The organism is Paenibacillus radicis (ex Xue et al. 2023), assembly GCF_024722015.1.
Lineage (GTDB): Bacteria > Bacillota > Bacilli > Paenibacillales > NBRC-103111 > Paenibacillus_S.
In genome coordinates this window covers 1-57671 of record NZ_JANQBD010000003.1, presented here as the reverse complement: position 1 = coordinate 57671, position 57671 = coordinate 1, and the positions used below count along the sequence as shown (strand labels likewise).

The window sequence follows — 57671 nt, the reverse complement described above, 5'->3', positions numbered from 1 at the left end:
CACCTTTTGCGCCTCGTCATAATCCCACTTTTGGTCAATCAGGCCGAGTACGCGGCCGGTTCCGACTTTAGATTTGTATTGATCATACTTTTGAATAAAGCTTTCCGGATCGAGCAGCCCGATCGCATTCATATGGTTCAACCAGCGATAATATTCCTTTTCTTCCGGACGAGTGTGGTGGTATGTAGCCTTGAAGGTTTTGGGATCCACATACCATTCGCCGTCATCCGGCCCGCCTGTAGCTGCCAGAGCCGGATTCGTCACCCCGATTTGCAGACGCCAATCATCCGCAATTAAAGATAATCCTATCGTAGGCTTGCCGTCTATGGTCGGGTATTTATCCTTATACGCCTTGATGGCGTTTTCAAAATCATAAACTGTCTTGATTTTCGGATATCCGAGCTCTTTCAGCACTGCATATTGAAGATGAAAGGTACCGCTAACGTCCAACTGTCTGTCGTCAACCGCGCTGGATCCAAGAAAATAAATGGATTTGTCACTGCTGCTCCAGCGCATCCGTTTCATATTGCTCTCTCCGTACAATTTCTTCAAATTAGGGGCGTACTTGTCAATCAGCGGCGTCAGATCAAGCATGGCTCCCGCATCGACAAGCATTGAGCCATCGGCTTTGGGATAGATAAGATCTGGATATTCGTTGCTCGCTACTATGAGTGATATCTTTTGTCTCGGGTCGCCGACGGGACTTTCCGGCTTCAAGGTGACGCCTGTTTTTTGTTGAATCATTTTACCGATAGGACTCTCCATGTTATCCCAAATAGCGGCATTGCCATCCTCGTTAAAAAACGAAACTGCAATGGGAGCTGTATCGCTTTGGGACTCTTTATCAGACGTTGCCAAACCCTTGTTATCACAAGCTGACAGTATGACCATGGTTAAAGCAAGTATTGGGATGATTGTATTTACAGCCTTCGTTTTCATAGTTACTTTGAGCGCCTCCCTTTGCAAAATACTAATTTAATCCTACATCAAGCCTTCACGGCTCCAAGCGTCATTCCCTTAACAAAATATTTTTGCAAAAACGGATACACAACCAGGATTGGAAAAGTGACCACCATCGTGATTGCCATTTTCATTGATTCAGGTGAGACTGCATTAAACCTCGCCATATCCTGTCCACGGTATGCATTATCATTGCCTGAGCCCGACGAGGTGCTTTGCAATATTTTTTGAAGCTCAAACTGCAGAGTCGTCAATTGGGGTTTGGAGCTGTTGAACAAATAATTGTCAAACCACGCATTCCACTGCCCCACCGCAATGAACAAGGAAATCGTAGCAATTACAGGAAGACAAAGCGGAAGTATGATTCGGATAAATATTGTAAAATCATTAGCCCCGTCAATCTTGGCTGATTCCTGCAGCGAGTAAGGAAGGCCATCGATATAAGATCGAATGACAAACACGTTCCAGACGCTTAGCAAACCAGGGATAATGTATACCCAGAAGGTATTAAGCAAATGCAGTTCACGAATGAGCATATAGCCTGGAATTAATCCGCCTTGCACGTACATCGTCAGAGCAAACATCGTTGTAAACAGCTTGCGCGCTCTAAAATGTCTTTGAGTCAGCACAAAAGCAACCATGGATGCGCTGAGCACTCCTACCAACGTGCCAATGACCGTTCGAAGCACCGAATTTTGAAAGGCGGTCAGCAGATTATCAAACCGAAACAGCGCCATGTAGTTATCCAGTGTAAACTGGCGGGGCCAAATGTAAATGCCGCCTCGTACCGTGTCTGTTGAGTCGTTGAACGAAATAGCCAATACATTCAAAAACGGATATAATGTTACAACGGCGACCACAATCATGAGCAACATGTTGCTTATGTCAAAAATAATATCACTACTGCTGCGTCTGACTCCTGCGACTGTTTTATCCATAACTCTTCACTCCTTACAAGATGCTCTCTTTGGTGAATTTCTTGTAGATCCCGTTGGCGGTCACCACCAGAATTACGCTCACCACGGAATTAAACATACCGACCGCCGTACCAAAGGAGTAGCGATTCATGCCTATTCCATAGTTCAGGGCGTAAAGATCCAGCACTTGGGAGTACTCCGCAACAATTGGATTTCCGAGCAAAAACTGCTTTTCGAATCCGATGCTGATAAGCGATCCGATCGATAAAATGAGCAACACCATAAAGGTTGAGCGGATGCCAGGCAACGTAATATTCCACATGCGCTGCAATCTCCCCGCACCGTCAACGGTCGCCGCTTCGTACAGCTCGGGATCAATGCCCGCAATGGCGGCTAAAAAAATAATCGTATGCCAGCCGGTTTCCTTCCAAGCATCGGACGCGGTAACAATGGTCCAAAACAAATTTCCTTTTGCCATAAACTGAATGGGTTGATCCACTAAATTCATACCCAGCAGCAATTGATTAACAATACCGCCGTCAGTAGAAAGCATTTTTGTTGCAATACCAGCAACGACTACCCAGGAGACAAAATGCGGTAAGTAGGAAATGGTCTGAATGGAGCGCTTGAACAGCTGGTTTTTCAGCTCATTCAGCAGTAGGGCAAACACGATAGGCAAAGTAAAGCCTACGACCAGCCCCATCACACTCATAACCAGTGTGTTGCGTAAAACGAGATAAAACTGATCATCTGTAAACAACTGTACGAAGTTGCTTAATCCTACCCACTCTTGGTCCAAAATAAAACGTCCCGGCTTATAATTCTGAAATGCCATCAGCCATCCCCAAATTGGAATATAGCTGAAAATAATAACCCATAAGACAAATGGCACCGACATGTAGTACAAAAAACGCTGCTGCCAGAGATCGCTCCAAAAGCGGCTTCTCACCGTTTGGGCCGACCGTTGGCGAATGCTCGTTTCTGTCGGGATTGTATTCATATTCTCCCTCCTCTTCTGTTCTAATACCATGATACAAAAGAGAAAGGAACGTAAAAACCCTATAAATTTATAAAGAATTCATGTCAAAATAAGCGCTTTCAGTTCATTCCTCCAGCATCGTCCGGAGATGGCTTCGTTGTCTTCACTTTATAATAGGAGGGCGATACGCCGGAATACCTTTTAAACTTCGTATGAAAATAATCGACATTGGCATACCCTATCCGTTCGGCGACCTGATGGACCTTCAAGCCTTGCCCCAGCAATTCGGTAGCCTTTTCAATTCGGATCTTGTCTAAATACGTATGAAAAGGTTCTCCTGTATATTTACGAAACATTTTGCCCAGATAGCCGCTGTTGTAGTTGAACATTTCAGCAAGTGTCTCCAGCTTTAGATTGTCGCTGTAATGATTTTGGACAAAATCGAGTATTTGCTTCAGCACGGGCTCATTGCTGGCGCTGCACATACTTTCTGTCACTTGAAGCAGGCGCGATCTAACCTCACGTAGCAGGCCAGCATAGTTGGCTTGCTTATATAAATCGGCTGTCAAGGACATGCAGCTCTGAACGGCAAGGTAGGCTTCGTTGTTGCGCATGGACAGCTTGTTGAGCACAAGGGAAATAAGCTGCGCCCAATTTGTTTTCATAGTAAGCTCAGTTGTATCGTTTGATAGGAACGCTTTGGATGCCTGCTCTAATACAAGCTCCACTCCGCTTATTTTGCCGATATCCATTGCATAATACAGCTTATCCGCCAGCTGTTTGAGATCCGTTGCCACTTGGTTCTCTTCATTCTCAGCCAGTATGGCAGGCAAATCATGCATAGTAAATACTTGTTCCCCGTCGCACAGAAACTTATGCTTCATTACTTCCCTCGCTTGGCTTAAGGAGTCGGCCAACTGCTCGACTCGCTTCACCACTTGCCCTGCGACAGCAAAGCAGCTAAGCTGCAGGCTGTTCATCTGCTCTTTGATTTGCCGATAGAGCTCGCTTGAAGCTTGGCGGTTAGTAACCGTTTGCTTTATAATGACTCCGATCCAAGGCTCTGCTGCAAACACATATCCCTGTTTATCGCTCTCAAATAACTCCACCAGCTTGCCCCTTGCTTCCGCAAACCTCCAAGCGTCATCTTTGTATGAAGCGGTCACATCGACCAATATCACCTGATAGGACTTCCAAGAAAGCAGGCCTGCAGCTAATGAGCGGCTCTGCCCTCCCTCGACTGCCGGCTTGCGGCTTTGCAGCAGGGACTGAATATACTCCTCTCGCTGTTTCAAGGTATTGCTACCCAACGCGGATTGCTTATGAAGAAGGGCATGAATGCGCTGCAGATGCTCGGCAAATTCCCTCTCGTCCACCGGCTTTAAAATATATCCGTCCACTCCCTGTGTCAGTGCCTGTTGAGCATATGTGAAGTCGGCATAACCGCTTAAAATAAGAAAATGACAGTGGTCATCCGTTTTTCGTATTTCCTCAATGAGCTCCAGCCCATCCATGCCGGGCATTCGTATATCAACGACAAGCAGATCCGGAGCCAGCTCCTGATGGCGTTGCAGTGCCTCACGGGCATTCTTGGCATCCGCAATTATGGTAAACCCGCACTCTTCCCAAGGAATAATAGTTTTTAACCCGTTGCGAATCATCGATTCGTCATCAACAATTATGGCTTTATACATGCAAGCTTCCCCCTATCGGTATACTGAAAAAAATACGGGTGCCGCTGCCTGGCTCACTGTAAATGTGCAGGCCATAATTTTCCCCGTAAGTAAGAATGAGCCGTTGATGAACGTTTCGTAAACCGATGCGGTGCTCCTTCCGTTCCTCCGTGTCCTGTAAAGATTCTATTATCTGCTGCATTTTTTTGTGGCTTATGCCAATACCGTTATCTGTTACTTCTATATGTAGATGTTCCTCCACGAGCATTGCCTTCACGCAAACGATCCCTCCCTCTTCCATGCCCTCCAGACCATGAATGACCGCATTTTCCACCAGAGGCTGCACGATTAACGGCGGGATGAGTATTTGCCTGCAGGCCGGGTCTATCGCAAGGTCATAAGCTAATCGATCCTCAAACCTAAAGGTTTGAATATCTAAGTAGTATTGGGAAATTTCAATTTCATCCTTCAGCAAGATGTCGTTTCCATTTATACCTAAATTTTTACGAAGAAGCATACCCAAGGACTTAACCGTCACAGCAATCTCCTGCTCACCGTGCATATGTGCTTTCATTCGAACCGATTCCAGTGCATTAAACAGGAAATGAGGGTTAATTTGACTGGCCAGCATCTTGAGCTTAATTTCCTTCTGGCGAAGCTGGAGCTCGCTTTTTTGCCGGTTTGATTCATTGACTTCCTCCATCAGCTGCCTGATGCTGGACACCATATTGTTAAACTGCTTGGCAAGTAAACCAATTTCGTCATTTCCACCGATTGAAGTGGTTACGTGCAAGTTCCCCAGAGTAACCTTGTTCAAATCCTTGTTCAACCGCAGCAAACGATCAACCAAAAATCGCGAGGAAGCATAAATAAGCACTAAAGCAATAACAAGACTGATGGAAATAATGAGAAACCCTAGTATACTGATCTGATTGGCACTTCTAACAATACTCTCTACAGAAAAAACAGACACGATGTTCAGCTTAGTGATGCTTCCTTCCGGGACCAGCTCCTCGATCATAACTTTGGATGGCTTCCCATCTACCTTATCGTCATAAATCCCCTTTTTACGATCTAGAATTGCTTGGCCATAATCTATATCCCGCAAATTTTTGCCGACCCTCTCTGTATTTTTCGCTGCAATAATATAACCATTGGTATCATAAATCATGGTGTCAAACAGCTCTTGACTTACGATATCATTTAGTGCCTGCGGATTAACGTCCACCACCAGCACACCGCTTGTCTGGTATTCCAAGAAATCAGCCCTTCGTATAAGACTCAAATAAGATTGATTAGATTTGGTTTCATCTTCGATATAATACCAACTGGCCGTGGTCTGCTTCTTGCTCATAGCTTCTTTGTACCAAAAGGAACTAATGATATTCAAGTTAGGCTGCAGAAAATACCAATTATCCAGGATGGTCGGATTCCGTGTATAAAATCGGATATTATAAACTTCCTTGTACAACCGTGTGTAATCCAAAAAATCGTTATAGTCCCGATAAGCCATCATCAAATCATATGTATTTTCATACTGCGTGTTTACTAGCTTTTTCAGCCGGGGATCAATTAGCAGCTTATTGGATATATCCATGGGCATCCGCAATGTATCGGAAAGTCTCTTTTTTATGATATTGACACTGTTTACCGTTTGCTGGATGGCCTCCTTAATCATGGTCTGCCGAAATGAGACCGTCAAAAATACCCCCACCAGAATGACAGGGATAAAGACAACAAAAATGAAGGAGATAATCATCTTTCTCTGAATACGAGTATCATTTATGCGCTGCTGAGCTTGATCCAGCCACCTTAACCATTTCATAGATGTGCCTCCAGATGTTCAACATTTGTCCCCGCTTCGACATGCTTCGACGGTAAATGTAACCCTATTATAGTCGAGTTAATCAAAAAGCAACACCGTTATTTAAGTAAAATAGGCTGATTAGCCACTCTTTGGAGCCACCTTTTGCAAGTTAACAGGAGCCATCCCCCAAGCGACTAAGCGGCTCAAGGAATGGCTCTTCTGCAAACTGCTTATTCAGGTTTTAGTTGCCTAAACGGTAGATGTTATACATCAACACGGCTGCCTGCGCGCGGTTGGTCGTGTTTTGTGGATAAATGGATTGATTATAGCCTTGCACAAGTCCCATCTCCACTAAAATATTGACACTATTTGCAGCATAAGCCGATATATCAGCTGCATCCTGGAATGGAGCAGCTTGAGCGGCCGCGACTTGCGAGGAACTTTTCTTCGCGGCCTTCAATGCCCGCTCCGTCAAGACCATCATGTCTTCTCTTGTAATCGGGTCCTGCGGCCTAAAGAGATTGCCGTCACCTCCCTGAGTAATGCCGAGCCCTCTAGCTACCTGCAGCGCTTCAGCATAATAAGCTTTAGATTGCACGTCCGCAAACGTGCTGCCTAACGTTCCCTTCAGCTCCAAGGTTCTCACAAGCAGCAGAAGAAAGTCTGCTCGGCTTACTTGTTCCTCCGGAGCGAACAAGTGGTCCGATGTACCTTGCACAATCCCTTTTGAAGCAAGCACCTCAATCTGTTTTTTCGCCCAATCCAGGGCAGCAACATCCTCGAAGGTTTTCTTAACAAATCCTACAGCATACGTGCTAAAATGGGTAACCGAAAAGGTAACCATACCTGTTAGACTGTCATATTTGCCGTTGGAAACCGTAGTAGGCATTCCTTGCCCATCTACATACCAAATGACAATATGTTCGGAATCGGTTAATTCGGAGGCACTTGGCGAATAGGGAATGCTAACCGTTATCGGAGCGTTCGGATTCGACCAAGGAATGATGCTGCCTCCTGAATGAATGCTCAAATCAATGACAGGACGGCTGCCGATTTGGTTTTTCAGGCCTTCATCCCATTTGCTAGTATCTACCTTGCCTACATGAAGCTCCACCTCATCTACGGATAGCTCCGACTCCTTGAACAGATTGCCGGGAGTCGTAATCGTAGCGAGAGGCGTTGCCAGCTTCAGCTGAACATTTGACGAGCTGCCATTGACAGCTGCTGCTGGCAGCTGCGTCACATAAGAGCGGGCGCCTTGTGTTTCCTGGATGCTGACAACAACCGTTTTCTTCGCACTAGTGTCCGCTTTGGCCTCTGACAGCGCCCTATCCCAGGTGCTTGCATCAATTTTTGCTTGAGCCGCACCGGTTGCCTGATCCAGCTTTACTTGTGGCGAGATGCTTCCTGCTGACGTCTCTTTGCTCTCGGCCGCAGTTGCAGCCGGAGCGAGTCCACCCCCGCCTGCTCCACCTCCACCGCCGCTAGGCGGTGAGCTGCTATTGCCTGAACTCACTCTTTTTACTATTTGAGCTTCGAATATTGCCACCGCCGCATCCAATTTCGCTTTAGCTGCATCCACTTCCGATTGGAATACCGCCGCATTGTTAGCGGTGAGGCCAGCCTGATCTACTGCCGTTTGAAGCACCGCTTTCGAGCCGGCAGGGTATTGCCCGACAATCTCGCCTTCCACAGCCAAAGCAAGCTTATTCTGAGCATTGGCGATGGCTGTTAGTAGAGAAGTTTTGTCAAGAGCCTGATTCTGAATTGTAATCTCATACTGCATCCCGCTTAATGTGAAGCTACCGCCTGTGCTGCTTAACAACACATTGCTAAGGGAGACTTGGGCGTTCGTTTCCTGTGGGACCGCTTTTGTGCTGAATGTGAACTTTAGCAGCTCTCCATTTGCACTGACCGAGCTTCCAGCTCCCGTTGTCGCAGTCGTGATTTGAACCTTGCCTGGCGACAGCTCTCTTTTGTCTGCAACGGTCAGCTTGCTGTCCAACGGGCTGGCTGAAACCAAATTCAGCTTGGTCGAGTCGAACTGTACGACCATACTATGGCTGTATACTTGCTGGTAAACGCTTTGCGTAACGCCATTGACAGCCCAAGTGAGATCAAACGACTGTCCTGCCGCAACCTTGGCAGGTCCGTACAGCATGGCAGCGGCAGGTGCAGCATCGGATGGGACCGATTCTCCAGCTTCATTGACTGCAACTACCTTATACAAATACTTTTTACCGTTCAATCCAGTATCACTGAAGGTAGTCGACGTTACCGGTGCTGTATTCACTTGCACGAATTTGTCCCTCGCAGAGGTCGAACGAAATACGTTATAGCTCGTAGCAGAGCTAACACTGCTCCAATTTAATACGATGGAGTCATCACTTTTTGTAACTACGTTCAGCCCAGTTGGCTGCGCTGGTATAAACAGCTTGGGACCTATTACCCTGAATTCATAAATACTTGCAAACTTAGTCGAGGCTGCGGGACTAATTCCTGTAAAGGTCAGCTTGACGAATCTGGCCTTCACAGGAATGGCTAAATCATCAACGAACGTAACGCTCCCCGTTGTATTTGTTGTTCGATTGACGATCGTAGTGTAGTTGTCCTCCTCCTTCTGCTTTGCTTCTATTTTATATTGATAAGCCCGGCTGCCCTGAGGGACAACCTCTAACCGTTTAATCGTGTTGATCGTCTGCAGATCAAGCTCGATCCACTGCGGGAAATCAGTTGTAGCTCCAGCCGAGGCCCATTTGGTTATTGCATCCCCGTCTACTGCTAATGCAGCGGCTGAACCGCTCGCGTTTTCCTGAGTCGAGTAGTCTTTCAACTTATTTAACGCCAGATTGACGTCCCCTGCTGGTTCAGATGCAACACCGCTGGTATCAAATTTGAAGCTGATTGTTCTTGTATAATCGCCTGCCGCTTTATTCTTTTCACCCTCCGGACCGGCACCTGCAGGTGTGTCGAATTTATTCCCCATTCCCGATATTCCGTCAAGAAATGAAATATCCCCGATTGGCATTAAAGCTACTGCTCCACCAGCATCAGCGTTATCGTAGCTGAAAACAGGATTGAACAAGCGCAGAAATAAATGCTCGTCCTTGCTAGCCATCGTAATATTGCCCTGATTCGTTTTCAATACAGCCATATAAGTATCGCTGTAATAACCATTGAATTCCGGAAACTGCCAACGTTTGGTTGAGTCGCTGTAAAGCTTGTTCCATACACCGAAGCTCGGGCCCCTCATTCTGTTTTTATAAACATGAAACGGCCCTTTACCCAACCAGCTGATGCCGTTGACGTTGGTCTCCGGATAGCTGAAGCTGACGCCTATATTATCGTAATCGCCGTTCAGATTGTATTTATACTCCAGATCGACCCAGCCCGATGGGTGAATCGTCCATTTGGCGTATTTCATATTCCCTGTATAATTAACCTGCACAACTTGATCGTTTCCACTGGAGGAAACCGCTATATCTTTAAAGGCTTGCGTACCAGCAGCAAGAACTGGCCCGTTATTGAAAGATACTGATTTGCCGTCCTGACGGACATCAGCCAATTTACCAGTTGCTTTATCAAACTTCAGGACGGTAGCTCCGGCAGCAACTACGATCTGCGAGCTGCCTTCAAGAGCCGTTGCGGTTCCCGAGCCTTTGCTTGCGTCAACAAGCCGGCTTCTGAAATCGAATGCTTTTTTGATCATCCATGTCCAGGACGTAATGGTAATCCCGGTTTCATCCTGAACCGTTACAGTTAGCGCATCGTTGTTCTTCCACGTACCCGGTAAGCTCAGTTGCATAAGCCCCTTGGCTCCCGGTGCTACATTAGGACCGGCCGCCTCTCCGCTTTCCCCCACAGTGTATCCTAATTCAGAGTTGGACGGATTATTAAAATTCAGCAGTTTCCACGTAAATTTCAGCTGATTTAAATTTTTGAACTGGTAGCTGTTAGCAAGGCTGATAGCCCCCGTAAACCCTGCAGGGAAGCTTTTCTCCAGATTATCCGAGTCCGTCAGCTGTACCGGCGAGAAAATATCTTTAATAGTAAAGTAGCTGCCTTCCTTCTCGCGATATGGGCCTACGATACCATCGGGTGCAGCGTTGCCGGCTGTATCAATTGTACCATCCGCCTTCTTGACCCCTTCGTCCAACAGCGCCCAAATAAATCCGCCGGCGGCCTTTGGCTTGCTAGCATCACCCATCAGCTTCCAGTAATCATTCAGCCCTGCACCTCCTCCACCATCATACATCGCATGCAAATATTCGGTTGGCATAAATATATTAGGCTTTACTTCAATCTTCTCTTTGGTGCTTTGATAATTTTCATAGTGATCCGTATCGATATTATCATTCAAAGTCCAAGGATGCAAAACGGGTCTTTGCTGCGGGTCAAGAGATTTAAACATTGGGTCCAGATCTGTGTTCCAGCCCCCTTCGTTGCCGTTAGCCCAGAAAATAATGCTCGGATGGTTTACATCGCGCGGAATCATTTCGTTCACCAGCTTCGTGCCGACAGTCGTATCATAGGACTTTTGCCATCCGGTCAACTCGTCAATCACATACATTCCAAGCTCATCACACAGTTCCAAAAAGCTTTTATCGGGCGGATAATGAGAGGATCTAACTGCATTCATGTTCATTTCCTTCATCAGCATAATATCCCCACGATCAATTTCGGGAGTTAGCGTTCTTCCGGAATCCGGCCAGAAGGCAGCTCTATTCGCCCCTTTAAAAATCACCTTAACTCCATTGACGTAAATGCCATCGCCTTGCTTGACTTCAACGGTTCTGAAGCCGAAGCGTTCGGTGGTTTTATGAATATCCACACCTTGTTTTTGTAAAGATACAACCACCTTGTACAGATTAGGTGTTTCAGCAGACCACAGCTTCGGATTCGCTACTGTTGTCTTAAGTCTTCTTGAGGTAATCCCCGGGCCTACTGATGCTGTGAACGGTGCCCCGACATTTTGCCCGTCCAGCGTTTGAATCTGGGCTACCACTTTGTCGGCATCCGTAATGTTATCTACATAGACATCGACGGCGAAGCTGCCATCCGCCTTGGCGTTAATGGCTGTTCTCCCGATAGCTTGGACAGGAGTCACCTCCAGGTATACAGGACGGTAAATACCTCCGAATATCCAGAAGTCCGACTGCCTCTCCGCCCGATTGACCGAGCCGTTTGCAGACGTTTTACTAACCGTTGCCTCAAGCAAATTGGATTGACCGTAAACCAGCTTGTCTGTCACGTCATATTTAAATCTGTAAAAAGCGCCCTGATGGACTGCCCCCGTAGATTGACCATTAATTTTAACGTCGGTGTCGGTCATTGAGCCTTCGAACACCAGATTCACCCGCTGCCCCTGCCAGCTTGCCGGGACGTTAAAATTACGCTTGTAGAGCCCTTGCTCGCTGCTTGTAGAGAATCCGTAGCCTAAATTTCCGAAGCCCTGCATCTCCCACATGGAAGGTACAGGAATCGTGGTCCAGCTACCGCTTTTACTTCCGTTCGTTACGAAAAAATCCCAATTTACCGTGTGGTCCTTGTCCGTACCGGATAAATATTGAACCTGAGTTTCCACAGGTGCAGGTTCAATCGCAGCCTGGGCCTTCTCAGGTGCAATAGCAGGAAACACAGAAAACACTAGCGCACAACATATTAGACATAACAGTAATGATTTAGGCGGTCTTGCTTTCATGGATAAATCCCCTTTCAACAGTCAAGAATGTAAGCGCTCTATATACCTTTTATTATAGTGCTCCCTAAATAACAACTTCACCAGTAAAACTAGACATCTTTTCATGTTAAAATGCTTGATTCCAAGAAATAGCCTCCCGTTTTTGGTTCTCTTTAGTCTATAATAATCTGGCAAATACAATCCTCCCAAATAGTCAACAATGGCCAGCTCATTGTAAGCGTTTTATATATCTTATATTATAAAATATCTGGTGAACTAACTTTACCTACAAAATTAGACATCTTTTCATATAATAACAGGAACACATTTATTAAAGTAGCAAATGAAGGTACTACTAATGAAAGAGTCAATGTTGCAATTAATAGGTGCTTAGTAAACTTTCTCAATAATTTCATCTCCTCAATAATATAATTATCGTATTATGGTATTTTTTAGACAACTATTAAATAATGCTATAAATATATTAAATGAAACTATGTAATTTTATAATGTGCATTCCGTTTTAATAGGATACAAGATAAAGTGATGAAACATAGTTCAACAAACTGCAATAGACAAGAACGGCCATCGAATAGGTTTAACGTTTTGATGACGTACGCAAAGCAACGCTCTATAACGATCCTGAGATACGTGTACGGTTATTCAGGGGTTCTTAAACTTCATGAATTGACTGAATTTGTTCAGTGTAATTAAACAAAAGAAAATTGATTGGAGTTTTTTTTGTTTGTTAAAAAGGAGGAGTCTGGTTTGGAGAGAAACTGAATTGCTTTGCAAGAAATGTGACCATCACGCAAGGCGTTTGAAACAGTTGTCAAACAAGGCGTATTTAGCTTTGATATGTCTTACCAGTGGTACCAGTTTAACTGCCGCGGCAGGACTGCTCCTTGTTTTGTTCGACTATCATTTCCCGGTAGTTAAACGCCGTTGTGTGCCACTTATCGCTTCCCATAATTCAATCAACAATATGTTCATCTCTCCATACAGCTGCAACCTCAAGCCCCTCACAGTTTGTTTTGTCTGAAGGCACAATTTTGCCTTTGTGGTAGATTTTAAAACTGCCAATCTGCTTATCAATGGGTGGCCAAGATGCCTCTTCATTTTCGAATGGACGATTAGTTATAAGAGGCCAATCATCGGGTTTAAGTATATAATCGTATATCCCTACAGTAAATTGATATTCTTCGTTTTGTGGTAAGTCTTCAAGTTCACTCATTCATTCAAGAACATATGCTCCATATTATAAATATTTACATTTTATTAGATTGCCATTACAGTCTATTAGTTGAGTAAAGGCAGCCGATCCATTTAGACGGCTGCCTTCTCCTGTGCTTATTCGTCTAACTTATTGTAGACGATCCAATATCGACTCCCGTGAGTAGGAATACTGGTTTCAAAAACTGATGAAATAAGTTCTTGTATTTTATTAGATGTATACAAAGCCCCGACAGGTGCAACTCGCATAGCAGCTCCGCAACCTTCGCCTTCAAACGTTATTCTGGAAGGATCAGCACACTGCTGAAACTTTCCAAGAGCTAACGTAAACTCGGTTTGATCTTTTACACTCCATTAGCTTTCTTCCTACAAACTTATGACTAATTGGGAGACCTTCTACAATTACTCTAGAAATTTGTTCAGTATCATCCGTTGTTTCAGCAAATTTATATTCGTAGTGTTTACCTTCATCTTTGAAACTACCTACTCGTCATCGTTAGGACTCTGTCATCTCTACTACCAAAAATTGTGAAAAATATGCAAATCACCATAGTACTAATGCATTTCCCCGAACATCCTAATTTGCATATTATAACTATATAAAAACAGATCTGTTGATTAAACAAATTATGTAATTTGAAAAACCAAAGATGATTTTGTGTCCGAACCATAAACTGAATTTTCTCAATCCATTCAATGGAAGTTGGTATATATAAATGCTGCATAATACAGCGTAAGAAAACCTTAATCTACCAACGAGCTTTGTACATTTGTGAAAGGTTGTGGTTACTGTGTCTCAGAGAATATATGTAAGTGACTCCCATTTTTCTTGTTGCCACGTATGTAGAGGCATGACAGTAAGCATGTTAAGCTTTGCAGATTTTTATGCGTTGATGCCTTCTGATAACGCAGCAACAGTTGCCCCCGGTACAGACGTAAGTTTCCCACAAAATGGACCTACTAGTGGAACTGTTATTACCCGTACTGGAACCAGTACTTTTAACTTGTCCGCAATTGGCACTTATCAGGTCTTGTTTCAGGTGAGTGTGACCGAAGCAGGTCAACTGATTTTAACTCTCAATGGTACTGACCTAGTAAATACTGTGGTAGGACGAGCAACAGGTACTTCTCAGATAATAGGAATGGCTCTTGTGCAAACAACAGTCATCAATTCAGTACTCACTGTACGAAATCCTGCTGGCAATTCCACGGCACTTACCATCACTCCTCTCGCTGGAGGAACAAGGCCTGTTTCAGCACACCTTGTTATTACGCAAATCGCATAGAGGCGAAATAGAATGCATACTCATGTCCCGTTTCCCATCAGCCCACCATACCGCAGACTCTACTGAAATAGCTGTGCATTTCGCAATTGGCACATAGACTAGCTGATAAAATGGACTGCAGCAGGCAATGCGCGTATGTCTAAGAAAAAGAAAATTTTCTTCCCAGACATATGAACAATCATTATGCAATTCTGGAGCGAATCATCAATTCGAATTTACCTTTGCAGATTTTATCCTCTTCGCTTGTTCTGGTACACATTATTTTTAAGTTTTTAATAGAGCCTACAACAAAAACAGTTTCCTGATATTCATCTATTGTCTGCTCAATTATTTTTTTTTTTGAGCTCATATTTATGATAGCTTTCATTTGGCAGTCCGAGTCGTTTTCAATTTTTAAGACACTTGTAGATGGGCGGTGAATACCTACGGTCCGAAAATAAACACGGGTTTCTCCATCGCATTTTTGAAATATACGACCGCATATTTTTATTTTTTCACATACATCAAATCTCGGTTTCTTTTTGCATTTCCTCTTTTTCCCCTTTTCCCCTTTTTTCCTCTTTGATGAGCAGCAGCCTGTTGTAACGTTTACAACGGTCTTTTGCCTTGTCGTTTGAGTAACTGCTTTCAAATCCCCCAACCTCCCCATCAAAAATAAAACCATCCTTTGGAATTTAGTTTATTTATGCTATGGGTAAACCGTACTAAGACAGATAACCATTTATCGAATATACGTTGCGAATGGGCAAGTTATCAGAGGTACTAGCGGATACAGGCTATATTGTAGTTACGTAGTTATATATTAAATACTGATTTATTAGAGGAGGATACCTAATCGATGAGTGGGTGTAACAGTATGATAGGCAATCATGAGTGTTGTAGTCAAACCTCATTTGTGCAGGATAAATTGTGTGCTACTTATACTTTGACAACCGCTACACCACAGGTCATCTATGCGCTAAATACAAATCCAACTAAAACGTTTGTATCCGGCACCATATCATTAGACAGTGGACCGACTGGTGGTACAGTAACAGTTGAATTTCTGCTTGGTGCTACTGTAGTGGAAACGGAAACTCTAACTGTAGGTGCTACTCTTGCATTTACCAAAAGTGGCTTTACTTCAATAACATTAACAGGAGTTGCTCCATTTACACCTCCATACCAAGGAGAGTTCTGTTTAACTCCACGGTATCCCTTAGGCTAATAGCATGGATCTGTAATTGGGAGAAGATAATCCAATATTTTATGAAATTGTCTACGCCTTTATTGGTTACCTTCGGGCAAAACAGCAAGTAATCCTAGGAATTAACCATTTATCGAATATGCGTTGCGAATGGGCAAGTTATCACGGGTTCAAGCGAATACAGGCTGTACCCTAGTTACGTAGTTATATAGTCAATACTGATTTATTAGAGGAGGAAGTCTAATTCATGAGTGGATGTAGCTGTAATAACCAAGCCTTAGCGGTAGGTAATCATGAGTGTTGTAGTCAAACCTCATTTGTGCAGGATAAATTGTGTGCTACTTATACTTTGACAACCGCTACACCACAGGTCATCTATGCGCTAAATACAAATCCAACTAAAACGTTTGTATCCGGAACCATATCATTAGACAGTGGACCGACTGGGGGTACCGTAGCAGTTACATTTCTGCTTGGTGCTACTATAGTGGAAACGGATACTCTAACTGTAGGTGCTAGTCTTGCATTTACCAAGAGTGGCTTTACTTCAATAACATTAACAGGAACAGGAGCTGCTCCATTTACACCCCCATATCAAGGAGAGTTCTGTTTAACTCCACGGTATCCCTTAGGCTAATAGCATAGATCTGTAATTGGGAAAAGACACTCCGATATTTTATGGAAATGTCTACACCTTTATTGGTTACCTTGGGGCAAAATAGCAAGTAAGCCTTGAAATTAACCATTTATCGAATCTGGCGTTGCATCTCGGCGTGATATCACAGGTACAAGCCGAATACAGGCTGTACCGTAGTTATGTATTTATATATTCAATACTGATTTATTAGAGGAGGAAGCCTAATTCATGAGTGGATGTAGCTGTAATAACCAAACCTTAGCGGTAGGTAATCATGAGTGTTGTAGTCAAACCTCATTTGTGCAGGATAAATTATGTGCTCCTTATACTGTGACAGCCGCTACACCTACGATCACCATCTATGCGCTAAATACAAATCCAGCTAAAACGTTTGTATCCGGAACCATATCATTAGATAGTGGACCGACTGGTGGTACAGTAACAGTTGAATTTCTGCTTGGTGCTACTTTAGTAGAAACTGAAATTTTATCTGTGGGTGCTAGTCTTGCATTTACCAAAAATGGCTTTACTTCAATAACATTAACAGGAACAGGAGCTGCTCCATTTACACCTCCATACCAAGGAGAGTTTTGTTTAACTCCAAGGTATCCCTTAGGCTAAAGGCATGGGATCTGTAATTTGGAAAAGACGATTCGGTATTTTGTGAAAATGTCTACACCTTTATTGGTTACCTTGGGTGTAATATAAAGAACTTCGATGTAAATCAAAGAACGGCCCTATCGCAGATGATGCGAAGAAAGCCGTTCTTTTGTCATTATTCGATTTCTTTACTTATCTTTATAAGAGCGGTAGAAGTCTCTATAGGCATATCTTGTAATTTGGCGATGTTGGTCAATACATTCTCTTTTTCTAATAATAAATAAAACATCGCCCCCCTGGCGATGTAAGCCAATTCGCTAAGTTCCACCAATAATGTCCTGTAGGCTCCAGGCCCCAAAATGACGCTGTCCAAACGATGCTTTTGCTGAAGTCCTTCGACCCATCGTTGCAGTTTTTTTAAACCCTTCTACGGTGTTACTATACGAGAGATGACGATTTGAGAGCACGATCCCGCAATAATTAGTAGCTTGTGCCACATGAGTCTCTCAGCCATGTCGATAACAAGATGAGATGTGCTAATTCGTTCAATTCGTTGATTTTGTACTTCTGATTGTTTAAACTTCATAATAAGAGCGCCTCCTTGATGGTGTTGGGTTGTAAGCCCGGGACAAACCCATCATACCGAGGCGCTCCTTTTTTGACAAAGGCTATTTCTTAGCCCTAACAGGAATGTTTAGTTGAGAAAAACCGGCTGCCGTCTCCTAATGTTTATTGAGCTCTCGTTCTTCGATAGCGATAATCGTATCTTGTATTAGGGTGACAACATATAGTGTCCTATTGTCTTATCAAACCTGTTATATTCCATATATCTTCTTTTTATTAAAGTTGTAACGAACCCTAGACAAAAAATGCTGACCCGGCAAAGGCTCAGCATTATTACTCCTTATTCAAACTTATAATTATAGAAACGACATAACTTCGCTTTGGCTTTCACGATTTCCGCACATTGGGGACATTCTTTCGAATCGTCTGACGTTGTAGCAGCAGTATGCTGAATTATCAAAACTTCTTGCTCAATCAATTCTTGCTGGTTCAACATGTGTTGTTGGAAGATATCCTTCTGCTCATTCATTTCGGACTGATACTTTGCATCCATGTTCTGCCCAGAGTCAAAATTCGACCCTTGAGCAGCCCATGTTATCGTTTGTTAATTTACATTAATATAAACATATGCATCATTAGCATACGATGTCGAAGTAACGCTGATATTGATACCAGTAACCGATGGATTATTGTACCAATATAGATTCTCAGTCGAGATATGAGCATTACCAGATGTATGCACGCTGTAACCATCATACCAAAGATATGCGCCAGGCATTACATATCCATAAGCAAGTTCATTCCCATTTTGATCTGTAATCGTAAAATCTAATTCTGAATCGTAACTGTTAAAGTTTCTCAATGCAAGATCTGAAATACGATTCCCACTCAATACGCCGGTATTATAAGTTTCAGGATTCCCAGACAACTCGTAGTAAGCATCATCAGCATATGCAGGCAAAGCAACAGTAAGTAAACACATTACGACCAATAGAAGTGCAAATAAACGTTTTTTCATGAATTCTTCATTCCCTTCGATTTGTTTGTTGCTTGAGGCCAAACCAGTTCAATACGTTAAAAGCTACAGGTTTCACCTCACTTTTCACGGGTTTTGTAATCGATTTCATGTCAATCCAAATGACCAAATCTACGATGAGGGTGACTTTGCTGTATTAGTTCTATTTTACAAATAGAAAAATTAGTTAATATAGGTCGATAACACCATAAATGGTTGCTTAAACCACCTAAGACCTGTGGTTCACCGGTGTAGTGGAACGGATTGTTCATGGCTTCTACTTTGGCACTCGGATTGTCACAAATATCATAATAACTGTTGATGTTATTGCCTGCTGCATCCTTGATAGCTACAACAGTGAACCTCTCAGCGCATTAGACAAAAGAAAACCACAACACGAGGGTTAGTCGCATTGTGGCAAGAAAAATAGAATCGTATTCAAATACTCTAAATAACCAGTTGCAGATTGATTTATCTCCTAATAAATCTCTTCTTGCCAAATCAATTTGCTTTCCAGTATTTTCATTTTAGCATAATTCTCATTGAGCATAACTGCCCGTTAACATAACGCGGCTGCCGAATTGTGCTGGCAGCCGCGTCTTAGTTGGTAATTTCACTAACGTACTCCGATAGCTCAATGGCCAATAAAACCTCTTTATAAGTGCTTGTAATGATATAGGACGTCAGGCAAAGCTTCCCACCCATTCTTTTTCCAATACTGAATTGCAGTTGTATTCTCAAGGTATGCGAACAACATAGCGTGACCAAAACCCTCTTGTTTGAGTAAAGAAAGACTTTGCTGTACCATTTCGTTTGCTATTCCTTTATGTCGATACTCTTCCGAAACAGCAACATGATATAGAGAGCCGCTTCGTCCATCATGACCACATAATACCGTTCCTATAATATCATTACCCTTCTTAGCGACAGTGCTGAACTCTGGATTGCGTTTTAAATATGCGCTAATCCTCTCTCTACTATCGAACTCCAAAGAAATAGTATTACCAAAGATTTTTGACCAAAAATGAGCTATCTTATCATAATCCTCAATCCTCATTGGAAATATCTGAACTTCACTCATAACACACCTCCTCTTACGGCTTACACAACAATAATATTTTACCATTTATTGGAATTATAGGCTATGTTATTCTGCCCTTTACTTAAACGAGACTGCCGATTCATGTCGGCAGCCTCGTCCTGGTTTCTTAATGAACAAACCTTATCCGTTAGCTTAATGATTTATTGTTTAGAATACGCAAGGTTTCAATGGCTTTAATAACAACCTTTGTCTTTTCCTCTATTGAATTTTTATTGACTTCTAACATGTCTAAAATATCCTTGCTTTTCCTAATTAACAACACATCAGAGTACATATCGATGCTTTTCTCTTCAATAGTGCTAAGTGCTCTGACGGATTGATAACCGTTTAAGACTGCTTTATATACGTTATTATCAAAACAAAGCCTAATTACCGCTAAATCATGTATCCTCCATCCAAATGCGCAATGATCGAAATCGAAAATCTTAAATCCATGTACTGGACTATAGTGAACGTTAGACGGATTTAGGTCTCCGTGAATTAAGCCAAATGCCTCATTAGTTGAAGGAAGTTGATTAAATTGTTCATACATGAGGTTCGCACGAGTTTTAAAAAAGGTTATATCGGATAAATTTAGGGTTCCGATATACTTTTCCAAAGTTTCTAATGGCTCCTTTATCAAATATCCTTGATCAATTTTAATTCGAGAATGTTCGCTTTTAAACCCATCGGCCTTCTTATGAAGAGAAGCGACTAATTTCCCGAAGAACATTGCATCGCTAAGATTAATATTTCCTATATGACTCCCTTCAGCATGATCAAATAAGACTATATATCGAAGCTCATTTTTAAAAAGTACAGTGTTTAGGGTTTCATTTTTAATACTTCGAATTGGAAAAGCTACAGATACCCCATTACTGTGAAGATACTCCAGGAAATCCAGTTCAAATCGAATATCTGTAATATTTCTAATGTAGCTTTTTTTATTTTTATAAATCCTTAAAATAGATTTACTTCCATTCGCATCAATGGAGTAATGATCATTAAAACTTCCTCTTAGGAATTTACACTTTATTGGCCTTGAAAGATTGTATATCTCCTCTAAGGCATCAAGTAGTTGATCTTCTTCAATCATCTCACCGCTAATGATCATATCACTCCTATTTTCTTTTTTGCTCAATTTTAACACAATATGGAATTAAACTCTTCTCCTTTAGTTCAACGAAAAAGCAGCCGATCATTCTGGCCGGCTGCCGCTGAGTTCGTATTGAACTAACGTTCTGCGTAATGTCTGCTAGAGATGGAGTCTCATTACGGGGAGCTTCATATCAGGTCTAACGATTATTAGGTCAACCAGAAAATCTGGTTGGCCTTTTTTTAGGTTCGGTATAAGATGGCGGTAGCCGGGAGAACGAGCTCCTCTTAGAGGGAAAACCCTGGAACAAAAACTGTTCTCCCACTGCCACCCAATAACCATGTTTGAGCTGGTAGAGACCCAGATCTCGTATCACAAGCGAAGCTATGGCGTTGGAACTATCGTGGGAATGCCGGCGAAAATTCGTAAAGGAATGGTGAAATGGAACAAGTAGTAGGATTGGATGTATCGAAAGGAACTAGTGTGGCTCAAGCATTCACTTCGCGAAATGAAGTGGTTTGGAGGGTTATATAGTAATTAGTATAGCACCATCTTCCCCATATTCTATTGAAAAATCTTGACAAGTTTTTAGCAGGTTTAGCTTAATATTTTGTGTGCTTTTTGGTTCTCGGGATTGTATAGAAGTTCTTGTCTTGAGCTCACGACAAGAACTTCTATACAAAAAATAAAAAAGCCGCAGTTTATGCGACTTTCGTTGTATATGTTCTTGTCGTCCGACAGTATTGTAGGAAATCGGCCTTTTTATATATATTAATTACATCACCAATACAGTTTGCTTCAACTTTTGACTCAATGGGAAGATGAAGCAATTACTCAATTAGGTGATTAATCATGCTTAGTTACATACTTGAGTCATAAACCATCATCGTCCAGTTTTTCTATATCCTTTAAATAGAAATCTACAGGTTGTCTTTTATTTAGATGAGAACTCGTTTCAAATAGTGACACAGAGTTAGATGCAGCATCTGCGATTGGAACTAAAACGAGGCTTAATTCATCAATTAACCCTTCATCTAAAAAGGAGCCGTTTAAATAACCTCCACCTTCTAACATTAACTTATCGATGTTAAATAACTTTTTTAGTTTTTCAACTACTAGACGAAAGTTTAATTGTTCTTGTCCAGCGAAAATGTAAGAAATACCCATCATATTAAGATGAGCTAGGTAGGCGTCAGATACTTGTTCTGTAAGGACTTCTACTATATGATCCTCCGTCCTATCCTCATTCCATGGTGCTATTGAATTTTCTTCCCATCCTAATTTCCCAGAGGGGTCCACTGCTATAGCATTTGTCTCAGCATCTTTATTTGCTACGTAATCAATTTTGGGAATCATCTCAATGTTTTCATGTGCTAAATCTAATTTATGACCGAAAGTAAAGTGTTCCTCCATAGTAACCCTGCCACACATCCAGGCTTTACTTCCGTACCACCCATGAATTTTTTCGTATTCGTCTGTAAAATATGTGCTCGTTCCGCTCTCAAATAATCTCCAATGATTTTCCCATCCAATGAAGTTACCATGTGGCAAATAATATATGGCCTGTCCAATGTCATTTCCCCTTCTTCAGCAGACTAATATTCTAGGGGCTTCTTGATTAAATGTCATGCCTCATTTCTAATTAAGGCAGTATTTTACGACTACTTTCATTATTCTGTTGGTTTTAGTGATCCGTAAAAATATGAAGCTGTTGCTCCACCGTCAATTAGGAAGTCAGACCCGGTAATGAAAGCGCCATGTGGCATCATCAGCAACTCAGCCACATTTGCAACCTCATCTGCTGTTCCTGGGCGTCCAGCAGGGCACTTGGCAAACATATTCTTATAGAACTCTCCTCTTGGACCATTGAACTCGTCTATAGCCAATGGTGTTACGATAATTCCTGGAGAAATGGAGTTGATACGAGCCTCTTTTTCACCCCAACGTATAGATTCAAACATTACACGCTTCACATTGCATCGTTTCGCCATTTGATATGCGTGCAACGAATCCTTGATATTTTCAGGTCGAAGGACTTCCAAATTAAGGAGCTCTTCAGTTGGTGTCGTAGCCAGCTGCTCATCAATTTCAGTTCCCAATTGAGGCATTCTATGTCCAGACTGACTGGAAATTGTAACACCAACTCCTCCAGGAGCTATGACCTTACCTACTTCCTCCAACAATACTGCAGTTCCGTACAAATCCACCTTCAAAATCACTTCAATAGGTGCCTGACTAGGTGACACGCCGGCTGCATTGATAAGAGCAGTGATTTCACCATATTTCTGACCTTCTGCAATCAAGTTTAAAATAGATTCTCTGGAGGAAATGTCTGTTTCGACAGGCATCGCATCAAATCCGGCTTCTTTCATAATTTTTGTAGTAGCCTTGGCATTATCTAGGTTCTTATCACCAATAATAAGTTTCTTACCAAAACCGATTCTTCTAGCTATCGCCATGCCAATCTGTCCAGCACCAGTCCAAAGTACAACCTCTTTCATTGTATGTCCTCCTTATTTATATTCTAGGATCAATTCTCTTTTTACTTTGCTAAATCCAAATAAAATCTCCCGATCGCAATACCAAACTACTCCTTTCTTCTCGAATTGTTCCTGTTCTTTCAGAAATGTTGGAGGGTTAAATACCGTGACTTCTTCAGCAACATTATCAGTAGCGATAAATTCAGTGATGAGCGTATCAACGCCGGTTTCTTGTTTACCTTAAGTCTTTCTTTTTAAATCTAAGCTAACAGTTGATATTATTCATTAAGGTCGAATTAATACTTTGAGTGCTTCACGGTTGTCCATAGCTTGATAACCCCCTGGAACACCATCCAAATCAACCGTTACATCAAAGACACGACCCGGCTCAATTTTACCGTCCAAGATGTCGGGCAACAATTCTTCCATGTAAGCACGCGTTGGCGCTGGTCCCCCCGTAAGCGTAATATTACGCCCGAAAAGACTTGTAAAGCCGACGGGAGCTTCATCATACTGCGGAACACCAACGCGGCTGATAACTCCACCGGCCCGAACGGCACCAAGACTCATCTCGTAAGCAGGCATCAGCCCGACACATTCAAGAACAACATGTGTTCCTTCACCATTTGTCAGCGCTCGAACTTTCGCGATACCTTCTTCTCCGCGCTCATTAATAACGTCTGTTGCACCGAATTCAATACCAAGATCAGTCCGCTTCTTATGACGGCCCATAAGGATAATTTTCTTGGCACCAAGCTTTTTCGCTGACAGAACGGCAAGAAGACCAACAGCACCATCACCAATAACCGTTACCGTCGTGTTCTCATTAACGCCTCCCATCACCGCTGCATGATAACCAGTGCCGTATACGTCAGACAATGTCAAGAGGGACGGCAATAAAGGAGAGTTTTCGTCAATTTCATCAGGCAGTTTAAACATACTTCCCTGTGCTTGAGGTACTCTAACAAATTCCGCTTGGCAGCCGGTCATAAAGCCCCCATGCACACAAGAAGTCATCAATCCTTCTTGGCAAAACGGACAGGTGTTGTCACCATAAGCAAAAGGAACGACAACCAAATCGCCTTTCTGGAATCCAGAAACCTCCGAACCCATTTCTTCAATTTTTCCAATTACTTCATGCCCCATTGCTTCGCCCTCTCCATGCTCATGGGCATGCATGTTGTGATAAGGATGCAGGTCACTTCCGCAAATGCAGGCAGCAACGACTTTCAAAATCACATCCGATGGTTCTTGCAATTTCGGAACAGGGATTTCTTCTACGCGAACATCACCAGCAGCGTACATCATATTTGCTTTCATATCAATTCTCCGCCTTTTCTTAAAATTCAAATTACTGAGCTCCAACAACGGGATGTGGGACATACAGTTCTTCCAGGAATGAGACCTCTTCCGGGGTTAATTTCACCGATAGAGTACCTACAGAATCTTCAAGTTGAGCGATTTTAGTTGCTCCAACAATAGGAGCAGTCTGTAACAGCCATGCAAGCGCAACATGACTGCGGGGTACTGCGCGCTTCTCGGCAATGGACGCTACTCGCTCAATGATCAATCGATCTGCATCAGCAGTCGAATCGTACTTTGATTTTTGAATTTGATCCGTTTCTGATCTATGGGTAGTTTCAGACCAATCACGAATTAACCGTCCCGATGCAAGTGGACTATAAGGTGTCAACGCAATTTTTTGATCATTACAAAGCGGAATCATCTCTCTTTCCTCTTCGCGGTATATGAGGTTAAGGTGATTTTGCATGGAAACAAACCGAGTCCAGCCATTTTTCTCCGCCACATGTAATGCTTTTTGAAATTGCCATGCATACATTGCAGAAGCACCGATATATCTGGCTTTTCCAGACTTCACTACATCATGCATAGCTTCCATAGTTTCTTCAATAGGTGTGTCATAATCCCAGCGGTGGATGATGTAGAGATCTACATAATCAGTCCCTAGTCTTTTCAAACTTTTATCGATTTCACTCATAATTGCCTTTCGAGAAAGCCCTGCACCATTGGGGCCTTGATGCATACGTCCCCAGACTTTTGTAGCCAGAACAATTTCATCCCGGTTCGTATAATCTTTTAGAGCTTTCCCAATAATCTCTTCACTGGTTCCGCCTGCATAAATGTTCGCTGTATCAAAAAAGTTGATACCCAGTTCTAGCGCTCTTTTGAAGAGTGGGCGACTGCGCTCCTCATCGAGTACCCATTGATGTCCTCCTGGGAGCACATCTCCAAAGCTCATGCAACCCAGACAAATCCGAGAGACGTCCATTCCCGTATTTCCGAATTTTATATATTCCATCCAGAAAACCTCCTATAGTTTATCAAACCATTCATCATCGACGGCTTCAAACCATTCTGTTTCTCCTGGAGTCATAGCCAGATGTACAAACCAACTGTCTTTTGTCGCTCCATGCCAATGTTTTACGTTAGGTGGAATATTAACCACGTCACCTGTTTGGAGCAATCGTGCAGGTTTTTCTTCTTCTTGATACCACCCTTTGCCGCCGGTGACTAACAGAACCTGTCCAACCCGATGAGAGTGCCAGTTATTCCGTGCCTCTGGAGCAAAGGTAACATTTCCGATCGCGGTGTTCAGAGGTGTCGGATCTGTGAACACCATTTGTAGGTAGGCGTCCCCTATAAAGTTTGCTTTAACCTTTTCTCCTAATGGAAAAATAGTACTGTTGCGAAGTTGTTCATTATTCATCATTGATTCCTACTTTCAAAAGTTATTTAATAAGGGGCTAAGGGGCTTATTCCGATTTCGCCGCGGCTTCATTCACACACCGGAGAGCATTTAGACTGCGCGGATAGCCGATGAAAGGCAGGCATTGAGAAATAACTTTGATAAGGAAACTCTTATCATTTCCAAGCCTTATATTAGCGGCAGCATGGCTGGTCAACTGAGGTTCGCATCCACCCTGAGCCAAAAGAAAGCAGAATGTAATCATCTCTCTTTGTTTGTAGTCAAGCCCTTTTCGCGTATAGTAATCCCCAAAGCAGTTAGATGCGAGCCAGTAATTGATGTGCTTGCTCTCTTCCGGTCCCGACTGCCAGAAATCCCGCATATGTTCTCCGAAGATATCTACCTGTGCCGCAATCCCTGCTTCTAAACGAGTTTCTATAGTTGTGGTTGATTGCCCTGACAAAGGCAGTTCAACCCCTCGTGAAGTTAAAATCTCATTCACAGCATACAGAAAAGGCAAGACTCTTCCTATGCCCATATAAGGTACGGACTGATAAACAATCTCTTTTGTTTCCACTGGAGTAACACCAAAGTTTAGTGCTGCTGGATGCATAGCTCTAAACTCATCTATACCCTGACAACCGATTAAAACGGACAAAATGGCCATCATACGAGTTCTGTCATTTAAGTCGTCCTGATTCACGACTTCATCAAACGCGAAATTATCAAAGCGCTCAATAAACTCGGGATCTGTTTCCAAAAACCTAGATACGTAACGTGGAAACATTTTTTCATGATACATTTGAGCTGCATCCGTGATATTCATCGATTATTCTCCTTTTTTATCAGGGTTACAAAGTAGACATATCGATAACAAATCGATATCGTACATCACTGCTTACGACACGTTTGTATGCTTCGTCAACCTGATCGGCACGAATGACTTCAATCATAGGAGCAATCCCGTGTTCTGCTGAAAAGTCGAGCATCTCTTGTGTTTCTTTAATTCCCCCAACGTTCGATGCCGTAATACTCCGACGTCCGGCAAATAAGGAAAAGACATTATAAAGATCGGGCTTGTTGGGCAAACCAAGATTAACTAGTGCCCCATCCACATTAAGAATGGACAGCAAAGCATCAACATCAATATTTGCAGATACGGTGTTTAGAATCAGATCAAATTGACCAGCCAGCTCAGTAAACGTTGCAGGATCAGTGGTTACATAGTAGTGACTTGCGCCAAAACCAAAAGCTTCATCTTTTTTGTTACTACTATGACTAAGAACAGTCACTTCTGCCCCCATCGTATGGGCAAACTGAACAGCCAAATGGCCAAGTCCTCCCATTTCCAGAACAGCAACCTTCTTCCCTGGTCCCGAGTTCCAGTGTTTCAGAGGAGAGTACCGTTGTAATACCTGCACATAACAGCGGGCTGGCAACGTCCAGTTCTAAGCCGTCTGGAATACGAACAACAAACTTGTCTTTAACAACGATCTTTTCACTGTATCCACCATTTGTTAATTCTCCGTCGTGGCCAATGGAGTTAAATACAACAACGACTCCTTTCCTGCAAAATTGAGGGACTTCCCCATAAAATCCCATGGAGCTAATAAAAATTAGACGTCTTAAGCCCGTTGCGAACATGGCTGCCACGATGGTTTCAGCCATTTTTATTAATTGGCCAGCCAAATTGGCATACACGACATCCTGCCCAGCCATCGCATCTTTTAATTGATCCAGATTTAAAACATCACCTTCAATGACCCTAACATGATTAGATTCCAAATGCTTTAACCTTCCAGCATTACGCAGGTAGAGTGTTAATTGTGTATCTGTTTCCCTTAGGAATAACTCAATGACTACGCGAGCAATTCCTCCGTTTGCTTCAAGGATCAAAGCCTTACTCATCATCATCGCTCCTCTATTTGCAAATAAGTTTATATTCTGGAGTTAACTCCAAGTCAAGCATTCCAAACTAAACCTTGATTAATTAATGAACTCATGTCTAGAATTATAAACGATGACAATAAACCTTCAATGGTTAGATCTGTTCCATTTGTTAATTACTGAACAAAGGATGCTAAATTGTCTACTATTTCACATAATCGAGGTGTTCCATGTGGTGAAGGCCGATCGAAGAATAAAGAAAACCCAAGATGCTTTAAAAAATGCAGTTTTAGAACTTATGGAAGAATAGAGCTTTGACAATATTACGATCCAAGACCTTTCTGATCGTGCCAACGTGAGTAGGGGAACGATTTATCTTCATTACATGGATAAGTATGACTTGCTGGACAAGCTTATCGAAACGCATATTAAGGAACTCGGAGATCGATGCAAGGCAGCAGCAGATTTGGACTTCACAAGCGGTTCCCTTATTTGGACAGAGTATTTCGAAGAAAACTATCGTTTTTTTTCGATGATGTTAGCGAGTAAAGGAGCTCCTTTTTTTCGTAACCGATTCCTCGAGTTCCTGCTTGATGAGTTTAAAGATGAGGTCGATATATCCCAGGGAAAAAATAAGGATCTAAATGAGAATATGGTTATCAGATTTATAGCTTCTGCTTATGTGGGGGTCGTGGAATGGTGGTTCATGAATGAACGACCAATTACCTATCAAGCTTTAGCGGAACAATTAGGTACGTTGTTGGAGAGGAATTGCAACTAGCTCTATCTTTAAAAACAGCAGCCGATTATGATCGGCTGCTGTCGTGTTGCTTGGAACTATCGTTCTTTCGTTAGTGGAACACCTTGTACGGCACGGCTATTTCTCCAACTCATACCGGGCCGCGATAATGCCCGACTTGAGCGTTCGGCTAGACAGCAGCTTGAGCCTGATTTTCTCACCGTCTCCGTGGAATACCGATTTTCCGCCGCCCAAGATGACCGGACAAATCGTCAGCAGGAATTCGTCGATCAGGCCGAGCTCAAGCAAAGTCTTCGCCGCCCCCGGACTGCCGAAGATAACGAGATCTTTGCCAGGCTCCTCCTTGAGTGCCTTGATTTCCTCTGTGATATTGTCCTTGATCAGCATCGTATTGTTCCATTCCACAATGTCCATCGAGCCGGAAATGACGATCTTCTTAACATCCTGCAGCCATTTGGCATGCTCCATACCGTGCCTCGATGCATTCGGATTGTCCATCACCGTGGGCCAGTAGCTCTCCATCATCCGATACGTCGTGCGTCCGTATACGGGAGAGCCGACTTCGGCTACGACCTCCTCGGCGTATTTCTCTAATTCCTCATTGTATGGAATCCAATCTAGTCCTCCGTTCGAATCCGACGCATACCCGTCCAGCGACACATGCATAAACAGCACGAGTTTTCTCATGTTTGCTTCTCCTCCGATTTCGAATTTAGTTGTTCAATTTTTTGGCAGTAGGCCCGTGTTTCGTCCTGCTCTTACGTTCACTATAATTCATTACGTTACGTAAGGGTCAAGTGGAAATCTGAATTTTTCGAAGAGAACAATGTTGCGTAAATCTGCCCGTCCCTCAGTTTTAAGGGTTTATCTCACGTATACTCACTCATTCGCAGGATTTCATCACCCGGAAGATAACGATTGCTTGGAAAACAAACTCATTTGGTTAAGTGGCCTTTATTTTGAGCATGCGGAAATAGAGGAACCTTAAAAGTCATTTCCTAAATTTTACTCTAATGCACGCTTATTCCACAAATACCTTGGAAGCTTACCATCCCATGGCTCTACGGGTCTAGGCCCTTACATTCCATCGTCATACCTGTCCAAGGCGTGGAGACCGATTGCGTTTAGCGGACGGGTCTAAGTCCTTTCGGGCAGGAACTCGGTTCTCCGTGCTTTCTTTGTAAAATCCTGCGAATGAGTCAACCTACGTGGTATTCAAACGTTTTATGCGGCTTGAATAAGGATGTGACTTGCCTTCTCGGGCGAAAATGTTTCTCCTCTTTGGACGATACTAATCAGGATTCGAGCTACTTTTCCTAGAAGTTTAACTACGGACCTCTGCTTCTTCATATGCTTAACTTTAATGTTATACTCATGTAACTCTTGAAAAACGGGATTGATACCTATGAGCTGTAGGGTAGCGAGAAACAGATATTTACGTAAGGTGGAAACTCCACGTTTCGATATGACAATCTGCCCTTTCCGTTTTCCTGACATACTTTCAGCTAGATTGAGACCGGCTTTTCTCAATAACTGACGTTGTGCCTGGGTTTATTTTGATTTCTTCAGAATGCAGTAATTTTAGAATGTCCGTGGGCGTATATGCCAGAAAGATAGGATTTATAGGCTCAAGCCGTTCGATTTTTCCATCTCCCCAGAGTGCTGCAATACCATTCATTCCTGCAGCAGAAGCTGCTCGCAAGTCAGAGGGCTGGTCTCCAATGTAAATGCAACTCTCTGGTGGTGGAGAATCAGCGGTTCGGGATGAGGTTTATGTATTTGAGTATCTTCTTGAGCTATGACCACATCAAACAAGTTGTCTAGATTCTTTAACTTCAGCTCATTTTTAACATGGAGTCGTCGTTTAGAAGATACGACTCCCATACGATATCCTCTTCGTATTAATTCGCACAATAAGTCTGTAACACCTGCATAACAAGGGATTTGTTCAGCACGTTCATGGTAAAAACAAGTCCCCGAGTCAAGAATCTTTCTTGCCAAATCAATATCAAACCATTCTTGGTAAACTATTGGAACAGGACGACCTAGAAGTTGAGCAAATTCCTCTTCCGTAGGCTCCCTACCGAGCATTTGCATAAATCCATAACGTGTACCTTCTTTTGCCAATGATTCGCTATCTTGAATAGTTCCATCCAAGTCCCAGAGGATAACAGAGATCAAAGAATCGCCACCTTTTTCCATAACGATGTAATTTATTTCTAGATCGTTACTTCATTCTCCTGCCCAATTGTTGAGCTGATCTGCTCGTTAGCCATTCATGCAGCGCAAGATCAACGCTGCACCACTGAGGATGAAAATAGCTATGGTGCCATAGAGCCCAACCGTTAGTCTGACTCCGACCACCACGGTGCATCATAGAATATCGCACCCGATATGGGTAGCACTTATGGGAGATTAATCCTTTTTTGGTTGTTGCACCAGTCTTGCCTTTACTTGTTGTCAGTAATCGTTTTGCTCCAACTTATATCATTACTCACGTGGCTCAGCCTTTTTTTAAAAGTGTAATGCTGGGTCTGTTTTCCTATGCTCTTTTACTGGTTTTGAGCCAATTTAATATTCATGGGAGCTTAATGAGTGCAAACAAACTGATCTTTTTAACATGATCAACATACCTTAGTTTCATTTGAATCTTGAATTTGTTATGAGTGGATTTCTATGTCGAAAAACGGACAATGTTTGTGTCGCCGTCTCGCGACAAGAACATTGTCCCATTATTAAAAAAGCCGCAATATAAGCGACCATGAAAAGGATAATGTTTGTGTCGTCCGACAATCTCATTCCGGACGATGTAATTCTTTTCTATATGCCTGTTCTGTCATAGTCCCTCTAAGTTTCATGACTCGCCACCATTTCTTTCTCAACCTCGTATTTCTTCATAAATAGGAGTGCTGCCCGTTACTTTAACGAATCCAGGGAGGAACTGCCTTGTGGCGAGTTGCTCTCTGGTTATTGCGCTAACGTTTTTTGTTACCTCAATTAAAACGCTGTTCAATGTGTAATGTGACTACGTCGGGAATGTTACAAAGTTCTAGTCACCCATCGAATGTTATCAAGTTCTTGTCAATTCGTTTTGACAAGAACTTGATAACATAAAACAAAAAAACCGCAATTTATGCGGCATTTAATGTTACTATGTTCTTGTCACCCGGCAGTTGACAAGAACTTGATGTCATAAATGATAAGAACTTTATCCCATTACCTAATGGCTGAATACACGTCACCGCTGGCAGACGGCACGCCCAGCGACCGTCGCTCGGCATCCAGGCCCGTCAGGATCTGTCTTCAACACAATTCTAAACTATCTCAACTACCCTTACATAACGGCTGCTAAGTTACAACAACCTCCTGTTTTGCGTTAAACTGCCCGTTACTTCCCGCGGTATTAATGGATTTTCTCACGTTTACTCGCTCATTCGCAGGATTATACCTCTTGGTAAAAAGGGTACAACGGTATAGAAGTGTTGGTGGCAACACCCAACGGCCATGAAGAAATACTGAAATAGAGGATAAGACTTAACTTCCTCATTATTCCATTTACTGCACGCATTTTCCACAAAGCCCTCGGAGGTTCACCCTCCCAAATCTCAACTGTTCGCGATAATATAATATTAGACTGGGATCCCTTAACTATCAAGGAATCCCGGTCATTATAATTGCCAAAATATCAATAATAAGTTTTAGACTCAATATCAGATTGAGGTGTTGCTTAAGTTAAATCCGAATAATAAAGTTTTCTACGCCGGGGAAGATGCCCGGCGTCTTTCTTTTTTGAACCCTAGTACGAGCGTGCTCTCCGTTAGCCTTAACCTTGTGCCGCATCCATGTTCATGTAGTTAATGGCCCACAGATGGCCGTCCAAGTCCACGAAGCCCCAATGATACATGAACCCATGATCTTCAGGTTCAGCGTGCAATTTCCCGCCCAAGGAGACCGCGGTATTCACGATTTCATCGACCTTTTCCCGGCTCTCGAAGGCCAATGCGATCGTCATCTGCGCATACTTGCTCGTATCGACGGATTCCTTCTCCGTGAGCGTATTAAAGAATGCTTGATTGATCAGCATGACCTGCAGGTTGTCGCCGATCACGATGGCTACCGAATTCTCGTTCTCGGGGAATTGCGGGTTGAGCTCGAATCCGAGTCCGGTGAAGAACGCTTTCGATTGTTCTACGTTTTTTACAGGCAGGTTGAAGCTCGTGAATGCGGACGTTAATGCCATTTTCAAAACACCTCTTCGTCAAATTAGTTTGTGTTCATTTATGCCTTCGTTTATATAGACGACAGCCGATCCGGGAATTCATCGGTCTCATGGATTCGGAAGCCCGTTAATTTTGAAAAAAAACTTGGTATTGAGTTCGGATACCCGCCATTCCCGTAAGGTTGCTTATTCTTATTGTGCAGGGATAAAGATTGAACCTCTCTAAAAAGGAATTCGTTTGAATATATGACAATTAAAGGTTGGGTATCGAGTGACGGAATGAGGGAACGGTATGGAAATTAAAGATAAAACCGAAGTACGAAAAAAAAAGTTCGAAACCGTCGCCATTTCAGTATTAGGTTAAATGTCTTTTTCATGCTTACATTTCTCCTGTTCTCTTCACTAATCGTACGTTTTGCTTATCTACAGTTCGTCGAGGGTCCGAGTCTCTAGGAACGCCAGACAAGCATGATCACGAAGGGCGTATCCATCCCGCCCATCCGCGGCAATATTTAAGATTCGGCGGGACAGCAGATCGCATATTCGATCTCAACTCAGTCCCTATACTTTACTTTCAAAACAGGCTTTAAGCAAGAAGCCGCGGAGGCGCTGGCTGCAAAACTCGTGCAGCTGTTTAACGAAAAAGGCGATGCGAATTCCAAGCCGTTGACGACTCAGGAAGTTATCGAGGCTATGGACATCAAAGGCAGAACGCATCTGCCATTCCAACAACGACGGATCAAATCGGGACTGTCGCCAGGACCGCCAACTTCAATATATTCTTCATCGCCAATTACAATCGGATCGAATGGACCAAAGTTACATGATTCGATTATGCATTCACGATTTAATGACCATTCTCTTCTTAAGTGAGAGTTATGTTCATTCACTTCTAATATGCATTGAACAATCTTAGGAAACCTAACTCCTTTAATGAGTTCCTCTTTAAACTGCTGTATAGATTGATTTATAATCAAAAGAATGTTGAAACGCTGCAGAGAAATTTACCCCCAAAGATCGCACTTCCCAACCAATAATCAAGTTAAATTAAGTATATCATTATGAAACAGCATTGGAAGTATCCTGCCAGTTAGCTTAATACTCTGTCGAATTGATTGATTGCAGTGATTTGGCTAGTATATAACCACGTTATGTAACCATTGTCGGGAATGAGATAATGTTCTTGTCAATTTCGGGAATGGGATAAAGTTCTTGTCATTGAAATTTGACAAGAACTTTATCCCATAACACAAAAAAGCCGCGATTCACGCGGCAGTTAATGAGATAATGTTCTTGTCACCTTCCTAGTAATACATTTTGCATTGGTTATCTCCATTACTTGTTTTGGTTCGCTCTTTATAATTACTTCAACTACTTGTTTTTTTCCAATATCTTCTTGATGCCTAAAAAATATTTTTGGCAAGCTCTTTTCTAGCATTTTGTTAACTTGAACCCAGTCAGGGACTCTTTCTCCTTCTGAATTTGCTTGTGCAATATCTTTCCATTGGTATAAATAGTTTAAACAGATCTCAGTTGTTACTCGATTCATGATCCAGTGAAACATACTCGTTTACTAGAACGTAGGTTATTTGGGATGCGATTAGAAGGTGCATTATAATTAGCCAAGAGCGCTGCAATTACACCGGCAGTAAATCAAACATCTTTAAAAAGCGAAAAATCAACTAATGGAGCATTAAGCCTTTTTTGTCTTCTTACAAAAAAGATAATAGCTAGAGCACCAATCACGCGCTTCTTCATCCAGATTTCGCAAGCGGAGCTGCAATTCGCCTTGAACGAAGCGGCAACTTCCTACGATTTGCTGCTTGATCCGCAAGGCGAGAATAGAGCGGGGCGCATCGATTGAAGCGTAACTGAGCTTGAATTTGAGCGATAAGAGGGACAGAAGCAGCTCACGGTCAAGTTCAAGCAATAGAGTGACAACGACGATTCAAGCCCCGGCGACAATTATTGTGAAAAGCACCGCCCCATTTTCTAACATTCAGAAACTGGGGCGGTGCTTTATTTTATCACTGTAAACGCAACGCGGGTTCCTTCATTCGACGAGCTTGCAATTTGCAACCCTTGGCCGAACAATTGTTTCAGCCTTCGGTCGGTATTGAGCAGCCCGATACCGCGTTTCCAATCGGAACGACTGTTATCCAGCAAGCTGTGCAGCTTGTCCTCATCGATGCCCGGTCCGTCATCGGCAACAGCAATGCGAACGCTGCCTGCCTCCTCGGCAATCGAGATCCTCACGGTTCCGCCGCGAATACGACGGCATACGCCGTGGCGGACGGCATTTTCGACTAAGGGCTGGATCGACAGCGGTGGAACTTGACATTGCAGGTTCGAGTCGATTTCCCACACGATGTTCAGCCGGTCTTCGAATCGTTCCTTTTCGATAAACAAATAGGAACGAACGAGATCCAATTCATGCTGAATCGGCACCAGCTTCTCCGTGTTTGCGAAGTGAAAGCTTGTTTTCAAATAGTTTCCGAACGCATCCAGCAAGCTTCGCATTCTCAATGTATCAATTTCACTTAGCGCAGCGATCGAATTTAACGTATTGAACAAAAAATGCGGCTGAATTTGCGCTTGCAGCCAAGCGGCTTCCAATCTCAGCCTCTCCCTCACCGACGCTTTCAAATCGGTCAACGCCCTCACGCGAGATTTTAACTCCGTCGCTTCGACCGGCTTCATCACATAGTCGTTCGCACCGGATTGAAACCCGGCTTTAATGTCTTCCGTTCGGCTGCGCGCGGTTAGAAGCAATATTGGAAGCTCCGAAATGGTGAATCGGTCCCGGATCGTTCGGGCGAGCTCATACCCGGACATCTGTGGCATCATGACATCGGAAATAACGAGGTCCCACTGCTTCAACTCAAGCAGTGTCAGCGCCTCCTGGCCGCTGGATGCCGTAACTACCTCATAACCGTCCGCGGAGAGCATATTGACAAGAATGCTCAGATTCAGAGGATCGTCATCTACCGCCAACAGGTTTGGACGATCCGCTGCTCTGTCCACCGGCGCATTTGCCGCAATCGAATCCGCTTCCACGGTATATTCCGTCGTCGTTGTGAGCAGCGGCAATACGAACATCCCTCCCGCCTCATGGTCCTGCTTCCGCTCCCTCGTTTCGGGAGCTTCTTCAACAAGCGGCAGCGTGAACGTAAATACCGATCCTTGGCCCGGAGCGGCATGAGCCTCGATCGTTCCTCCATGAAGCTCTACCAATTGCCGCACGATGCTCAGACCTAGCCCGAGCCCTCCTACTGCACCAGCACCGAAATTACCTTGCTCGTACGGCTGAAATATACGCTGGATCGTCTCGTCATTCATTCCGATGCCCGTATCCTCGATGGAAATATGGGCCTTTCCTTCCCGGATGACAGCCTCGACCTTTACGGTTCCTTCATTCGTGAATTTCACCGCGTTATGAAGCAGATTAAACAAAATCTGGATCAATCGGTTCTCATCGGCAGTCACTTGAGGAAACGTGCTCGAAATATGACTGACGAACCCCACCCGTTTGCCGTCTGTCATAAACCGAAGCATATCGATGACTCCCGCAACAAGAGATTGAATAGTTACATTCGTCTTATGCAGAACGATTCCCCGTTCGTGCAGCCGTGTTAAATCGAGCAGGTCTCCGAGCATGAAAGACATTCTACGGCCCACCGTAACGAGTAATTCCAGATCACGCCGGTTTTTGCCATCCATCGCTTTCTCCCCGCTATCTAAAACCGATTGAGCGATGTTGAGCATGCTGTGCAGCGGATTGCGCAATTCATGCGACGTATTGGCAAGAAAATCATCCTTCTGCTTGTCAGCGAGCTGCAGCTTAAGAGCCAGCTTCTTCGTTTGTTCCGCCGTCCGGAAATAACGTTTGAACCAGTATGCTACGAAAGCGAGGAAGGTTACGATGTAATCAATCGGGTAAAAATACAGCTCCATCAGATTAGCGGTCTTCACAAAGCTCCATATGACATTAATTACAATCGCCGTTGACCCTATCAAAAAATAAATCGAGTCGTGTTCTCCACGGGCTACAGCGCGAAAAAAATGCCACGCGAGCACAAACGGGGCGAATACCCCGACAGGAATATATAGATACCAATATAGCTGCGTGTATTCATACGAAACAGCGACAATCAACAGTATTAATACAATACAAAGTGCCGTATACAAGTGAATAACCCTCCGCGAACGCGGATGAGGTACTAGACCCGTGGCTAGCTGGACCATAAACGCATTAAGGGCAAGCAGCGATATAAGAATCAGCTTCACATGCCACTCGTACGTGATCGTCACCCACGTCAGCAGCATTTTGTCGTCGGACAGGAGCGCCAGCATCATCGTACAAAAGTTCATCATGAAAAAATGAAGCAGCGCGGGCTCGCGGGTTCCAATAACGAAAATGATAAAGGTGTAAATCATATGAATGGCTAGAAAGGTACAAAGCAGCAGTTGCATACCGACCGAAAAAAAAGCATGCCCAGTCACCGCATCCAACCTGCCAAATAATAGCGACTGCACTATCCCGCCCATACCCTTATTATGAAAATTCGCCACATGGATGACCACATCGATTTCACTTTTGTCCGTATTGAAAAAGGCCGTATACAATACCGCATCCGGCCTATATTCCCTCGAATCCGCTCCCGGTTGCCCTGCATGTCCCTTGGAACGTCCGTCAATAAATATTTCGGATGAACTAGCGATATCCTGGGCCCGGATACCGAACGATTGATCCTGCTCAGGGTCTACCAAAATGCGCAATCTATAAGACCCGTAGCCGAATGTTGAGCCTGACGATTGGGATGATATCCAGTTCTGAGGTACCTGAATATATTGACTTCCCGCTTCTTGCGGGCTGGTGTCTTGCGAATTAACCATGATTAGCTGTTCCGGGTAAAATGCCCACTGCCCATCCAGCTTTAAAGGACCTGTCTGCTTGAAATTCCATCCCCGCAAATCCAGCACACCATTAATGGCTTTCGGTTGGTTGGCCGGAGTCGCTTGGAGGGTAATCCATACGAGCCGGATAGCGGTAAGCAACAGGATCAACGTTGCGATAATGATAATAATTTTACGTTTCGTCATCATAGTGGAGATATTCGTCAAAAAGTGCGTATTTCCTCTATTTCTCCACATTAAGCTGCTCATGCCTTACGGCTGGAGTAGCTTAAAACCGCCCTTTGCTTAAGAAGTCTTTATCGAAAGTTATCTCACTTATCCTCAGAATCGTTCTGCAAATACAACTGTAAAGTTTCCCTGGCGACATCCAGACTGCGCCTGATATGAGCACGCATCGCCTTCCCCACTGCAATAACGTTTAAGTTATTCAACGGTTTCGTATTACCTCTTATGTCGGGAATGAGTCAGGTTCTTGTCAATTTCGGGAATGGGATCAAGTTCTTGTCATTAGATTTTGACATGAACTTGATCCCATAAAACACAAATGCCGCGATTTACGCGGCTATTAATGAGATAATGTTCTTGTCACCCGACAGTTTGTGTTAAGCTACCCGTTCAATGGCCATGTGAGTGAATAATTCATTAAAAATCCAAGCTTTAATATCACCACGATTATGCGCATATGTTTGTGTCGTGAACTCGCGTCACAAACATAGGTGCTTTGAAATAAAAAATCCCCGATTGACGGGGATCTAAAAGCACTCATATTTGTGTCCCGGACATTAATCCCATCCCCAGAGACTTACAAGCTGTCGGGAGACAAGAACATTATCCCATTACCTCCTCATAGCCCAATAACCATGGGTTGGTCATGTTATTCAGTAAGGCTTAGAATCAGCCTGGATTACATGGTGCTTACTATGTAATACAATATAGGAGCTACTAGCAACAAAAGCGCAGTGTTAAAAAGCCAACTGGAATTGGCCAAATCGCCGTCCAATTTATATAGCTGAGGTGGAATTAAGGAAGTAAACGCAGGCGGCATCGCGGTTAGAATCAATATCACTTTAAGCACCATATAATCTTCCAACTGGCCTATACCGAGAAAATACGCTAACGAAGTAACCGCCAATGGCACCATTAGAAATTTCACCACAGAAATGGAGCAGCATTCCTTCAAATACCCGCGGATCGCTTTCACCTTCATGTTGAAACCAATCGAGATCACCAATAGCAAGCTCGACAAAGGAACCGCATACGCAATAAAATCTCCGTACACTGCCGGTCTTTCCCACGAAGAGATACTCAATAAACAGCCGACTACTATCGATAACAGAGAGAACAGGACATACGGATCGACCAATAGGTTAAGTAGCCCTCTTGTTCTTTGTCCCTCAGGTTGATCCGTTGACCCAAATGATTTGGCAATTGGAAAGCCGATCGCGTAATAAACAAACTGCTCCAATAAACGAAACATGGCTATATAGGGAACCGTTTCCGGACCAATAAATACAAAGCAAAACAACCCTCCAAAGTTGCCCATATTCGTAAAAGACCCGGATACAAACATTGCTCCTGTTTTCGCACGGTCCAGCTTCTGAAATTTGGAAATACTGATCGCCAGGATCCCGCCCAATACCAATGTAAGAACACCCAACATAGGCAGTAACGCCAATTTCATGCTGTCCAGTTTAACGAACCAGAAAGCACCCAAAATAATGAGTGGATTAATGCCGAGTAATACCAATTGGTTGATCCGTTTAAGAATCACCTCTACAGATACTGAATCGGAAATGTGCTTTCTTTCCCAAAGCACCCTCACGCCCTTGCCCAGCAATAATCCTGCTATAAGAATTCCAATTGGAAGAATAAATTTATCTATGCTAATGCACCCCTGTCTCCTACAACTAACAATTCGGGCCAGCGCCCTAAGGGACTATCCCTATTCGTTGGTTTCATTCCTATATCGCAGTATACCATGAGTACCATGACTAGCTCCAGACCGTTGATACCAAGAACAAACAGGCAGCTTACTTGCCCCGGCGGATCAACAGCGCCCAATCCACCTCGGAGGGCGAGATTAATAAGGGCTGGTAAGCCCATTTCCCAGTTGAGGGGTTAATCCATTTCACCTCAGCAGATGTTACGTCCAGTTGGACGGCCACACGGGCCGGTCACTGGGAAGCCGCCGCTTTATTCGGGAATGAGATAATGTTCTTGTCAATTTCGGGAATGGGATAAAGTTCTTGTCATTGAAATTTGACAAGAACCCTATCCCATAATACAAAAAAGCCGCGATTCACGCGGCAATTAATGAGATTATGTTCTTGTCACCCGACATAAGTAAAAGATGTAATAATAACATCAATACATCAATTAATAAAGACCTTCAAAGTGTGTTTGAAGGTCTTGGTATTTAGTTTTTGGGACAGTGTCAATTCAACCATCTAACCGCCGTATACCACGCTCAACTCTCTGCAAGACAGCTTCAGCAGAAGCCAGTTTTCCCTCTAAGTCGGAATCCCCAACCATAGAACCTTTTCCCGAAAGAATTCCCCCAAGTACAGGTCCGCCCAAAGCATGAGCCGGTCGCAAACAAAAGGCAAGCTCATAACCAGCCGCTATCTCATCGAATTCTATGGGTAACCTCGAATCTTCCCTTAAACCGGACCAAAGTGCATGTAAAAGTGCCTCATCATCTAAGTTTGGATCCCACATTTGAAATAATAGGGCTACCGTTTGACTTAGATCCGCACCAGGTGTGCCTTGACCAGCATAGGACCAGTCAATCAAAACCGTTTTTTCAGAATAACGACCTAAGTTTGGAGGCCAAATATCATGATGAAGAAGTGTTTGCGGTAATGCTTCCAGTTTGGGATAAATAAATGCCGCTGCCTGACTAAGCCGCATTAAAATGCTGCGTCTTTTGGTAGTAAACACTCGTGAAATCCGTTCAGATTGAGGGTGATTATCAATGGAATTACAATTTTGGGCAATACGATCGACCCACAGTCCATCGTACATTGCCTGAGCCCGGTAACGGAGGTACGGCATTTTACTGAGTTCATCCGATCTTCCCCACCATGTCCTATGCAATTCCGAAATATCATGTATCATTTCCTTTAAGATTGCCGGCGTCCACTCTAGGTCAAAGGTGTTAGATCCAAGATCCTCCAACCAAACCCAGTATATCCCTAATTCAGGTCGTATGACTAGATGGTAGGCATTGGGGATATACAGCTTTTCATTCATATCTTTAAATAAGTCGTAATGGTAACAATCCGCTTCCCGACGTGCAAACGCCGGGTCTAATGACTGGCTTGCAATCTCTCGAGATTCTTTTAAAACGATAGAAGGAGGAGCAGACACTGATCCTTGATCGGAATAAGTTAATCTGAATCGAAAGATGGAGCCTCCCCCATGCGATTTCCCCCCCGCGCACTCTTGAGTAAAGGAAATAACAGTTGCAGAAGCAATCCCTGCCTTTCTTATGAGACGAGTAAGGTATCCACAATCGATTTCTTCAACTGAAGTGATATTGTCTAATATTGGATCAAACATGAATTTCTCCTCCTTAAAATGAATAAATTGATTATTCTAAAATGGTTAAGAACCGGTTCCTGTATAGCTGCGAAGCCCAGCCCGCCAAACTATAATCGACAAGAACATAATGAATATAGCCATAACAGGTGATAAAACTGCCAACTGTTCTTCAGGCTTGTGGAAAATTGCAGCAGTGGGATAATACGTGCCAAATGCAAAAGGAATCACCCACGTTATCAAAGAGCGGACAGGCCAAGGATAAATTTCTAAAGGGTATCTTCCAAGTTCCCCTAGTTGATAGGCGAGATAAGGCAAATTAGTCTGCTGTCCCCCGGTCCAAAATGTTATGCTTTCTGCAATCAACAACGCACTTACAAGAACCAAACAGCCGGATACAAGGGCTACTAGCAACCAAAAAATGTGATGGAAAGTCCATATTAACCCGACATTGAATCCTGCAAATATTAACATAGTGCTGCCACTGAGGAGATGGCCGAGTCCCTGTACGCCAAAGGTAGAACCCATAATCTGAAACAACGGTGAGACCGGACGAACCAAGAGTTTATCCAGTTCACCCTTAGCAATAATGCCGCTGATTGACCATACTCCTTGGAACAGGGTACTTGCGAAAGCTCTGGACAATACGGCTAGACCGTATAAAAATATGACCTCCCATCTTGTCCAACCTGAAATAGCTGGTATATCTTGATAGAGGATAGTTAAAAAAATGAGAGCAGCCAGGTGACCGGATACCGAAGCAAAGACACCCATAAAGAAGTCAACATCATATTCCAAGTGAGACTTGATCGATTGTTTTAAGAAACTTGGATAAAGTCTTAGATGCCGACTCAATTGTCGGGGATTAACCGCCATTGACACTAACCCTCCTCACCGCCCTGTTCCAAACCATTCGGGCAAACAGCCACAAAACGACCGCCCAAAACAACTGATGAATCAAGGAAGTCCATAAGACTTCGCCAGATATTTGACCAGTGAAAATCCGGGCTGGTATAGCAATAGTTCCAGCGAATGGAAGAATGTCAAGTAGGCTTCGTACCGAATGTGGCAAGAGCTCCAGTGGGAAATAGGCTCCTCCAAGGATTCCAACAAGAGTAGCTCGAGTTACAATCAAGCCCCGGATATCAGTTAGCCAAAATGCTGCTACCCCAGTAAGGTAGGCTATATCGTATTTGATAACTATGGCTAGGATTACGCTGATCAAAAAAAAGAGGACTGTAGTCCAATCCTGTGGTATTAGGATATCTAGCCATACATAGCCCAATAGCCCTGTGATCAAGATCAACCAGATACCTTCTATAAGAGCAGTTCCTATAGCGTTAGAGAAATGAAGTATCTGATGATTGAGAGGCCTAATTAAATCTGTAAAAACGTCTCCGGTACGTACGGATTGTGCGATTAAACTCTCTGTACGAAAACTGATCAGCCCATCAAGCATAAAAGCGATTAATACGTAGGTTAAGAAGGTTTGTTGACTATAATCACCAATACCTGGACGCCCAGAAAGCGCAACCTGCCAAAGTGCTGCAAAAGCAATAACCCGGACTATATTTCCCAACAGACTTAGCAAATAGGCAACACGGTGGGTAGCAGCGCGGCGATAAGCAATTAAGCTTAAATATGTGTACTTATGCAATAATATCGGCAAAGACCGACTTGACCGGCGAACTTCAAAATTGTGCTTTCTCAGACCCATATCAACATCATCACTTCATTTCACTCCTATATAATTCGGTAACAGTCTTCTCTATAGAAGGTTCCTCAACCACGAGATCCATCACTATGTATTTATTCATAATCCAACTAGCAACATCCGCCGCTTTAGTTTTCGCTTGATCAAAGTATAATGTTACCCAGGGCCCTTCTTGTTCAGTATAAGTCACTTCAGGTGGTGGATCTTGTACTAACCGATTTGCGATATGTCTGTCTGTCAATGCTACTCGAATGACTCTGTTGCCACAAAATTGCTCGCGAAAATGGTTGAGGGAACCGTTGTACATGAGTTGACCTTTATCTATTACAATTAGCCTTTGACAAATCTCCTCTATATCTCGAAGATCATGAGTTGTAAGAAGGATGGTTACCCCCCATTCCCGATTCAACTCCCGAAGGGATGTGCGAATTCGTTGCTTAACGGCTATATCCAATCCGATTGTTGGTTCATCGAGAAAAAGCACCTGCGGTCGATGAAGGAGTGCAGCAGCTAATTCTGCCCGCATCCTTTGACCAAGTGAGAGCTGCCTGACAGGCCGATCTAATATGGGTTCTAGTTCGAGAAGTTCTATTAACCAACGCAAAGTCGTTTCATAATCCTGTGGTGTGATCTCGTAAATTACCCGCAAGAGATCAAACGAATGGCTAAGGGGGAGATCCCACCAAAGGGTCGTCCTTTGGCCAAACACAACTCCGATATTCATAGCATAATTCATTCTGTCTCGATGAGGAGTGACTCCATTAACTTTTAAACTACCTGAGGTTGGAACAAGAATACCTGCCAACATTTTTACCAGAGTGGATTTTCCAGCTCCATTTGGACCTAAAAAACCTACAGTTTCGCCAGTATCAATAGTGAAGCTAATATTGTTAACAGCAGAAATATTTTGATATTGACGAAGCTTGGTAAACCTTTTGATAGAATTGAAGATCCCTTTTTCAATCGGAGTCTTTTTCCTGCTGCGTACTTTGTATACTTTTGTTAGTTCGTCTACTGTTATCAGACTCAATCGCCCCCCTCTTTCATATGTTCTAATATACGATGAAATAACCAAATATTACAAGAATAAGTATTCTCTCCTAATGTAAGGAAGTGCCGATTTTATATCTGTATTGGAACATCGATTTTTTTAAGATTCATATTGTCTAAAACACAGTTTAGACAACATTCCTTTATACGTCTCCTCCCGTAGATCGCTCTTGAATTGAGGAATTGCTATTTAATTTCCTTTTTTTTGGAGCTCCATAATTTTGAACCACCCTAATTGTTAATTACCACCTATTCCCTATTATTAAAGGATTTCTCGGTACCGTGTTATAATTAAGTATATTTGAGTCGTGCTATCGTTAATTAAGCATACTTGTGTCGAACTAATGCGACACAAGTATGCTTAATTAGAATCGATAAATGTACTATTGACGGTGATTATATTTGAGTAGTTTTGTGTTGTTGCACAATTGGTAATAAAAATGAACCCCGAGCAAGACACAATTGGAAATTCTGTGTCTTGCTCGGGGTTCATAAATTAGATGGTGTCTACTGAATCTGAATTTTTTGAAATGAAAAAAGGGGATTTTACCATTTCTCAGCACCGCACCTGTCATTATCCTGCTTGTTAGCACAACGCGGCTGCCGATCCATTCCGGCAGTTGCGTTTTAGTTGTTTATTGAGCTAGAATGTCTCGTTAGTTGAATCACTTTTCGTTGATGTAATTTTCTGCTTGGAGTGCATCCACTGGATAATTTTCAGAAGTTATACAATTAAGCTAAAACTGGTCAACTGAACACTTTAAATCAATAAAGGATTGTTCTCTTGGATTATAGTCTTCACCTTCTTGCCCCCAGAGTTCAACGTGAAATACGTAGCCAACCGTCAATGTTGTTGTATCCAGTACAATGGGGTCACCGTTCAAACCAGATCCTATTATTAATAAGTTATTATCAATACAAGACTTGTTCCCATCTTGCGAATTGTTATCTGCGATATTATTTACATGATCAAAGTAAACGTGTCTAAATATAATAGGGAGTGTGAAAGAAAACTCACTTAAGAAGTCAATTACTACTTGAGAGACATTATGTATTCTTTAAAAAGATATTATTGCGACCGAAATTGGTTCTCTCATTAAAGATTTATTTTAATTGATACTGCTTAACTTATACTCGTCTAGACTAATTCTTCTCACTTGCAAGAATTCCTTGCCATTGCCATTGCGTAAAACTGCACGTCCCTCGGTTTTAATAGTTTATCTTAAGTCTACTCACTCATTCGCAGGATATCGTTGCCTTGGATAACAGATAGTATCCCGTTAGAGATTAATGACAGGTTTTGAATTAAATAGAAATATCACCTGAAACCCAACCTCTTATAAATTCTTTTAACGAAGAAGCGACCCAAGTTCGGCTATCATCTTCATGATTCCAAACATAAACGTCAGTTTTTTGGATTGCTCCGTTTAATATTCCGTAACCGAATAAATCGCCGTCTCCTGCATCAGAAAAAAACAATAAATGATCAAAAGGCATATAGATATCCTTAAAATCTTCATCTTCTCTATAATTTAAATTATCTTTTATGATTTGATTAATGGACCAAATTAACGGACAATCGAATTCATCAAATACCCCGTTTGTTTCACTGAATAATTGTTGCAACTCTTCAGGTAGCTCAATATTTAGTTTTTCCTTAATAGTTGTCATTTCGGCATCAGTTGCTGGATCTTTAAATTGATGTTCAGCAGAAAATGAGCTGATGAATTTTTTCCACATATGTATAGTTCACATCCCTAGAAAATTTTCATTAAGAAACAACCCACCATCAATAATAGGTTATCTTCCATATACTAATCGGTCGTCATTTTAGAAAACTGCAGACCGTCAAAAAAGATCCTCTGTCGTTCTTGGTGATTATTGAGTTCTTGTTCTCCGTTAGCTTAGTCCACCTTGTTTATTCTTGCCAATGCTTCTTCAATGGTTTCATATTTAATGCTATCGTATTCCCAACTCAAATAGCGGTTAATGGCTAAAGCTACTTCTCCCCACGTTGGACGAATCGAATCTCGTAAAACTACATTTATTCGTTCTTCAATTGTAGTTTGATCAAATGTATGCACTATAAATGTCGCTCGCCCATCAATTATATGCTCTTCATCAAGCATGGAATGGAGTCTGTCCGTAGTCATAACACGAAAATAGAAATATTCGACTCCATCAGCTTCCTCCTCTCCAATATAAGCAGCACCACGAGCAAGGAATCCTTTTGAGCCATCTTTTATTTGCACAATATCAAGATATTTTAGTACGGGCTTTATCATAAACTGACCCCTCTTACTTCTGCTTAGATCGGCATCGAAATCCGTTAGCTCAGTCACTTTCATGTTCACCCTTAAAATGAAAGTGCTCGTGGTAAATACCATCCATACCTACCAACTTGCCGCTTTTCATATGAAAATAAGCAAAATTGCGGTTCAGAGGCAGCTTGAGCAAATCATAATTAACGTTTTTTGGAAACCCTTGAATTACTTCGACTGCCTTTTCACGAGTCGCGTAAAAACCGATGGGAAAGAAATTTGGAAAACGTTTAATATCTTCAGAAACAAAAATTCCCCACATAACATCTTTATTCAATGCTTCACTCCGTTCTTTCTATTTCGCCACATTGTATCACATTAAAATTGAATTAATCTCCCGTTATTTCAATAAAACAGGGAGCAGTTGCCGTTCGTGGCGAGCTACTCCCTTTTTTTTACTATCGTGTCCCGTTTGCGTACCTTTGATGTTCTTAAGCAAATATTTGTAAAATGATTGTAAAATAGTATTACTGATAAGGATGACCGAATTGTATCCAATCTCCTTTGGTTAAAATGGCCTGGTTCCGGGTCCCCGGACTATTCAACATATGCCAAGATGTATACTGTTCGGCATAAGGATTAAATGCTGGAATTCCGTCAACAGGTACAATGACATGATATCCCCGAAAAGCAGCGCTTGTCGCTGTATGAAGGACTGCACCATTAGCGGCGTACCCGGTAACGAGCACGGTTTTTATGCCGTGCTCTTTTAGGATTTGATCGAGATCGGTTTCATAAAATTTATCAACGTTAGATTTCACAACGGGATCATTGGGCAAGGGAGAAAGCTGAGGAACAATATCTGAGACATTTCCATTATGTGTAAGACTATAAACAACTAACATGCCCCGTTCACGGCTTTTCGTCAGTAACGGATTGATATTTGAGATGGATGCAATACAGCGAGGATTATTACATATCGTCACTTCCATATCTAGAACGAGCAGTGCGCTTGTTTTCGGGTCGACAGTGACGAATTGAAGCTTAGGCGGAGGCGGAGCAAGGACGCAATTCCATTCATCAATGATCGTTGTGTTATTTTTTGTTGCATAGTCGATCAAATGAATACAGTAAGGACAATAATAAATCATCTACATCCACCTCTAGGCATCTTAGATGTTACCTAATTTATGCAATCAAATTGAAAAGGTGAGGAAGGTAAGTAACCGAGGATATGTCTGCGAAAAGGCAAGCATTCCTCGGTTTTTTGCAATGTTTAGCGATTCAAGATGACCACCAATCGATGAAGCTGTCTTCGAATTGTCCTATTAATATGATTAATGACTCTTATTTTTGTTGCCAATTTAAGGTGAATCGTATGATAATATTAACCTTTTAGCTGCGGATTACTGCCCGTCCCTCGGTTTTAAGGGTTTATCTAACGTATACTCACTCATTCGCAGGATTTCATCACCTTGAAAATAACGACCACTTAGAAAACGAAGTCCTATGGATAAAACTCTTTCATTTAAAGCGTGCGGGAACAGAGGAGCCGTAAAATCCATTCCCCTAAATTTCACTCTACTGCACGCATATTCCACGAATACCCTGGAAGCTTACCATCCCATGGCTCTACGGGTCTATGCCCTTACATTCCATCGTCATACCTATCCAAGGTGTGGAGACCGATTGCGTTTAGCGGACGGGTCTAAGCCCTTTTCGGGCAGGAACTCGGTTCTCCGTGCTTTCTTTGTAAAATCCTGCGAATGAGTCAAAATACGTGGTATTTGCAGTGTTATGCAGCTTGCGCAATGATGTGACTTGCCTTTTCAGGCGTAAATGCTTCACCTTTTTGGACAATACTGATTAAGATTCGAGCTACTTTTCCCAGCAGTTTAAATACAGATCTCTGTTTCTTCATATGCTTAACTTTAACGTTATACTCATGTAATTCTCGAAATACAGGATTGACACCAATGAGTTGGATGGTAGCGAGAAACAAATATTTACGTAAGGTAGAATCTCCTCGTTTCGATATGACGATCTGTCCCTTTCGTTTTCCCGACGTACTTTCAGCTAGATTAAGACCGGCTTTTCGAAGTAACTGACGTCCATGCGCATATTGTCTAAGATCACCCGCACCAGCTAATATCGCTGCAACAAAGATGGGGCCAAGCCCCTTTATGGAACGAAGCTGACTTGCCATCGGAATCTCACTAAGTATTTCTAGGATTTGCTTCTGCATTCCCCCTAGCATTTCCACGATGCGCTCATACTCTTCAATTAATCGTTCCAAATCTTGCTTTGCTTCAGATAACGCTGTGACATCACCCACACTCCGCTTGGCTTGAGAGATAAGCTCAGCAGCTTTCTGCGTGCCTGTAGAGCCGCCTGCTCTGTGCATATGCTTTCTCCAAGTCGTAATCATCTCGGTTATGGATCGTGATGCGAGATCCTGCGGTAATGGTAACTCGTTCAATGTGGCCATTGAACGTTTGCAAGTCCAATCCTTAAACACCGATGTATACTCTGGAAAGCGAATGTCTAACCAACGGATAATCCGATTCTGCAACCGGACACTGTAGGCGACCCAGAACTCCCGATCGCTCATCAGGGTGCGAAGTCTTTGAAACTCTTGGGTTTGTCGCGTATGTTCATAATAATAACCACGGCTTACAATATCCGCGATGACAAGAGCATCCTTCGGATCACTCTTGGAAGGACTATTATCGCGATTCTCCTTGTTTCTTTTGGTGGTGGCTGGATTCACTAGGACAACGTTCGTTCCTTTGTTTGTAAGCCAATTCGCCAGGTTCCACCAATAATGTCCTGTAGGTTCCATGCCAATGATAAAACTATTCAAACGGTGCTTCTGCTGAAGTCCTTCTATCCAACGCTGCAGCTTTTCAAAGCCTTCTATGGTGTTACTAAATGAGAGGTGTCGATTCGAGAGCACGATTCCGCGAAAATTCGTAGCTTGCGCCACATGAGTTTCTTTAGCCATATCGATACCTACAACAAGATGAGATGTGCTAATTCGTTCAATTCGTTGATTTTGTACTTCTGATTGTTTAAACTTCATAATAAGAGTGCCTCCTTGATGGTGTTGGGTTGTAAGCCCGGGACAAACCCATCATACCGAGGCGCTCCTTTTTTGACAAAGGCTATTTCTTAGCCCTAACAGGAATGTTTAGCGGGGAAAAGGCTGCCGTTACGAACGGCAGCCTCGTCTTGCTTTCTTATTGAACAAACGTTCCCATTAGCCACCCATGCCCCTCTCGGGGCACCACAGAATAATGTAAATTTTGGTGCGGTGTTTTATACTATGTTTACGGCTGGTGAGGAAGGTCGTTACGCTATGGTGTCACGAACCCATCCGTTAGTCTGACTACGACGATCATGGTGCACCACGGTATGTCGCTCCTTTTTGGAAGCACGCGGGGTAGAGTAATCCTTTTCTGGTTGTTGCACCAGTCCTCAATTTTCATTGCCGTAGAAAGGTGAATGTTATGGATGTCCTGATCGAACGCGCTTGTGGTTTGGATGTTCACAAGAAGTCCATCACTGCTTGTGTTTTGACGCCCGATGGAAAGGAGATTAAGACGTTTCGTACCCATACGGTTTTCCTGTTCGACTTGATCGACTGGATCAAGCAGCATCGCTGTACACACGTGGCCATGGAGAGTACGGCGTTTTCTGGAAGCCCGTCGTCAACCTGCTTGAAGCCGAGGAGATTCAGTTTCTTGTCGTTAACGCCCAACACATCAAGGCAGTCCCCGGCAGGAAGACGGACGTGAAAGATGCGGAGTGGATTTGCAATCTGCTGCGACATGGGCTACTGAAGCCTAGTTATATTCCTGACCGTAACCAATGTGAACTTCGCGAATTAGTCCGTTACCGTCGCAGCCTCATTCAGGAACGCTCCCGCGAACATAACCGGGTCCAAAAGGTCTTGGAAGGCGCCAATATTAAGCTCGCTGCTGTTGTTTCCGACATTATGGGCGTGAGCAGCCGCGATAGGATGGGTGCCATGATCGAGGGCGAAGAAGATCCAGAAAAGCTGGCAGCCTTTGCACGGCGGACACTAAAGAAAAAGAAAGAAGAGCTGGAATTAGCCTTACGCGGCAACATGAGTGCCCACCAGCGGATCATGCTGAAAACCATGCTCACGCACGTCGATTTTTTGAATGAGCAGATTCTCGAACTGGATACGGAGGTAGCCAAACGGCTCGACATTGAACGGCTAGATACGATTCCAGGGATCGGCCGGCGTACCGCCGAACAAATCTTAGCCGAAGTTGGGACTGACGCCGCTTCACGCTTCCCATCTGCCGCTCATCTCTGTTCATGGGCCGGCCTCGTTCCAGGGCAAAATGAAAGTGCCGGAAAACGTAAATCCTCGAAAACTCGCAAAGGCAACAAATATCTCCGAGCGGCACTGATCGAAGTCCCCCATTCCGTATGCAGATCTGACAACTACCTAGGAGCATAGTACCGGCGCATCGCCGCCCGAAAAGGGAGACACCGAGCAGCCGTAGCTGTTGCGCACTCGATCATGATCATCGCTTACCATCTCCTTGCACGCAAAGAGGGTTACAAAGATTTAGGCAGTCATTACTTTGAACAGCGACAGCAAGAAGCGATTGTTAGACAAGCCGTACGAAAGCTCGAGAATCTTGGTTTTCAAGTCACTCTTTCTAATTCGGAGGCCTCTTAACTTCCTAATGTTTCATATATTCCTATGAAGCACAGCCTTTAAAAAACCATTAAAGCTGGGCTTAGCTTCGTGCTGCCATTTTGGGGTTTGTGCTAAGAGTAATTTTCGGGGTAGCTTAATCAACCTTCTACGCTTTACCACATATATGTGATACGGTTCAGCGCGAATGATCCTAAACTATCCTGCCCGTTGATTTGGCCAGTATAAATACCCACGTTATGTAATCATTGTTGGGAATGAGATAATGTTCTTGTCACCCGACAATTTATAAGTTTTAGTGTTATACATTATAATGATGGGATTATTGGTCCGAAAATTTATAAGTTGTTTCAACACAAAAAGCAACGATTTAAATCGTTGCTTTTTGTGTAACGCGTATAATTGTATTTACCAATTTGTTTGAACAATCCCAGCAAAGTGCTCAGCTAGTGATTCTGAAAACGGAAGAATCAGGTCTGTATTCCAATCCGGGACACGCTGGCGAATGCTCTCTCAGGTTACATTCAGGATAATGTCCTTTAGTTCAATCAGAGTATTGATTCGATAGCTGGCCTGTGAGAAGTCATGTGTTTTTGTGAAGTCGTTATGGACAATAGCACAGTCGATACCAGCCGCCACGGCTGAGTTCAACCCTCTGTTTGAATCCTCTACAACCAGGGTCTCTTCTTTGGTAGCTCCGAAGCGCTTTAGGCCAGTCAAGTATGGTTCCGGGTGCGGCTTGGTGCGCTCGTAGTCTTCGCGAACAAGGACGAATTCCATGAGTTGTCTAATCTGGCGCTTTTCATGAATAAGTTGAAAATCCGCATGTTTTGCAGTCGTCACGATGGCCATGCGGACGTACTTTGACAGTTCGGCTAGAGTTTCAACTACGCCTTCAATCTCTATGGCTTCTGTTCTTAGATATTCCTGATAATAGACGTTGCGGACCTCACGCTGCTTGCTGATGGTCTGTTCATCAATACCTGCCGCCCTAGCTTGGGACCAAGTGCCCAATGACTGGGTCATGTCGCGGAGGTATTGATCTTTATCCAAGGTAAATCCAATGTCAGCCAGAGCGCGTTCTCCCGCTTTGTAATACCAGAATTCAGTATCAACCAGAACACCATCATGATCGAAGAGTATGTACTTTTTCATTGTTTCGTTCTCCTTTGTCAGCTGCGGCAACCATGCGTGCCATCACGCGCCGCTCCTTTATATTTGATATCGCTTACATCGGTTCATAGAACTTATGTTCCTCTTGTTAATATTACTCGTAATCTGTTGACGTGTCATCCAAAAATTAACATTTTTTGTATTGAAAGAGGAGTTTCTGCAAAAAAAAGAACACACCCATACATTCGCTCAGGATGCGTCCTTCTCTTTTACGTTGTCTTTCTGTCTGACCTTCCAGGATCAAAATCGGTTTTCGTCACACTGGAGAGAAAGTCCCCATATCAACGCTTAAACCCGCTTTCCTTACTGAAACTTCTCAAATTAATTGTTTTACGATTTCGGTCAAGCTGCATGCGACTCCTAGTGATAATATATTTCTTGAAACCGTTCCCTTTTTTTCTTTGTCAACGCTGCGACGAGCCTCATGTCCGCCGACTTTTGCCTCCGATCTACTTTCCTTTGCTCACCCAGAACGTGATGCGGTCGCCATTTTTCACGGGAGTACCGGGAGTAAGGTCTTGCTTGAACACAACCCCTTTGTCGGCTGCATTCGATTCCATGTAAAACTGATATCGAAGCCCAGAGGCAATTGCTATCTTTTCGGCATCCTCCCTTGTATGAGCGACCAAATCCGGAACAATGCCCGTCTTGGCTTGTATCGCGCCATCGTCTGGCGGCTGAACCTCGACTTTATCCCTCGGTACAACCGTTCGAGCTTGCATCGAGGATGCCGATGCTGAGGACTCCGACGTCTCAGTACGATTTACCGATACAACTGTGGGACCGAGCGTTGGAATTGTCTGCGACTTAGAACCGTTTACATCGTCAGGGAGCGGACGCAGTATCAGCCAAAGTAAGAATATGAGTACTCCGGAGCCGACAGTAGCAAACAGATGCCATTTGCGCAGTTTGAACGTCTCTCGGAACAGATTGCGCAATTCCGCCATTTTGCTTGCCGTTGCCGCACTGATGCGCGTCTGAGTCTCCCCAGGTTTACGCCCTTCTGCCGTTCGCTTCTTGCTTTTAGGATCTACAAACGCATGTGACTCACGTATAGCGGTTTTCCACTCCCGTCTGCTTGACGTCATCATATCGTTTTCCGGTAAAACCGATATAAGAAGTGGCTCCTTCCCCTCGTCACCGATACCGAGCAGTACTTCCAGCTCTTGCTGAAAATCGGCAAGCGTGCATAACCCTTCATATGCCCTGCTGGCCAAAGCTATAGCACGTTCCCGAGCTACATCCGACAAATCCGCAAACGACCGATTCATCTCGAATGTATAGGCACTAATAGAGGATGTCGGGATATCTGTTTTGGCACCTAGCTGGTACAATAGCAGTGCCAGCCCCGGAACTCCGCGTCGTCCGTACTTCCCCTCCGCCCAAAAATTTATGATCCGCAACCGGCCGTTATCTTCAATCCATAGATTATCCGCGTCAACGGAGCATTCGGGCAGCCGTCTTCGGCGAGCTTCTCGAATGCCCTTGGCCAGCTCGTGCACATACATCAGCGCCTTGTGACCCGTTATCTCCAGATCTATCAACCGATCGGACAAAGGTCTTCCCGTTTCCGACTGAAGAACGGCAAACAACGTTCCGTCTTCTGAACCAGCATCCAGAACTCGCATGAAATGCTCGTCGGACATCTGGGATGCTTTTCTCATAAAACGTAAAGCTTCCTGATGCGCTAGTTCGTCTGCCTCTAGGAATGTATATAGAAGAACACTACGTTTGAAGGTCAGATCCATCCCTCTTAACAATAGCCCGTTCGTAATTTCTTTAATCGGTTGTTCGGGCATATATCGATTTCCGATGTTATCCATAGACGTATTCCCCCTTATACGTATAGTCTATTCGCCTAACATCTAGTTTTTGCGTCATTAGTGGTTATATTTACCATGGTCAATCGTACAAGTTCTTATCACAGGAAAGATGAAAAGATCCTGTCCCTACTAAAGAAATAAACCCGTATTTTTTGGGGGGCTAATCGGAATCGGTACATGTTCTTGTTTCCAGTGCATAGATGAAATAAATTACATAGGTTCTTGCTACTAAACTTACTGCCAAAAAACCTGTGACTATAAAATTCTAGCCAGTGGCAAAGTTTCTATGTAAAAGCCAAGAGGTACTTTAACGAAAATGGAAGCAGCTGCGGTGGCGGTCTGCTTCCTAGTCATTGCACTATCGTTTCCCGTCCCTCGTAATCGTCAGATGTCCAATGAAACAAATTCCTCCCCCATATTTTTTTACACGTAAGCGTCTATCCATATTTTTTTTCATAATGATAACGTACCCTTCGTAGATGAAATAACATCGCCTGTTATCCTAATTGCTTTCTTCAACGCATCGCCGAATGCCACGAAAATTGCCTCATTTATATGGTGTGTATTTCTGCCGTATTCCAAATTGATGTGCATGGTTATCCCGCTATTATGCGCTACAGCGAGAAAAAACTCTTCGGTTAATTCGGTTTCAAACTCGCCTGCTAGTGTTGACGGCATTTCCACGTTAAACACTAAAAAAGAGCGATTCGATACACTCAAATCCACTAATGCTAAGCTCTCATCCGTAGGTATACGCGAACTACCATAACGGTTTATGCCTTTTTTATCCCCTATAGCCTTTTTGATTGCTTGCCCCAAGCATATTCCAATGTCCTCAACCGTGTGATGGCTGAAGGCAGAATCATTGTCTCTTTCCACAGATATAAAAGCCCTCTCCTGTTTCGTTCAGGTGAAGAATTCGATATGAATTGTCATTTTCCTTTTTATGGATGGTATTTAACTATCCTCCCGTTCGTACAATTATTGAGTATAGGAAAAAATTACACTTTTTTCTTGCGTCAGTCTCTGGTAGGCTAGTAGGGAAAGGTTGTAAATGTTTGCTATATGGTTCCTACTAAATGAATTGGAGTGAGTTCATTGATTCATGGAAAATCACTGCTGCGTGGTAAGCCAGAGGAACAGGAGGTTTCTTCCACAGGTATCCAAACATTTATAAAGTCTGTGGATGCAAGTAATTTGGAGCTACACAGCTTTATGCTGCTTCGTCATGGCATTGTATTGGCAGAAAAGTGGTGGCCTCCCTATGAGCCTGAACGGCCACATCTGCTGCATTCGATAAGTAAAAGCTTTACTTCAACAGCAGTCGGATTGGCTGTGAGGGAAGGACTCATGTCCATCGAGGATCAGGTAATCGCTTTCTTTCCGGATGAAATAACACCCGAAATCAAACAAAACATGGGCCAGCTATTAGTAAGTCATCTACTGACAATGTCTACGGGCCATGTGCAGGACCCAACCGCTCCTATGATGAATCAAGCGATAGGAAACTGGATAAAAGGATTTTTGGAAATACCGGTTGAGAAACCGCCAGGCACCTATTTTGTGTATAACAGTGGAGCCAGCTATATACTAGCCGCGATTTTACATAAGGTGACAGGGCAATCACTGCTTGATTACCTGCAGCCTCGGATTTTCGAGCCTTTAGGCATTGAGGGGGTTATTTGGGATACTTGCCCTAGAGGCATCAACTGTGGCGGCTGGGGCATGAGTATCCGCACGGAGGACATGGCCAAATTCGGCCAATTCTATTTGCAAAAAGGAGAATGGAACGGGCAGCAACTCTTACCTCTGCATTGGGTTGAAACGGCCACCAGATCCCATATTTCAACCGAGGGTGAACAGGGAATCGACAAGCAGCAGGGCTACGGCTACCAATTTTACTTATGCCGTTACGGGTACACGGCGCGAGGTGCACACGGGCAATTCGTTATCGTTTTACCTGAGCAGGACGCAGTTATTGCCATTACCTCCGATGTGAAGAATATGCAGGCTGTACTGGATTTGGTTTGGGAGCACCTGCTGCCTGCATTTCTTTGATAATGTTCTTGTCAATTTCGGGAATGGGATAAAGTTCTTGTTATTGAAATTTGACAAGAACTTTATCCCATAACACAAAAAAGCCGCGATTCACGCGGCAATTAATGAGATTATGTTCTTGTCACCCGACAGGACAACCATTCGGCACACCGGGGAACTTCATGCCCGGCATCGACGAAAAGCGTGCTGGAGAGAACCAGTTTGAGACTAACGTAATAATGCGACCACGAACCGTCTGCTTCGCGGCTTGCCTCCAAAATCAGAAATCGAAGTCGGTTCTTTTTTAAGTGGTAGCCAGAAGCGTTATCTTCCCACTTTTGAAAGAATCGCCTGTTAAACCCATATAGTTAGGGAAAAGTCCAATCTCGTTAAATAATAATTTAAAATAATTAAAACATTCAATCCATATTTGGGATGAGGCTGCTATTAAACCATATAATGTAACTGATGTAGACATATCACGCAGTTTAGTTCTCCCCCTAAGCCATCATTCCAATTTTTACCTTCATTGGATTCAATAATTCTGCCTATTATCGCAAAAATGGTTGCCAATCATATCGGCAGCTTTTGCTATTCATTGAACAAACGTTTTTCGTTAGCGTAACTCAATGCCCTGGACCCTCGATAATTAAAAACGGCTTTAAATCCTCTGGAGACTTGATATCGTCCAACCCGATCTTTGTTATCCTCTTATTACGTGTAACAAAATCGATCCTATACGGTAAGGCTTCATTAAAGAACTCACTTCGGAAACCGAAAACATCGAACTTCGGCTTTTTTTGAACAAGACTCTCTATTAAGCTCCGCGGATAGAAGTTGATCTCAATTGCAGCATCTTTCAAACCTCTCTTTTTCATAAATTCAACAACACGATAACCATACTCAAGTGCGCGTTGTTCAGAAAAATCACGATCTATCAACACACCCATGAATAGATACTCTTCGGTGACATTTTCATGAAGTTTCCGTATGTCTCCATACTTTGTCTCGATAGGGTTACTTAACAATTCTGCGGGAATGAGCATATTGACTGCTGCATATAAGCTGAAACCTGGACTTATTTCATTAATTAAGGGGACGTACTCCAGGATTGTGTCATATCGCCATTTAGACTTTTTAAAACTTTTTTCATCCACGCTAAGGTTCTGAAATACATTCATCGATAGTTCGATTTCTGGTTTCGCCGTCGGGTGAGCTGTAATGAAATATTTTCCCTCGTCATCCCCGAACGGTTTAGAATATGTTACATCGTCGATTACAACGTCCTCTGGGAATGATGCTTTCAAATAGGCTATTGCACTTTCCTCAGCCTTGCTTTCAATCAACGGATAGTAAATGTAGTCCCAGAGGAGTGCCGCTAATCCAGCAGCAGATAAACTAACTATTATTAAAACAACGCTTATAACCGTTTTCATTTACTTCTCCACATTTAAATTATAGTTTACGTTTGCATTCATACTATCACTTGGTAAAGTTGTGTTAAATTCCCGTTAACTGAGAAGGCAGCTGACCCTTTGTGGTCGGCAGCCTTCTCATGATGCTCATTGAACTCCCTCAGTACGATTCTGTTTTCTCACGAATGCTCGCTTATTCGCAGGATTTCACCCTTGTCAGATTTTCGGAAAGATTGTAAGAGCAACCGAGTTGAGGACCGGGACAATATGAAGGCGCG

The 57671-nt window shown here is 43.2% G+C and carries 45 protein-coding genes and 6 pseudogenes (1 of these 51 running past the window's edge); 7 read left to right on the top strand and 44 right to left on the bottom strand.

The features are described 5' to 3' along the window. The 8 genes and pseudogenes from NV381_RS05095 to NV381_RS38375 form a co-directional block, all read right to left on the bottom strand. A protein-coding gene (locus NV381_RS05095) for an ABC transporter substrate-binding protein (protein WP_258212195.1) crosses the window boundary here: on the bottom strand, window positions 1-939 show its 5' portion. Its footprint begins 738 nt before the window's first position; 939 of the gene's 1677 nt are visible here — the first part of the coding sequence; the start codon lies at window positions 937-939; the stop codon falls past the left edge of the window. 47 nt (window positions 940-986) lie between these two features. Next, window positions 987-1898: a carbohydrate ABC transporter permease gene (locus NV381_RS05090; RefSeq protein WP_258212194.1), complete on the bottom strand. Its 912-nt coding sequence runs from the start codon at window positions 1896-1898 to the stop codon at window positions 987-989. Window positions 1899-1911: 13 nt separating this feature from the next. After that, window positions 1912-2877, bottom strand: coding sequence for an ABC transporter permease (locus NV381_RS05085; RefSeq protein ID WP_258212193.1), 966 nt, complete (start codon window positions 2875-2877; stop codon window positions 1912-1914). Between the two features lie 98 nt (window positions 2878-2975). Next, a complete protein-coding gene (locus tag NV381_RS05080) occupies window positions 2976-4550 on the bottom strand; it encodes a response regulator transcription factor (protein WP_258212192.1) in 1575 nt (524 codons plus the stop codon). Beyond that, window positions 4543-6354, bottom strand: coding sequence for a sensor histidine kinase (locus tag NV381_RS05075; RefSeq protein ID WP_258212191.1), 1812 nt, complete (start codon window positions 6352-6354; stop codon window positions 4543-4545). Before NV381_RS05075 ends, NV381_RS05080 begins: the two co-directional genes overlap by 8 nt. A 223-nt stretch (window positions 6355-6577) precedes the next feature. After that, window positions 6578-12037, bottom strand: a complete 5460-nt coding sequence (locus NV381_RS05070) for a glycoside hydrolase family 2 TIM barrel-domain containing protein (protein ID WP_258212190.1) — start codon at window positions 12035-12037, stop codon at window positions 6578-6580. Between the two features lie 952 nt (window positions 12038-12989). Further along, window positions 12990-13250 (bottom strand): hypothetical protein, encoded by a 261-nt coding sequence (locus NV381_RS05065; protein ID WP_258212189.1) that lies wholly within the window; start codon window positions 13248-13250, stop codon window positions 12990-12992. A 116-nt stretch (window positions 13251-13366) separates the two neighbouring features. Beyond that, window positions 13367-13543, bottom strand: a pseudogene (locus NV381_RS38375) (ADP-ribosylglycohydrolase family protein); the annotation flags it as partial. Window positions 13544-14112: 569 nt separating this feature from the next. On the opposite strand from NV381_RS38375, the gene NV381_RS05060 reads away from it, so the two are divergent. Further along, window positions 14113-14535, top strand: coding sequence for a hypothetical protein (locus NV381_RS05060; protein ID WP_258212188.1), 423 nt, complete (start codon window positions 14113-14115; stop codon window positions 14533-14535). A gap of 181 nt (window positions 14536-14716) precedes the next feature. Here the strand turns inward: NV381_RS05060 and NV381_RS05055 are convergent, their stop codons facing one another. Continuing rightward, entirely contained in the window at window positions 14717-15166 is a 450-nt protein-coding gene (locus tag NV381_RS05055) for an S-Ena type endospore appendage (RefSeq protein WP_258212187.1), read from the bottom strand. Between the two features lie 207 nt (window positions 15167-15373). On the opposite strand from NV381_RS05055, the gene NV381_RS05050 reads away from it, so the two are divergent. The 3 genes from NV381_RS05050 (at window position 15374) to NV381_RS05040 (ending at window position 16979) form a co-directional block, all read left to right on the top strand. After that, window positions 15374-15742: a DUF3992 domain-containing protein gene (locus tag NV381_RS05050; RefSeq protein WP_258212186.1), complete on the top strand. Its 369-nt coding sequence runs from the start codon at window positions 15374-15376 to the stop codon at window positions 15740-15742. Between the two features lie 226 nt (window positions 15743-15968). Further along, window positions 15969-16358 (top strand): DUF3992 domain-containing protein, encoded by a 390-nt coding sequence (locus NV381_RS05045; protein ID WP_258212185.1) that lies wholly within the window; start codon window positions 15969-15971, stop codon window positions 16356-16358. A gap of 228 nt (window positions 16359-16586) precedes the next feature. Then, entirely contained in the window at window positions 16587-16979 is a 393-nt protein-coding gene (locus NV381_RS05040) for a DUF3992 domain-containing protein (RefSeq protein ID WP_258212184.1), read from the top strand. 154 nt (window positions 16980-17133) lie between these two features. On the opposite strand, the gene NV381_RS05035 is transcribed toward NV381_RS05040, so the two are convergent. From NV381_RS05035 to NV381_RS04980, 12 genes and pseudogenes are all read right to left on the bottom strand, one after another. After that, complete coding sequence (locus NV381_RS05035; protein ID WP_258212183.1) at window positions 17134-17331, bottom strand: hypothetical protein; 198 nt, start codon at window positions 17329-17331, stop codon at window positions 17134-17136. A 795-nt stretch (window positions 17332-18126) separates the two neighbouring features. Beyond that, window positions 18127-18540 carry a hypothetical protein gene (locus NV381_RS05030; RefSeq protein WP_258212182.1) on the bottom strand — a complete coding sequence of 138 codons (414 nt, stop codon included), beginning with the start codon at window positions 18538-18540 and terminating at the stop codon, window positions 18127-18129. A gap of 652 nt (window positions 18541-19192) precedes the next feature. Continuing rightward, window positions 19193-19618, bottom strand: a complete 426-nt coding sequence (locus NV381_RS05025) for a GNAT family N-acetyltransferase (protein WP_258212181.1) — start codon at window positions 19616-19618, stop codon at window positions 19193-19195. Between the two features lie 148 nt (window positions 19619-19766). Continuing rightward, the gene (locus tag NV381_RS05020; protein ID WP_258212180.1) at window positions 19767-20768 is read right to left on the bottom strand and encodes a phosphotransferase enzyme family protein; all 1002 of its coding nucleotides are present in this window, start codon (window positions 20766-20768) and stop codon (window positions 19767-19769) included. 819 nt (window positions 20769-21587) lie between these two features. Next, window positions 21588-22127 (bottom strand): dihydrofolate reductase family protein, encoded by a 540-nt coding sequence (locus tag NV381_RS05015; RefSeq protein ID WP_258212179.1) that lies wholly within the window; start codon window positions 22125-22127, stop codon window positions 21588-21590. Window positions 22128-22384: 257 nt separating this feature from the next. Then, window positions 22385-23215 (bottom strand): SDR family oxidoreductase, encoded by an 831-nt coding sequence (locus NV381_RS05010; RefSeq protein WP_258212178.1) that lies wholly within the window; start codon window positions 23213-23215, stop codon window positions 22385-22387. Between the two features lie 264 nt (window positions 23216-23479). Further along, window positions 23480-24544 carry a zinc-binding dehydrogenase gene (locus NV381_RS05005; RefSeq protein ID WP_258212177.1) on the bottom strand — a complete coding sequence of 355 codons (1065 nt, stop codon included), beginning with the start codon at window positions 24542-24544 and terminating at the stop codon, window positions 23480-23482. Window position 24545: 1 nt separating this feature from the next. Then, complete coding sequence (locus tag NV381_RS05000; protein ID WP_258212176.1) at window positions 24546-25514, bottom strand: aldo/keto reductase; 969 nt, start codon at window positions 25512-25514, stop codon at window positions 24546-24548. 12 nt (window positions 25515-25526) lie between these two features. Beyond that, window positions 25527-25922 (bottom strand): cupin domain-containing protein, encoded by a 396-nt coding sequence (locus tag NV381_RS04995; protein ID WP_258212485.1) that lies wholly within the window; start codon window positions 25920-25922, stop codon window positions 25527-25529. A 46-nt stretch (window positions 25923-25968) separates the two neighbouring features. Further along, window positions 25969-26727, bottom strand: a complete 759-nt coding sequence (locus NV381_RS04990; RefSeq protein ID WP_258212175.1) for a carboxymuconolactone decarboxylase family protein — start codon at window positions 26725-26727, stop codon at window positions 25969-25971. A 25-nt stretch (window positions 26728-26752) separates the two neighbouring features. After that, window positions 26753-27479: pseudogene (locus NV381_RS04985) on the bottom strand (NAD(P)-dependent alcohol dehydrogenase); the annotation flags it as partial. A gap of 33 nt (window positions 27480-27512) precedes the next feature. Continuing rightward, a pseudogene (locus tag NV381_RS04980) lies at window positions 27513-27809 on the bottom strand (NAD(P)H-binding protein); the annotation flags it as partial. Window positions 27810-27978: 169 nt separating this feature from the next. On the opposite strand from NV381_RS04980, the pseudogene NV381_RS04975 reads away from it, so the two are divergent. Further along, a pseudogene (locus tag NV381_RS04975) lies at window positions 27979-28569 on the top strand (TetR/AcrR family transcriptional regulator). A gap of 96 nt (window positions 28570-28665) precedes the next feature. Here NV381_RS04975 and NV381_RS04970 read toward each other — a convergent pair. From NV381_RS04970 to NV381_RS04890, 18 genes are all read right to left on the bottom strand, one after another. Next, on the bottom strand, window positions 28666-29235 hold the full coding sequence (locus NV381_RS04970) for a dihydrofolate reductase family protein (protein WP_258212174.1): 570 nt from the start codon (window positions 29233-29235) through the stop codon (window positions 28666-28668). A 537-nt stretch (window positions 29236-29772) separates the two neighbouring features. Beyond that, on the bottom strand, window positions 29773-30078 hold the full coding sequence (locus tag NV381_RS04965) for an IS110 family transposase (RefSeq protein ID WP_258212173.1): 306 nt from the start codon (window positions 30076-30078) through the stop codon (window positions 29773-29775). Further along, window positions 30050-30250, bottom strand: a complete 201-nt coding sequence (locus NV381_RS38370) for a hypothetical protein (protein WP_419182243.1) — start codon at window positions 30248-30250, stop codon at window positions 30050-30052. Before NV381_RS38370 ends, NV381_RS04965 begins: the two co-directional genes overlap by 29 nt. Next, a complete protein-coding gene (locus NV381_RS04960; protein WP_258212172.1) occupies window positions 30223-30729 on the bottom strand; it encodes an HAD family hydrolase in 507 nt (168 codons plus the stop codon). Before NV381_RS04960 ends, NV381_RS38370 begins: the two co-directional genes overlap by 28 nt. A gap of 1642 nt (window positions 30730-32371) precedes the next feature. Then, complete coding sequence (locus tag NV381_RS04955) at window positions 32372-32788, bottom strand: VOC family protein (RefSeq protein ID WP_007729208.1); 417 nt, start codon at window positions 32786-32788, stop codon at window positions 32372-32374. Window positions 32789-34043: 1255 nt separating this feature from the next. Further along, on the bottom strand, window positions 34044-34316 hold the full coding sequence (locus NV381_RS04950; protein ID WP_258212171.1) for a hypothetical protein: 273 nt from the start codon (window positions 34314-34316) through the stop codon (window positions 34044-34046). 470 nt (window positions 34317-34786) lie between these two features. Beyond that, window positions 34787-37921 (bottom strand): ATP-binding protein, encoded by a 3135-nt coding sequence (locus NV381_RS04945; protein WP_258212170.1) that lies wholly within the window; start codon window positions 37919-37921, stop codon window positions 34787-34789. 667 nt (window positions 37922-38588) lie between these two features. Beyond that, window positions 38589-39500: an AEC family transporter gene (locus NV381_RS04940; RefSeq protein WP_258212169.1), complete on the bottom strand. Its 912-nt coding sequence runs from the start codon at window positions 39498-39500 to the stop codon at window positions 38589-38591. 623 nt (window positions 39501-40123) lie between these two features. Next, a complete protein-coding gene (locus tag NV381_RS04935; protein ID WP_258212168.1) occupies window positions 40124-41245 on the bottom strand; it encodes an aminoglycoside phosphotransferase family protein in 1122 nt (373 codons plus the stop codon). 45 nt (window positions 41246-41290) lie between these two features. Next, window positions 41291-42100, bottom strand: a complete 810-nt coding sequence (locus NV381_RS04930; protein ID WP_258212167.1) for an ABC transporter permease — start codon at window positions 42098-42100, stop codon at window positions 41291-41293. Next, the gene (locus NV381_RS04925; protein WP_258212166.1) at window positions 42090-42941 is read right to left on the bottom strand and encodes an ABC transporter permease; all 852 of its coding nucleotides are present in this window, start codon (window positions 42939-42941) and stop codon (window positions 42090-42092) included. The genes NV381_RS04930 and NV381_RS04925 overlap by 11 nt, the downstream gene beginning before the upstream one ends. A 10-nt stretch (window positions 42942-42951) precedes the next feature. Continuing rightward, complete coding sequence (locus tag NV381_RS04920) at window positions 42952-43968, bottom strand: ABC transporter ATP-binding protein (RefSeq protein WP_258212165.1); 1017 nt, start codon at window positions 43966-43968, stop codon at window positions 42952-42954. A 1325-nt stretch (window positions 43969-45293) separates the two neighbouring features. Next, window positions 45294-45728 carry an SMI1/KNR4 family protein gene (locus tag NV381_RS04915; RefSeq protein WP_258212164.1) on the bottom strand — a complete coding sequence of 145 codons (435 nt, stop codon included), beginning with the start codon at window positions 45726-45728 and terminating at the stop codon, window positions 45294-45296. 164 nt (window positions 45729-45892) lie between these two features. After that, entirely contained in the window at window positions 45893-46273 is a 381-nt protein-coding gene (locus NV381_RS04910) for an immunity 8 family protein (protein WP_258212163.1), read from the bottom strand. Between the two features lie 49 nt (window positions 46274-46322). Continuing rightward, a complete protein-coding gene (locus NV381_RS04905) occupies window positions 46323-46586 on the bottom strand; it encodes a hypothetical protein (protein WP_258212162.1) in 264 nt (87 codons plus the stop codon). A 190-nt stretch (window positions 46587-46776) separates the two neighbouring features. After that, on the bottom strand, window positions 46777-47400 hold the full coding sequence (locus NV381_RS04900) for a cysteine hydrolase (RefSeq protein WP_258212161.1): 624 nt from the start codon (window positions 47398-47400) through the stop codon (window positions 46777-46779). A 644-nt stretch (window positions 47401-48044) separates the two neighbouring features. After that, complete coding sequence (locus NV381_RS04895) at window positions 48045-49331, bottom strand: IS110 family transposase (RefSeq protein ID WP_258212160.1); 1287 nt, start codon at window positions 49329-49331, stop codon at window positions 48045-48047. Window positions 49332-49605: 274 nt separating this feature from the next. After that, window positions 49606-49908, bottom strand: a complete 303-nt coding sequence (locus NV381_RS04890) for a hypothetical protein (protein WP_258212498.1) — start codon at window positions 49906-49908, stop codon at window positions 49606-49608. Between NV381_RS04890 and NV381_RS04885 the strand changes: the two are divergent. Then, a pseudogene (locus NV381_RS04885) lies at window positions 49789-50966 on the top strand (IS110 family transposase). The gene NV381_RS04890 and the pseudogene NV381_RS04885 overlap by 120 nt on opposite strands. 492 nt (window positions 50967-51458) lie before the next feature. Here NV381_RS04885 and NV381_RS04880 read toward each other — a convergent pair. The 3 genes from NV381_RS04880 to hisB all read right to left on the bottom strand — a co-directional run bounded on the left by NV381_RS04880 (window position 51459) and on the right by hisB (window position 54820). After that, entirely contained in the window at window positions 51459-52100 is a 642-nt protein-coding gene (locus tag NV381_RS04880; protein WP_258212159.1) for an HAD family hydrolase, read from the bottom strand. A 467-nt stretch (window positions 52101-52567) separates the two neighbouring features. After that, window positions 52568-53941, bottom strand: coding sequence for a PASTA domain-containing protein (locus NV381_RS04875; protein WP_258212158.1), 1374 nt, complete (start codon window positions 53939-53941; stop codon window positions 52568-52570). A 453-nt stretch (window positions 53942-54394) separates the two neighbouring features. Next, entirely contained in the window at window positions 54395-54820 is a 426-nt protein-coding gene (gene hisB, locus NV381_RS04870; RefSeq protein WP_258212157.1) for an imidazoleglycerol-phosphate dehydratase, read from the bottom strand. Window positions 54821-55039: 219 nt separating this feature from the next. Here hisB and NV381_RS04865 point away from each other — a divergent pair, with 219 nt between their 5' ends. Next, window positions 55040-55999 (top strand): serine hydrolase domain-containing protein, encoded by a 960-nt coding sequence (locus NV381_RS04865; protein WP_258212156.1) that lies wholly within the window; start codon window positions 55040-55042, stop codon window positions 55997-55999. 130 nt (window positions 56000-56129) lie between these two features. On the opposite strand, the pseudogene NV381_RS04860 reads toward NV381_RS04865, so the two are convergent. Together NV381_RS04860 and NV381_RS04855 are read right to left on the bottom strand one after the other, a co-directional pair. Beyond that, window positions 56130-56262: pseudogene (locus NV381_RS04860) on the bottom strand (monooxygenase); the annotation flags it as partial. Window positions 56263-56604: 342 nt separating this feature from the next. Further along, window positions 56605-57414: a hypothetical protein gene (locus NV381_RS04855; protein WP_258212155.1), complete on the bottom strand. Its 810-nt coding sequence runs from the start codon at window positions 57412-57414 to the stop codon at window positions 56605-56607. Window positions 57415-57671: the final 257 nt, after the last annotated feature.

What these genes read in the sequence shown, in the direction of transcription:
- NV381_RS05090 (WP_258212194.1), bottom strand. Translation starts at nt 1,898, where the DNA reads ATGGATAAAACAGTCGCAGGAGTCAGACGCAGCAGTAGTGATATTATT.
- NV381_RS05085 (WP_258212193.1), bottom strand. Translation starts at nt 2,877, where the DNA reads ATGAATACAATCCCGACAGAAACGAGCATTCGCCAACGGTCGGCCCAA.
- NV381_RS05080 (WP_258212192.1), bottom strand. Translation starts at nt 4,550, where the DNA reads ATGTATAAAGCCATAATTGTTGATGACGAATCGATGATTCGCAACGGG.
- NV381_RS05075 (WP_258212191.1), bottom strand. Translation starts at nt 6,354, where the DNA reads ATGAAATGGTTAAGGTGGCTGGATCAAGCTCAGCAGCGCATAAATGAT.
- NV381_RS05070 (WP_258212190.1), bottom strand. Translation starts at nt 12,037, where the DNA reads ATGAAAGCAAGACCGCCTAAATCATTACTGTTATGTCTAATATGTTGT.
- NV381_RS05065 (WP_258212189.1), bottom strand. Translation starts at nt 13,250, where the DNA reads ATGAGTGAACTTGAAGACTTACCACAAAACGAAGAATATCAATTTACT.
- NV381_RS05060 (WP_258212188.1), top strand. Translation starts at nt 14,113, where the DNA reads ATGTTAAGCTTTGCAGATTTTTATGCGTTGATGCCTTCTGATAACGCA.
- NV381_RS05050 (WP_258212186.1), top strand. Translation starts at nt 15,374, where the DNA reads ATGAGTGGGTGTAACAGTATGATAGGCAATCATGAGTGTTGTAGTCAA.
- NV381_RS05045 (WP_258212185.1), top strand. Translation starts at nt 15,969, where the DNA reads ATGAGTGGATGTAGCTGTAATAACCAAGCCTTAGCGGTAGGTAATCAT.
- NV381_RS05040 (WP_258212184.1), top strand. Translation starts at nt 16,587, where the DNA reads ATGAGTGGATGTAGCTGTAATAACCAAACCTTAGCGGTAGGTAATCAT.
- NV381_RS05030 (WP_258212182.1), bottom strand. Translation starts at nt 18,540, where the DNA reads ATGAAAAAACGTTTATTTGCACTTCTATTGGTCGTAATGTGTTTACTT.
- NV381_RS05025 (WP_258212181.1), bottom strand. Translation starts at nt 19,618, where the DNA reads ATGAGTGAAGTTCAGATATTTCCAATGAGGATTGAGGATTATGATAAG.
- NV381_RS05015 (WP_258212179.1), bottom strand. Translation starts at nt 22,127, where the DNA reads ATGGAGGAACACTTTACTTTCGGTCATAAATTAGATTTAGCACATGAA.
- NV381_RS05010 (WP_258212178.1), bottom strand. Translation starts at nt 23,215, where the DNA reads ATGAAAGAGGTTGTACTTTGGACTGGTGCTGGACAGATTGGCATGGCG.
- NV381_RS05000 (WP_258212176.1), bottom strand. Translation starts at nt 25,514, where the DNA reads ATGGAATATATAAAATTCGGAAATACGGGAATGGACGTCTCTCGGATT.
- NV381_RS04995 (WP_258212485.1), bottom strand. Translation starts at nt 25,922, where the DNA reads ATGAATAATGAACAACTTCGCAACAGTACTATTTTTCCATTAGGAGAA.
- NV381_RS04990 (WP_258212175.1), bottom strand. Translation starts at nt 26,727, where the DNA reads ATGAATATCACGGATGCAGCTCAAATGTATCATGAAAAAATGTTTCCA.
- NV381_RS04970 (WP_258212174.1), bottom strand. Translation starts at nt 29,235, where the DNA reads ATGAGAAAACTCGTGCTGTTTATGCATGTGTCGCTGGACGGGTATGCG.
- NV381_RS04955 (WP_007729208.1), bottom strand. Translation starts at nt 32,788, where the DNA reads ATGGCATTAACGTCCGCATTCACGAGCTTCAACCTGCCTGTAAAAAAC.
- NV381_RS04950 (WP_258212171.1), bottom strand. Translation starts at nt 34,316, where the DNA reads ATGAATCGAGTAACAACTGAGATCTGTTTAAACTATTTATACCAATGG.
- NV381_RS04945 (WP_258212170.1), bottom strand. Translation starts at nt 37,921, where the DNA reads ATGTGGAGAAATAGAGGAAATACGCACTTTTTGACGAATATCTCCACT.
- NV381_RS04935 (WP_258212168.1), bottom strand. Translation starts at nt 41,245, where the DNA reads ATGTTTGATCCAATATTAGACAATATCACTTCAGTTGAAGAAATCGAT.
- NV381_RS04930 (WP_258212167.1), bottom strand. Translation starts at nt 42,100, where the DNA reads ATGGCGGTTAATCCCCGACAATTGAGTCGGCATCTAAGACTTTATCCA.
- NV381_RS04925 (WP_258212166.1), bottom strand. Translation starts at nt 42,941, where the DNA reads ATGGGTCTGAGAAAGCACAATTTTGAAGTTCGCCGGTCAAGTCGGTCT.
- NV381_RS04915 (WP_258212164.1), bottom strand. Translation starts at nt 45,728, where the DNA reads ATGTGGAAAAAATTCATCAGCTCATTTTCTGCTGAACATCAATTTAAA.
- NV381_RS04910 (WP_258212163.1), bottom strand. Translation starts at nt 46,273, where the DNA reads ATGATAAAGCCCGTACTAAAATATCTTGATATTGTGCAAATAAAAGAT.
- NV381_RS04900 (WP_258212161.1), bottom strand. Translation starts at nt 47,400, where the DNA reads ATGATTTATTATTGTCCTTACTGTATTCATTTGATCGACTATGCAACA.
- NV381_RS04895 (WP_258212160.1), bottom strand. Translation starts at nt 49,331, where the DNA reads ATGAAGTTTAAACAATCAGAAGTACAAAATCAACGAATTGAACGAATT.
- NV381_RS04890 (WP_258212498.1), bottom strand. Translation starts at nt 49,908, where the DNA reads ATGCTGCTTGATCCAGTCGATCAAGTCGAACAGGAAAACCGTATGGGT.
- NV381_RS04880 (WP_258212159.1), bottom strand. Translation starts at nt 52,100, where the DNA reads ATGAAAAAGTACATACTCTTCGATCATGATGGTGTTCTGGTTGATACT.
- NV381_RS04875 (WP_258212158.1), bottom strand. Translation starts at nt 53,941, where the DNA reads ATGGATAACATCGGAAATCGATATATGCCCGAACAACCGATTAAAGAA.
- NV381_RS04855 (WP_258212155.1), bottom strand. Translation starts at nt 57,414, where the DNA reads ATGAAAACGGTTATAAGCGTTGTTTTAATAATAGTTAGTTTATCTGCT.